The following is a 56,871-nucleotide window of genomic DNA, read 5'->3' as shown; positions in this document are numbered from 1 at the left end:
CCGTCACCCGGCTTTCAGCGCAATCCCGGCAAGGTCATCACAGTCGAGCCTTACAAGGGCACCGTGACGGTGCGCGCTGGCGATGTCATCATCGCTTCGTCCAACAAGGTCAAGGTGCTGACCGAACCTCCCTATCCGCCTGTTTTCTACATTCCGTTCGGCGACATCGACTTCAAACAGCTTGGCAAGACCGAACACGCGACCCATTGCCCCTATAAGGGCGATGCCAGCTATTGGAGCGTGCTGCCCGCCGGCGATGCAGGCAAGGATGCGATGTGGGCCTATGAGCGGCCGTTCGACGAGATGGCCGATATCCGCGACCACGGCGCGTTCTATCCGAACAAAGTGACCATCGAGGCCACGCCCGACTGATCAGTCGGTGGTGCCTTCATCGCCGACGCCGTCGGCATCGTCGAGACGCACGAAGGTGAGGCCCTTGGCCTTCAGCGCCAGAAGTGCCTGCACCACGCCTTCGCCGGCCGCATGGGTCGGCTGGTTGATGTGAGCGATGATGACGTCGCCGTCGTTTGCTGCCGCGATGCGCCGGGCGGTCGCTTTTGCACCGAGCAATGAGCCGCCGTCGCCGTTGATCGAGAATCCGGCGATCTTGAAGCCAAGCTTGCGTATCATCGCGATTGCCGACGGGCTGTATTCGGCGGTCGCGCCGCGAAACCATTTCGGCGCCGGTTCGCCGGTCACGGCAAGAGCGGCAGCACCCGATTCGACCTCGGCCAGCACGGCCTCCGGGCTGCCGGCACTGCGAATGCCGTAGATCTTTTGCGGCGTGTCGACAGCCGGGACATGGCGGCCGCCATGGTTTTCCAATTCAAACAGTTCGGGATGCGCCCGCATGATCTCGACGGCGGCGGCGTTGTGCTTCAGCCATATGCCGGTGACGAAAATGGTGGCAGGAATCTTGTTTTCCACCAGCGCCGAGAGAATCCGTGTGTCGGTCCTTCCGCCGCACGCATCGAGCGTCAGCGCGACGCGGCCGCCGCCCGCCTCGGCCTTGATGTGCAGCGTCGGTGCGACGAGCAACTGGGCGTTGCCAGGAGAAACAGCCCACAGCGATATCGCAATGGCGCAAAAATACTTTTGGAACGGGCGCATCGATTATTTCCAGGTCGGCCGGATCAAAGTTGAAGCGGCGACCTCAAGACCGCCATCAAGGCGGAAATCGGGACGATGCCCCTGCAAAAGCGTCGGCAGGGGCAATTTGACCGCCGGCCTGACCTTTGGCAAGCGCGAGGTCACAATGCGTGCTCCACGTCCTTAACCTTACGTGAAAGGATCGCGAGCACCGCGTCGACCACCGCTTTGACCTCAAGTCGCCGGACGCAGCAAGCCTTGTTCGGATCGGGCCGGCGGCACAGGTCCCTGGCTACGCACTCGCAAGGCATGGAGGGCCGCGGCGTAACACTGACCCCGCCGACAGGCCCCCAGACGGCCGGGTCGGTCAGGCCGAACAGGCCGACAACCGGCGTTCCGGCGGCAGCGGCCATGTGCATCGGGCCACTCTCGTTTCCCAGAAACAGGCGTGCCTGGCCGAGGACCGCCAGCAGCGTTGCCAGCGACAACGCCCCGACCACGTTGACGACCGGCGAAGCGGCCTTGGCGACGACGCGCTCGGCAGATGCCCGTTCATCGGGGCCGCCGACAAGCAGGAAGTCCAACCCGGTCTGCCGCGAGATCTCGTCGATCGCCAGCGCAAAACGTTCCGGCTGTGCCATTGCCGCCCCCGGAAGCTCGCTCCTGCATGAACGGCTATGAAGGCGTTACGCCGGAGATGATGCCGGTCGAGAAGCGCCAATGCCCTGGCGGTCTCCAGCGGGAGCGGCTCAATCCTTGGACCGGCGCACGCAACTCCACGCCAAGCGCCTCAAGCGGCGACAGATAGCGGTAGAGATAATGCTGGCCACCAAAGCCAAACGGCTTGGCTAGGACGTTGGCGGGCTGGCGTTCCAGCCAGCGCAACGGTTTTTCGGGCGGATCATATCCGACGCGGGTCTTGGCGTTGACGAGCCTGACGATGATGCGTGAGGTTTTGGAATCGGCCAGGTCGGTGGTCAGGTCAAACCGGAACCGGCGCAGAGCGCGCACCATCGCGTAAAGCTCGCGACCACGCTGCACAGGGGTGCCACGCATCCGTACGCGTCGGAACGCCACCACGTCCGAGGCGATGCCATGAGCCAACAGGAAACTGGCAAAGTTCGCCTCGCAAAGGAACACTATCCTGGCCTTTGGATATTGGAGGCGCAGGTTTCTGGCGAGCGCGGAAGCGAGGACAAGATCGCCGATGAATTTCGTCTGGAGGATGAGAATCGAGCGGACGTGCGTGGGCGGGTTCTGCAACATCTGTTTCTGGCACCGGGGCGGGTTCGGGGGCCGGAAACTGGGCAGAAACGATGTCGGGATTTGGAGCCGACAGACGCACGTTCGCGTGAATTCGGTTACAAATCGGTAAGGTCAGATGCCGGTGGACTCCAACTCCTATCCGCGGCCGTTCTTTGCAGCCTGCACCGCCGCTTGCGCGGCGGCCAGCCTGGCAATCGGCACCCGGTATGGCGAGCACGAGACGTAGTCGAGGCCGACCTTTTCGCAGAAATGGATCGAGGCCGGGTCGCCGCCATGCTCGCCGCAGATGCCGAGCTTGATGTCGGGCCGCGTCGCCCTGCCCTTCTCTGCCGCCATCCGCACCAGCTCGCCGACACCGTCTATGTCGAGCGACACGAAGGGATCCTGCTCGATGATGCCTTTTTTCCGGTAGGTCTCGAGGAACGAGGCGGCATCGTCGCGCGAGATGCCGAAGGTGGTCTGGGTCAGATCGTTGGTGCCGAAAGAGAAGAATTCGGCCGCCTCGGCAATGACATGAGCGCGGATCGCGGCGCGCGGCAGTTCGATCATCGTGCCTGTCAGATAAGCGATCCTGACGCCGGTCTCCTGCATCACGCTTTTGGCGACGGCGTCGATGCGAGCCTTGACGAAGTCGAGTTCCTTCACCAGCCCCACCAGCGGCACCATGATTTCGGGGACCACCAGCGCGCCGGCCTTCCTGCCGGCCTCCACCGCTGCCTCGAAGATGGCTCGTGCCTGCATCTCGGCGATTTCGGGATATGAGACGGCAAGCCGGCAGCCGCGATGGCCGAGCATCGGATTAAACTCGTGCAGCGCTTCGGTGCGCCGCCTGAGCTTGTCCGGCGATACGTTCATGGCAGCGGCGACCTCGGCCACCTCCTCCTCGGTCTTGGGCAGGAATTCGTGCAGCGGCGGATCGAGCAGGCGGATCGTCACCGGCAGGCCGGCCATGATCTCGAACAGCTCGAGGAAATCCGAGCGCTGCATCGGCAACAGCTTGGCCAGCGCCGTTCGCCGATCCCTTTCCGTATCGGCCAGGATCATCTCGCGCATAGCAACGATGCGGTCGCCGTCGAAGAACATGTGCTCGGTGCGGCAAAGACCGATGCCTTCGGCGCCGAAGGACCGCGCCATGCGCGCATCCAGCGGCGTCTCGGCATTGGTGCGCACCTTCATGCGGCGCGCGCCGTCGGCCCACTCCATGATGGCGGCGAAATCGCCCGAGAGTTCCGGCTGCAGCATCGGTACCGCGCCCTTCAGCACCTGGCCGTTGCCGCCGTCGATGGTGATGATATCGCCCTTGCGGAAGGTCGCGCCCATCGCCATCAGCGTGCCGGCCTTGTAGTCGACGCGCAGCGAGCCTGCGCCCGAAACGCAAGGCTTGCCCATGCCGCGCGCCACAACAGCGGCGTGGCTGGTCATGCCGCCGCGCGTCGTCAGGATGCCTTCGGCCGCATGCATGCCATGGATGTCTTCGGGGCTGGTCTCGATGCGCACCAGGATCGCCTTGCGGCCTTGTGTCTTGGCCTCCTCGGCGTCGTTCGAGGAAAACACGATTTCGCCGGTGGCAGCACCTGGCGATGCCGGCAGGCCGACGCCGATGATATCGCGCGCCGCTTTCGGATCGATCGTCGGATGCAGCAACTGGTCCAGCGAGGCCGGATCAATGCGGGCGACGGCCTCCTCCTTCGTAATCAGCCCGTCCTTGGCCATGTCGACGGCAATCTTCAGCGCTGCCTTGGCGGTGCGCTTGCCTGACCTGGTCTGCAGCATCCACAATTTGCCGCGTTCAATGGTGAATTCGAGATCCTGCATGTCGCGGTAATGCTTTTCCAGGCGGTCGGAGATGCTGACGAAAGCCTGGAAGGCGTCCGGCATCAGCTTCTGCAGCGACGGCTTGTCGGAGCCGGCGGCAATGCGCGCCGCCTCGGTGATGTTCTGCGGCGTGCGGATGCCGGCGACGACATCCTCGCCCTGCGCGTTGACCAGGAACTCGCCATAAAGCTGCTTTTCGCCGGTCGACGGATTGCGGGTGAAGGCGACGCCGGTGGCCGAGGTGTCGCCCATATTGCCGAAGACCATGGCCTGGACGTTGACCGCCGTGCCCCAGCTTTCGGGAATGTCGTGCAGGCGCCGGTAGGTGATGGCGCGGTTGTTCATCCAACTGGAAAACACCGCGCCGATGGCGCCCCAGAGCTGCTCGTTCGGATCCTGCGGAAACGGTTTGCCGAGCTCCTCCTCGACCTTGGCCTTGTAGAGCGCGATCACGCCTTGCCATTCGATGGCCGTCAGCTCGGTGTCGAGCTCATGGCCGAGGCCGCCCTTCTGGTCTTCGAGAATTTCCTCAAACACCTCATGGTCGAGGCCCATGACGACATCGGAATACATCTGGATGAAACGGCGATAGCTGTCATAGGCAAAACGCGCGTCGCCTGAATCGGCGGCCAGGGCTTCGACCGTCTCATCGTTGAGGCCGAGATTGAGCACGGTGTCCATCATGCCGGGCATGGAAGCGCGGGCACCGGAGCGCACCGACACCAAAAGCAGTTTCGACGGATCCCCGAAACGGCGCCCGGTCAGCCGGCCGATATGGTCGAGCGCGACCGCAACATCCGCTTCCAGCGAGGCCGGATAGGCGTGGCCGTTGGCGTAATAGGCGTTGCAGACCTCGGTGGTGATAGTGAATCCCGGTGGCACCGGTAGGCCCAGGCTGCACATTTCGGCAAGATTGGCGCCCTTGCCGCCGAGCAGATTGCGGTCGCCGGCACGGCCTTCCGCCGCTCCATCGCCAAAGGTGTAGACCCATTTGGTCATGCTTGCTCCCCGGTTGCAGGAGATTGGAAATACTGACAAATCGAGCGATATGATGCTGCAGTGCGAAAGGCAAGGCATCGACCAAGCCGGCCGGCCTCTACAATCGATTAATGAAAAGCGGCGCCGAAAAGACTTGCTTTTTGGAAAGCTTTGTTGTAGAACATAACGTGAACAACGGGCAGAACGATGAGAATGACCGGAAAGCTCGATTATCTAGAAATGCCGGCGACCGGCGGAACGCTGGACAGGGTGAAGGCTTTCTACAGCGCGGCCTTCTCGTGGTCGTTCACCGATTACGGCTGACCTATTCAGCCTTTGCCGAAGGGCTGGACGGCGGTTTTCAAGCGGATGGCCAAGATGCGCCGGCCAAGCCGCTGCCCGTGCTCTATTCCGAAAGGCTGGAGGAAACATTGAGCGCCGTCGAGAATGCCGGCGGCACCATCGTCAAGCCGATCTTTTCATTCCCCGGCGGCAGGCGGTTCCATTTCGTCGATCCGGCCGGCAATGAAATGGCGGTGTGGGGTGAATAGGTCCGTTCAAATTGACGATTGCAAAAACCGGTGGGTCGGTCGCGCATAGTCGATATGTCGGCATTGAGCTTTCTCCCGGCTCGTCCTATAAGGCCGCGCGCACAGCGGGCATGCTCCGGCTGTTGGGGCGTAGCCAAGTGGTAAGGCATCGGTTTTTGGTACCGACATTCCCAGGTTCGAATCCTGGCGCCCCAGCCAATTTCTCCGATTCTGGCGATCTCCCTGTCGCAATCTCAGTTGCGGACAACCTGATTGTCGGTTGGCACCTGCAGTATCTGTCCACAACAAATTAGTGTCGCCGGCAGAGTGCGTGGTCCGGCCAGAATCTTAGCTTAACATTGGCTCAATTGGCCGGCTGTAAAAATACATATTTGGGGGGAAAGGCCGTTTTTCTGCCGTGGCTTGGCGTTCGATCTTACAGTATTAAACTTTTTATAATAGATATATCATATGCCTTGTATTCTCTTCTTCAAATTTTCAGTATTGACAATGCTTATTCAGAGTGAACTGGCGCAATTATCAACTTATTTAATAAAAAATTAAGTTTCTTGACATATACAGGGGACGCGTTATCCTTCACTATCAGCAATAAATTGAACTGCATAAAAATTTTACTAAACATCTCCAAAATGACGCTAGGCTGCCTGCAATTAAATTTTGTTTTTATCGAACGATGCCAACTATCCGTAAGTATATTTTTCGCCGCAATGTGACAATCCTGCCGCCGATCAACCATTCTATCAGGGCGTGCAGGTATGTGATTTGGCGCTAATATACACCTTCTAGTAGGCAGGCATCCGCGGGGCGCTATCGAATCAAATGAGGGATTATGGATGGCGACTCTCCATTACACGTCGGGCGGATCCGGCACGGACATTGCAAAAGCCGGATTCAATCTGGCTAGCGTGCAATATGTTGACCAGGTCAACGAGCTGCCAGAGGGCATGAAAGGCTTGGTCTACCTCGACGAGGCCAACGGAGTAACCCAATCCTTTATCGACAAGGTTACTCCTTTCCTCGGCAATCCGAACGTATTTGGGTTCTTCCTGGTTGACGAGCCGGATCCCACCGGCCAATGGGGTACCTACGCCTCTGCCGCAAATCTGAAGGCAGAATCCGACTGGATCCATGAGCATTTTCCAGGCGCCAAGACCTACATCACAATGATGAGCTTGGGGACCTCGGCGAATCCGGATTTCAGGGGCACGTACAATCCCGCCAATACGGGTATCGATTACTATGGCATAGATGTCTATCCGGTCCGCACGGATGGCCCGGTCGACTACAACATGATCGATAAATTCGTTGCCGCCGCTCAGGCATCGGGCATCCCGACGAGCCAGATCGTTCCGGGCTACCAGGCGTTTGGAGGTGGCGAGTATAACACCGATATGGGTGGCAAATATGTGGTGCCCACCGCCGCCCAGATGGAAATCATGATGGAGCACTGGGCCAAGCTGATTCCGTCACCCGCCTTCGACTACGCATACGCGTGGGGTTCGCAGCGAGGCGACACAGCGTTGGAGAGCTCTTCGGAACTGCAGGCCGTTTTCCGGGAACACAACCTTGCAACGACGGGGACCACTCCGCCTCCCGTCGACACAAGCGACACCTTGTATGGCACCAGCGGCGACGATGTGTTCCACGGCGCCGGCGGCCACACGATGATCGGCTATGGCGGCAATGACACCTATTATGTCGATGACGTCCGCGATAAGGAGATTGAGGCGGCGGGCGGCGGTACAGACAAAGCACTTGCTTCCGTAAGTCATGCCCTTGCGGCCGGCTCCGAGATCGAGCTTCTCGCCACCACCAATCAATCGGGCACGACGGCAATCAACCTCAACGGCAACGGCTTTGCCCAGACCATCCAGGGCAATGCCGGCGCCAATGTCATCAACGGCCTCGGCGGCGCCGACACGATGACCGGCTTTGGCGGCAACGACACGTACTATGTTGACAATGCCGGCGACAAGGTGATCGAGCAGGTGGGCGGCGGCTACGACAGGGTGGTCACTTCGGGGAGCTATGCGCTTTCGGCCGGCTCGCAGATCGAGCTTCTCGCCGCAAGGTATCCATCCGGCACGACGGCAATGCACCTCAGCGGCAACGAGTTCGGCCAGACCATCCAAGGCAATGCCGGCGCCAATGTCATTAATGGCGGCGCCGGTGCCGACAAGATGGTCGGCTATGGGGGCAATGACACCTACTATGTCGATAATGCCGGCGATAAGGAGATTGAGGCGGTAGGCGGCGGTGCCGACAAAGTACTCGCCTCGGTGAGCCATGCTCTTGCGGCCGGCTCGGAGATCGAGCTTCTCGCCACCACCAATCAATCCGGCACGACGGCAATCAACCTCAACGGCAACGGCTTTGCCCAGACCATCCAGGGCAATGCCGGCGCCAATGTCATCAACGGCCTCGGCGGCGCCGACACGATGACCGGCTTTGGCGGCAATGACACCTACTATGTTGACAATGCCGGCGACAAGGTCATCGAGCAGGTGGGCGGCGGCTACGATAGGGTGGTCACTTCGGGGAGCTATGCGCTTTCGGCCGGCTCGCAGATCGAGCTTCTCGCCGCAAGGTATCCATCCGGCACGACGGCAATGAACCTCAGCGGCAACGAGTTCGGCCAGACCATCCAAGGCAATGCCGGCGCGAACATTGTCAACGGCGGTGGCGGTGCCGACATCTTGACCGGCAACGGAGGCAATGATGCATTCGTGTTCAATACCGCTCTTGGGTCCGGCAATATCGACAGGGTCACCGACTTCGACAAGCTCCAAGACAAGATCCAGCTCGACCACGCCATTTTCGCCGGGCTTAAGTTGGGCGGCCTTTCATCCGATGCTTTCTTTGCTGGCACGGCTGCGCATGACAGCTCCGACCATATCATCTACAACAGCTCAACCGGGGCGCTCTCTTTCGACAGCGACGGGATCGGTGGCGCAGCTCAAATACAATTCGCCACCCTCTCTCCAGGTCTGTCGCTTGCAGCAGGTTCGTTCCTTGTGATCTGAACGACCCGGAACGGCGGACCTTCAATTCGAGCCGGTCCGCCGCTCCGTCTTTGTTCAAGCACCGGATTTCCGAGATAGATGTTTTGGCCGGTGTTGTCCCTGGAGCTAGCGGGCGAGCCCCTCCATTAGATGAGCGAGAAAACGGAGTGGTCTCTTTCGAGTGAGTGTCCTTCGGGATCATCGCTGCGAGCGCCCTACCATCGCTGATCGGCTCGTGCGAGCCCTCCCCTGCCAGCGGACCCACCGTACCGACGCAGCATGAATGACGGCGAGGCGCCGTGGCCGACCATGAGTGCCACTCGAGTTTAAAGGTTCCCCTCAGGTCAAGGCGGCGCAAACCATACACACATTCGAGCTCGTCTACTCCGATGCGCATTCGGGGATCGCTCCCGGTGATCGCGAGAGATTGCTGCACGCCACCTGACGTCCGTTGTTTCTTTCATAAGAGGCGTCGGTGGCCTCATCTGAGTCAATACTGAGATTTGGTGATAGCCCGCCGCGGCCAAAAGCGCTCAAACGTGTGCGATTTGTCGCCACCTAGACGTCGAGCAGAGATGCGGAACTCCATTCAACTAGCGACTCTCAATTATGCGCTTGTAGTCGCCGAGGAGGGCAGCTTTCTGCGCGCGGCACGGCGCGCCGGGATCGACCACACCGCGCTCAGCCGGCGCATACGAGATCTCGAATACGCGATGGGCACGAGGATATTTCATCGCCATGCTCGAGGCGTTGGGCCAACCCCGGCCGGCGAGCGTTTCCTCGATCGTCTTCGCTCCGTGCTGCTCGAACTGGACAATACTCTGACGCTGGCCAGGACGGGCATCAAGGATGAACAACAAAGGCTTTCCATCGGCTCCAACGGACTCGTCCTCGCCGGGAGAGCGCTGGGTGCAATCATTGAGTTCGGGAAATGTTATCCAAATGTGACCGTCAGCTTGATAGAAGGTTCTCATCCTGAGCCCAGGGCTGCGATGGGCGGCACGCAGGTCGACGTCACCGTCACTTCCTCCTCCCGATCCACTGGCGGCGCATTCGAACTGAAATTGTGGAAGGATACCCTAGCCGTCGTTCTCGCTTCCAGTCATCCTCTCGCAAGCCGTCCCGTGATCGAGTGGTCGGAGCTAGGCCAGGAGACGCTGCTCGTGCGCAGGGGCGAAGCATTTCTACTCGCCGAGGCTGTTGGAAGCAGTGTACAGCTTCCCACGATCGTCGAACATCACGTTAGTGCGGGCATCCTGCTGCGCCTTGTCGGAAACGGTCTAGGAGTCGCTCTGATCCACCACAGAGATGCTAACAGCCTTCCTGACGGCGCCGTCTGCCGCAAGCTGCGGATCGGGAGCAAGCCAATCCAGATCTGCAATTTTGCCCGTTGGCGCCCGGACAACGCCAATCCTGCCTTGCCGATCTTCATCGCGTTTCTGCGTGATCGGTATTCCTCCTGATGGCCCTCCAACAGGCATAAACCCCGAACACTCATCCGGCTTCAGGCTTCTTCGGGTTCTGGCAAAGGCTCTGTCTTGTCATGAACCGGGTCAGCATCGGCGCTATCAGCTTTGCCGGATCGGCGACTATCTGTCCGGTCTCGCGGCCCAGCAATTCAGCATAGGCGACGAGATGGCGATGAATGGTGCCGGGCAGTTCGACCGTGATCTTGACCGGACGGTCATCGGGAATGACGAAGAGTTTCAGTTTGGTCATGACGGATCCTTGGGCGCCGCACCCGGTCAGCACCAAAGCCTTCGGCGATGCGGACCAGATCGCAGAGCGCTGTGCGGATTTGCGGCCAAGGAAACTCGGAGCATTCCTCCCACGCTTCGCCCTCGCGCAACACGGCATCGAGCTTGCCCGCCACACCGGCCAGAGTCGTAGCGGGGGTGGTTGAGAAAGCTTGCAGCAGATCTTGCATTTTCTCGCTAGCCTCGCGCTCGGCCCTGAAGGCGGCGGTGTAGCCGGTTTGCTCCGCAGCCGCATCCCAGCGTGCCTGATGCGCCGCGAAATCAGCTTCGGCCTTTTCGCGGAGAGCCGCCATATCCGGCGCTTTGCCGAGCACTTCATCGAGCATCTCGATCGAATGGACCGTCACCTGCTCACCCTCGGTCAGGCGGACGGTCACACAGGGAAAGCCGACGCTCTCGACAAGCCTTGTCTCCAAGCGCTGCTGCCTGCGGCAAAGCCGCTCGGTCTGTTTGTAGACTCTCTCCCATTCCCGCCAAAGCGCCAGTGCAGGATCAGAACGCACATTCGTGCTTCCGGCGCCGCTTGCGGGCGCGTTGCCTTGGAGCGTCCACGCGGTGGTGGCCACGACTGTTCCCTCAAGTACTCGCCTGCGGGTGACGTAAGGCAGAGTCGTGGTATTGTCGGAATCAGCCATGATCCGAGCTCCAATCAGCTTGGGTTGTGGTCAGGCTGACTGGAGTGTTGGCGCACTCTGGCCAGCCGCCGCACGTGCGATGCAAGTTCGATGCACGTGCATATCTATACGCCTTTTGAAACTGAATATCAAGCCGCAGAGCGAAAATGACAAAAAAGCCGTTCACCACCCGCCTTGATCCACCGGTGTTGGCCTTGGCGCAACAGCTTGCAGACGCGGAGCGGCGTTCTATCACCTCGGTGATAGAACTCGCATTGATCGAGTACGCGGAACGGCGCGGAATCAAGATAAGTGCGAAGGAAAGGGAATAGTCAGAAGGGAGCTGGCGGACGCCGCCAAGGTACCGAGTTGGCGAGCACGCATGCGATCAAATGGAGCAGAAATCGGCCTATGGCCCGGCTGGCGAACGGGTGGATGACTTGTATGTTTCCAGCCCCTGCCCGCGCTCGACCACCAGGGACAAGCCAACTAATGCTGGCCGTCGTATCGTGGACCGGCAGGCGAACTCTTCTTACAATCTCATCGAAACAGACCGACAAAACTCGTTACGGTCGACCTTGCCAATGCGGAACGGCTCGCTGCCAACGAGTTCGGCAGCTCTGGCCGACATTGGCAGCACAACAGCGGCGGATTCTCCGTTTTTACTCCGCCGCTCCGCGCTCAGCGCGATCGTTCAACGTGACAAGATTTTTTTGCCCGGGCCAGGCAATCGGATTGCTCGTTGGGATAGCGGGGCCCGATTCGGTCCCGGGCAAGAAGGCCAGCTCACTGAAGATGTCATCCTATTCGATATCGCCCCAGCCGACGGGCATGTGCAGGTCGCCTATACCCAGCGCTGCATCCTCCTGCGGGAGGTAGGTTCTGTGGAAGCCCTGCGGGCGCCCGAAGGAGTCATGGACATGCAGGTGCCCCGCCACCGGCGCCATTGCCCGCAGAAGTTCAGGCCGCGATGGGTGGATTCAATATAGGCGTGACTGAAATCGATAAGCGCCACCAAGTTCGGATGGCCGAGCACTGTCTGCGCCACCTCGGCCGGGGTCTGCCGGCACTGACCCGGTTCCATGGCGAAGAGGTTCTCAAAGGCGATGATGATCACCGCCAGGTTGCGGGACCACCGCGACGCTGGCTCTGCGGTGGCAGGAGCGTTTTGCGGTCGCCTCACCCCAGCTCTTGACCTTGTCCCTGCCCTTGAAGCGGATCACCAGACCCGATACCGCCTCGCAGGGCGCACGCCGCACATCCGAGTCGCCGGCTTTCGAGATCCATCCCTGGACGTCAGTCGTGGAGCCGGACTGCCAGCGCCGCGACAGCGAGCGTGCCGAGGCATGGTTGCACGGCTTCGACGGCCTGCCGATTGGCGGTGAGCCGAAGCCGATAAGCAACCAACTAAAGACCGAGTTCGAAAGCCGTCAGCGGTCGGTCCACCAACCGCTGGCGCGGGCGGCATCGAAGCACACTTTCCTAGGGTGGGGGCCTTTGAGCGCGGCTTTCAGAGCGGCAACGCCATGATTGTACTCTTTCGTTTTGTCATACTTCCCATCTTCAACAAGAAAGTCGCCAAAACGTCTGTCGTTATAGATCGATTGAGAGCAAAACAAATAAGCCGCCATCTGATATCCATAATCGAAGGCAACCGAGTTAGCGCGGGCGGCGGTTGGAACGAACGAGTTTGCGCAAATCACCATTGCCGCGACCGGCATCATGCCTACGCGAGATAATTTCATTGTTGTGCCCTCTCCCAAGACGTAACGAACTTGCCGAAGTTTTTGCCTTGGTGCAAGACCGTCATGAAATCGTCCTCGAAGGAGCTCGTGCTCCACATCCTTCTATGCAAGCAGTCGCAGATCTTAACCGGCCGTGGCGTCAATAGCTGGTGAAACTGGCAAGATGCGCCGGATGAGGCAATTAATTCGAACGCCGGAGACCCTGCCTCTGCAGAATTTCCGGGTTTAAGTTTCATTGGTGCGGCGTGCTCGCAAGCCCAAAAGACCGGTGAAGTTCGCAACACGTCAGATTCTCGGCGACACTCTGGCGTTACAGCCCGCCTGTATGCACCCCGCAATGGCTCAGATCTGTCTGGGCTCGGTCCACTAGGCGCGCCGAGAGGCGAAGACTTCCGGATCGAGGCGCTTGGGCCACTGCGCGCCAGACAGAGCGATCCGATCCGTGTCATACTGTCAGAGGCAAGACACTAGCAATTTGGGGGCGGCGGCAGATGAAGGAAGAGAACGACGTTGAGAAGCTGGTGCGCACGCTGCGTGCTCGAGCACCTGATGACGCGGCTGAATTGCTTGCCCGAGAGTCTCCCGAGTTCATCCGCGACACACTAAAGCTGTTGCCGGACGGGCACGCCCGTAAGGTGGCCGAGCATTTGCCAACGCATATGCGGCCCATCAGGTCTCATGGCAGTGGCAAGGATTTCGCGATCCCCGAGTCGCTCGTCGAGGTGATGGACCCGATTCCCGCCAGCGTTCCTGTCGGGACGACGGTTGCTGCCGCGGTGGAAGCTGTCAGACGCGCCCAGGTGCCGACCGAGCTCACTTATCTCTACGTCACGGAGGGGGGCGATAAATTGGTTGGCCTGGTGGTCCTGCGCGATCTGATGCTGAGCGAACCGAACGCGATGGTCGATCAGATCATGCTGCCCAGGCCGTTCGCTCTTAATGTCGGTCTCTCTTTGAGCAACGCATGCAAGGCGGCGGTACGCCGTCACTACCCTGTCTATCCCGTGGTGGACGCGGACAACCGGCTGCTCGGGCAGGTTCGAGGTTGGCGGCTGTTCGAGCAGCAAATCATCGAGATTTCTGCCCAGTCTGGCCAGATGGTGGGTGTCCAGAAGGAGGAGCGTTCTTTTACGCCGCTGTTTTCAGCTTTCTTGAAGCGTCATCCGTGGCTGCAGCTGAACCTGCTGACGGCCTTCATGGCCGCTTTCGTGGTCAGTTCGTTCACAGGCACGATCGAGAAGATCGTCGCACTGGCGGCGTTCCTCCCGGTCTTGGCCGGGCAGAGCGGAAACACCGGCTGCCAGGCACTGGCTATGACGCTGCGTGGCCTTGCCCTGGGGGATGTGGACAAACGACCGAAGCTGCACCTGGTGATGCGGGAGGGCGCGCTCGGGATCGCCAACGGCGTGCTCGTCGGCCTTGTGGCGGCTGCGGCGATGTGGTTCTACGCCTCGCGGCAACCGGAGTCGGCGGCCCAGGCGCCCATGCTGGCACTTGTGATCCTGCTTGCCATGTCCGGATCGTGCCTCATGTCCGGAATCTCCGGCGTGCTGATCCCGCTCGGCCTGCGCCGGGTCGGCGCCGATCCGGCCGTAGCTTCGGCGATCTTTCTCACCACCGTGACCGATATTGTAGGCATGGGCCTGATGCTGGGGCTGGCCACCATGCTCGTGCTGTAGCAAGGGCGCGTCCGGTGACGCGTTCCCTGGGGAGATGGGTTCCTATAAGCTGACCTCGTCGGCGGCGAACGAAATTGCGAAGACCAGACCGCAATCGCACAGGCCGTTGCGAAAAGCATCGGCCCTGCAGCTCTCCGTCCGCTTGCGCAACGCGACGGAAGACCTTTGGATGACCCGGGTGACCTTGATGGGCTCATTTAGTGACCAGATACGCGCAGAATCGCGCAAACAATATTAATCTTGTCGGCTGTGCGATCCGCCACTGATGATGATTTGAGTTAGTTGCCACCGATGCCGAATACTTCAATTGTGCACAGCAACGCTGAGAATATATTTGGGCAACGGGCGTAGCCGAAGCACGAATAAACCGGGGGTTTGTTGCGCAGCTGCAACAGCTGCTGAGACTCGCATGGCCTGTTGACAGTTCAGTCGCCTTTTTCTTGTGGTCGTGCTAAATCCTTCGCACTAGTCGGGTTAGGGGTGGGTTCTCGGCATGCAATCTTCGTTTCCAACGATCTTCGGCTTCGCCGCGGCGCTGCTTTGTACCGGCGTATCGCCGGCCGGCGCACAAGGTCTTTTTACGGCATATGATGATGCGTTTTCGGCCCGCATCGCCAGTCCGGCCGACAACGGAACGCTCGCCCAGTTCGTCACAGTTGCCGTCAACGCGGGACAATACGATCAGGCGATCTCCTCAATCGAGCAGTATCTGATCAAATATCCCCGCGATGCGCGCGCCCGGCTGGCGGCCAGCCGATTGTACTATCATGTCGGCTCCTATGAATTGGCCCGGCGGCAGGTGCAGTACGGCATCGAAGTCGGCGGTCTGACCGCAAGTGAGCAGCAGGAAGCCGTTCGCCTGCTCGCCCGCATCGAGCGCGCGTTGCGTGGCATCACCTGGGAACTCGCCCTGACCGGCGGCGTGTTCAGCGCATTTACCGATTTTGAGCCCGGCGGGGCGCAGGACGACGACAGCTTCGTCTCGCCCTATGGGCGGGCGGAAGGCTTTGTCCGGTGGGACCTCGGCACGCCAAGCGCCGACGCTCTCGTCCTTTCAGGGTCGTTGACGGCGACACAGCGCTTTTTCACGGAAGACCTGTCGGTTCCGGGTAGCAAGGAGACCTTCATCCACGGCAACGCCGCAATCACCTGGGACAAGGGGCTGCCGAACAGTGGGATCGATTCGCTGCGCCTGTTGCTTTCGGCGTTCACAGTTACGGATCGTTTCGACAGCGATATCCACGAGACCGGCATCGGCGTCAGTGGGCGCTTTCTTGTGCGCCCGACGGTCGAAACGACGCTTTTCGCAGGCGGCGGCTACATCGATCTAAGCGCCTCGCAAGGCATTTTCGCCGATAGCAGGGTTTTCTATGAGGCGGGCGGCAGCTACCGCTTCCGCAATGGCCAGGCGCTCGGACTGCGGCTGGTCGGCTCGAATGACTTCGCCTCCGGATCTGGCGAAATCGGCCGCAGCTACACGGGCGAGGTCCGCTATGGCGGCCTGTTGATGAATGTGCCGGATCTTTTCGCATGGTCGCACCAGATCGCCTTCTCGGCCGACCACAGCGACACTCCCGATCTGTCCGTCGGCATCGGCACAAATATCAAGAGCGACTTCTGGCGCATTGCCTCGGAAAGCGATTTTCAGCTGACGGAGGCGCAGAAGATCAGCGTCGATCTCGCCTATCGCGAAACCAACTTCGACATCGCCAACCGCGACCGAAAATCGTTCGAAATGCTCATGAGCTATACGTTGACGCTCAATTGAAAGAGGCCGCGATGAGGACCCCGTACCGTCAGATCGCCATTTTTATCGCCTGCCTTGCCTTCGCGGCACCATCCGCCGCTGAGACGGTCGGGTCGATGACGGCCTACCAGACCAACATCGTCCGCAACAACGGCGGGACAATGAACGTTGGGGCCGGCGTCGAACTCGGCGACCAGCTGCGCAGCAATCCCACCGGTCTTGGAATGCTGGTGTTCCGGGACGAATCGAGCGCCAAGATTGGTCCGAACACCAGCCTGACGATCGATGAATTCGTCTACAATCCGGGCTCCGGATCGGGAAAGATCGACATCGGGATGAACAGCGGCCTGGCCCGGTTCTATGGCGGCCAGGTTTCGAAAGGCGGCGTCATGCAGGTTGCGACACCGCATATGGTGCTCGGAGCCAGAGGCGGCATCATCGAAGTGCTGGTGGCAGCCGGCCAGACCGTCGGCATTCTGCGCGCCGGCCGCATGACCTGCACGATCAATGGCAAACGGCTGGTCATCACAAACCCGGGCTACGCCTGCACATCGGAAGATGGCAAGCTGCTGACCGGCTACGGCGGAATCGACACCTTCCCGGTATTGGACAGCATCGACCGGATAGCCGGCACCGGCCTGCCAGGCGCACCGGGTCCTGGATTGGACGTAAGCGCGATTTGTGCGTCGGCACTCGGCGGCTCGCTCAAAGTCTGTGAGTCCACGGACGGCGCATTGCCAGGAGTGGTCATGGAGTTCCCCGACAGCCTAACGCCACCTGTGGGCGGGGGCGTGGATAAGGGCGAGTGTGAGGGTGAGGGTTGCTGCTACTACTGCAATTAGGCCTGGCCGCACGACATGAGCCTCTTGGTCGGTTGGCGCTGGGCTGATTGGCGGCAAGCTGGCAGGCGCAAAATATCCGGCCTTGTGGTCGTGCTCCTGCTGCTCGCTTGCCATTTGGCTTTTGACGGGCCGTTGTCGCGCCTGCGTGAGCGTACCTACGACTTCTACCAGTTTCTCGCCCCACGCCAGGCGACGAGCAATCCTGTCGTGATCGTCTCGATAGACGACGCCAGCCTCAAGGCACATGGGCGATGGCCCTGGAACCGTGGCCTCTTGGCCGATCTGGTCGATGGCATCACCGAATCCGGCGCGGCGGTGATCGGGCTTGCGCTGGTACTGCCAGAGGCCGACACCTCGCGTGAGGGCATCGCCGGAGACAAGCGCCTGGCAGCGGCGCTGGCCAAAAATCGAACGGCGCTTGCCGTCAGCCTGGGCAATGAGGCGACGGTTTCAGAAGCAGGGCCCAAAGCCGGCTGGTCGATCGTCGGACAGGTACCCGACACACTTCCCGGCTTCGCCGGCCTGACCGGCTCGCTTGCCGAATTCTCGAACGCCGCCGCGGGCCTCGGCGTGATTCGCACCTTGCCCGATCCCGACGGCGTATTGCGCCATGTGCCGCTGCTGTGGCTTCGCAACACCGCTCAAGGCGTGCAGCTGTGGCCGTCCTTCGCGCTCGAGCTCCTGCGCCTTTACGCCGGACAGGACGGTTACATAGCCCGGATGAATGCAGCCGGGTTCGACGCACTCAGGATGGCCGGCGCCATTGTGCGGCTCGAGCCGGAGGGGAGCATCCGCCTCTGGGAAACCAACACCGATACGCCCCGCCTGTCCGCCAGCACTATCCTTTCGGGCCATGGCGATCCGCGGCTGCGGGACGCCATCGCCATTGTCGATCTGTCGGCCGTGGGACTGACGCAGTACCTGCCCACCCCGACGCGTCCAGCGCGACCAGGCGCGGACATCCACGCCGATGCAATCGTCCAGTTGCTTGCCGGGCGCTACCTTGCAGAGCCAACGCACGCACGTACGCTTGAGCGGCTCTGGTTTGTCCTCGGCGCCATCGTTTTCATCGGGCTTTCAGGAGTGCTCGCCGGGCGTGTCGTGCTTGGTGCCCTGGCTCTGGCGCTGCTGGCCGTCACGCCTTTCGTGTTCGGCGCTCTCGAATACAGCCTGCAGGGTGCACTCTATGACCCGCTGCAGCCGGCGCTTGCGACGATACTCGTAGCCGGCTTCGAAGGCTATGTCCTCTACCGGCGCAGCGAGCAGCGCCGGTCCACCCTGGCACGACAGTTCTCCCAATATCTGTCGCCCTCCGTGGTGCAGCGTCTCGCAAGCTCGGACACCGAGGCAATCCTGTCCGGCGAGAAGCGCGAGATCACAATTCTGCTCAGCGACATACGCGGCTTCACGACGATGAGCGAACAGCTCGATACCCAAGAAATCGCAAAGGTGGTCAACCACTTCCTCGGCATTGCGACCGATGAGATCCTCAAGCGCGACGGCACCATCGACAAGTTCATGGGCGACGCGGTGCTCGCTTTCTGGAACGCGCCGCTTGATCAGCCGGACCATCGCGAGCGCGCGCTCGACGCGGGCCTTGCCCTGATCGAACGGGTGAAGCGTGAAGACGCCGCCTTCAGCGCGGACGGCCACCCCTCCATCGCAATCGGCGTCGCCATCGAGACGGGCATTTGCTCGGTAGGCAATTTCGGCTCCGAACGGCGTTTCGACTACACCGCGATCGGCTCTCCGGTGAACCGCACGGCTCGGCTCGAGTCGACGACCAAGAAGCTGGGCATCCCCCTGGTGCTTGGCCCCGGCTTTGCCGAAGGAGCATCGATGCCGGTCGTCCAGGCGGGCGCCTTTGAGCTCCAGGGTTTCAAGGGCGAGGTGCCGGTTTTCACCGTTCCGGAGATGCAAGCTGCTCACCAAAGTATGAGCCGCGAAGTAGAGAGCCAACGTAGTGAGCAATCTGGCGCCCCTGCCGTGGTGGTTGGTTCGCCGCCATCCGTGCAAATGGCACCGCCTGATCTTGGACCCCGAACCCGAAGCACACGCTGACCGGATCCAGCGGATCGCAGGGGTGCCGACCTGCTTTGTGAACTAATACTGCTGGGGAGGCCTAGGTGTCATCAAACGGCCCTTTAATTGCGGGTGGCTGTCAATCCGGATCAGCGCGACAGCCGATGAGACGCGGATAGACGGCGAAGGGATCCGTCGAGGTAACCCGGCAATGATTGTCGAGGCCGCCGAATTTTCGAGCGAGAAGATAGGCCGTGTTATCCAGTTCACCACGAATGGCAGCACGGCTTCGTTGAGTTCGCCGGCGCCATCCCATGTGGAGGCAGCGCGTGGTTCAGATTGTTTATCCTCGTCGCCGGATCATGCGCTCGGGATTTTCGCAAGCTGCATTCCTCCCTCCCCTCCTTATCAAAACCGCCGCTCGCGAATTCGCTGGCGAGTATATCTCCGATGTGATATACATATATCACTCATGAGGATATACAAAATGCCGCTCTTCATTCGCGATCCCGACGTCGATGCCATGGCCGTCGAGCTGCAGCAGATTACCAACGCGCGCAGCAAGACCGAGGCCGTCAGAACCGCCTTGCGCCATGAGATCGAGCGCAACCGCGGCAGCGTCCCGCTGCGCGAGAGACTTGCCAAAGTCAAGGAAATGGCGCGGCGGATCGGGCCGGCCAACCCTGATTTCGATATGAAGAAATTCACCGACCAAATGTGGAGCGACGACTGATGTTCGTCGATGCCTCGGTGATCGTTGCCATCCTGAACGAGGAACCTGGCGCGGAAGAACTGGAAAAGCGGCTCGCGGCCGCGACCAAGCCGCTGTATATCTCCCCGCTCGTCCGGTTCGAGGCAGTCCAGGGTCTCGCGCGAGCATCGGCCGAAGCCATCAAAAAGAACGCCAAGCCCACGGCCGACATGCTGGCGCAAGCCCGTGATACCGTCGACGCCTTTTTGATCGAGATCGCCGGCAAAGAAATCATGATATCCGGCGACATCGGCGACCGGGCTATCGAAGCCAGCATGAAATACGGCAAAGCAGTCGGGCACAAAGCCGATCTCAATTTCGGCGATTGTTTTGCCTATGCTTGCGCGAAGGCTCACCGGCTTGCCCTGCTTTACAAGGGCAATGACTTTTCACAAACTGATCTGGCGTAAGGCTTTCCAGGCCTTGCATCGCGGCGCGAGAGGCGATGGGCCCTTTTGCATGCTTTGGGCGAATCGTCGTCTTTCATGGTTAAACGCAATATTACGAGGAACGTTCGCTGCAGCACTGGTTTTCTTCGGCACGATCACCGTCCAGGCACAGCGGGCAGACGGCATCTTCTGGGTGCTGCGATCGGGTGCGCCATGGCGCGATCTGCCAGGGAGCGATACGGCCCACGCACCACCTGCTACAATCGCTTCGTTCGATGGCGGAAAGCAGGTGTGTGGGACCGCCTCATGGACGACATTACCAAAGCCCATGACGACAAAGTGCAGATGATCGACACCTCCGTTGTTCGCGTCCATCAGCAAGGCGCCACGGCCGAGATCATTGTCTCGGTCGTTCACGAGACGGGCTTACAACCAAAATCCGTGCTCTTGTCGACGCCCAGGCCGATCAAGCTGCCGCTCACGGCAGGTGAGTGACATCGCCTACGCAGCGGGCTTGATCAAGGATTTGCCCGAGGGTGCCATGCTGCTCGCCGACAAGGGCTATGATGCCAACGCCTTGCGCAATGCCGTCACCGAGCAAAAGGCATGGGCCAACATCCCGGCCCAAGGCCAACCGCAAGGACCCGATGTGCTTCAGCCCCTTCCTCTACAGGGCCCGCAACCTCGTCGAACGCTTCTTCAACAAGGCCAAGCAGTTCCGTCGCATCGCAACTCGATATGACAAGCTGGCAGAAAACTACCTTGCTGCCCTGAAACTCGTCTCAACTCGCATCTGGCTACGCCGTGATGAGTCTACGTCCTGGCGTTTTGCGTGCCCTCCCCGGTTGTCATTCGCCGCGCATGGTCGCCTGGAAGGTCGGCAGGTGCTTCTTCTGTGCCTCGAGCATTTTCTCGCGATAGACGCCATAGATGACGTCGGTGTCGTGCAGTGTGACGCCGGCAATTGTCGGCGAGGCAAAAACCGGCAGTTCGATGCCGCGTTTCGAAAGCGCCTCGGCGGTGCGGGCGATCAGCTCATGCGCCAGGATCATGGCAAGCACGGTCGACGAACCGGAGACCGGTCGGCTCCAGCCCTCGACCGGCACGATGGCATCCTCGATCGGCGAGCAGGTGTCGATGACAAGGTCGGCGGCATCGGCAAGCCGTTTGCCGGAAGAGTGCGTCGCCGGCTTGTCGAGATTGTTCTTGCTAGTTATCGCAACGACGAAGATGCCGCGTTTTTTCGCATAAAGCGCGGTGTCGATGCCGGACGAATTGCGGCCGCTGTGGCCAAAGATGATGATCGAATCGCCTTTGTTCAGCGGCTGGTGGTCGAGGAATTTCTCGGCGTATTTCTCGGTCCGCTCCAGCCACAGAAGTTCGCGCACGCCGCCGGCGCCGAGCACGTTATGCCACATGACACGCGGGTCGGTCAGCGGATTGAAGCCGACATAGCTGCCGTAGCGCGGAAACACTTCCTGGACCGGCAACACCGAGTGGCCCGAGCCGTAAAGATGAACCAACCCGCCGCTCTCGAGCGTGTCGGCAAAGCGGCTGGCCGCCTCGCCAAAGGCTTCGGCATTGGCTTTCGAAGCCTGTTCGATGAGGGCGGCAAGGCGGGGTATGTAAAGATCGGACACGTGGATTCTCCTGTTATGTGTCGGCTTCGGTAATGGCTCAGCTTCTTGCGTTTGGCGGGGCACGGCCGGCGCGCAGCGTCGAGCGGATTTCATAGCGGTCGCCACGCATCACCGAGACGGTGAATTCGAATGGGCCACGCTCGTCGGTGGTGATGCGCTCGACCACGAAAGCGGGACTCCCCGCAGGCAGATCGAGCAACTCGGCATCCGCCGCCCCGACAGCGCCAACACGGTAGTTTTCGCGCGCCGCGACCGGCACGATGCCGTAATGGCGTTCCAACGCTTCGTAGAGCGAGCCCTGCAACAGGCCGGCATCGAGAAAGCCGGGCACGCGCGCGGCCGAGAGTTGCGCAGTCTGAATACCGATCGGTTCGTTGTTGCCGAGCCTGAGCCGCCGGATGCGCACCACCGGGTCGCCCTCCTCGATCTCCAGCGCTCCGGCCGTGGCGGCATTGGCGGTGGTCAGGCTGCAGTCGAGCAAGCGCGAGCCGGCGACCACGCCCATATTGCCCATTTCCTGCGTGAAGCTGGTGAGTTCGCGGGTACCAGCGACCAGCGTGGTGGAGCGCACGAAGGTGCCACGGCCATGTTCGCGCCTGAGCAGTCCGTGCTCCTCAAGATTGCGCAGCGCGTGGCGCAGCGTGATGCGGCTCACCCCGAACAGGGCGCACAGTCTGTCTTCGGCCGGAATCTGGTCGCCAGTCGCCCACTCGCCACTCTTGACGATGGCGCGGATGGCCTCTTCCACCTGATACCAGAGCGGCTCGGGCCTTCTGCGGTCGGGTTGCTGAAAGCTCGCTTGGCTCATCTAATCTGCCTCCACTGTGCTCCGGCGAGACCGGCCAGCGAGGCGCCGACGAGACCGGCGCGGGAGCCGAATTCGCCGGACCGCAGAACGACATCGCGCAGATGCGGCGGCAGATGACGCTGCAAAGCCGAAAGCAGCGGCGGCCCTACCACGTCCAGCGCATCGGCAAGGCCGCCGGAAATCAGGATCGCCTGCGGATCGAGCAACGCGACCGCACCCGCAAGGGCAGTGCCCAGCCGGCGCGCCGGCAGCTCCAAGGCGTCAAGTGCGGCCGTGTTGCCAGCCCGGGCCGCCTCGACCAGCCTGCCGCCATTGGCCAGCCCGATCTGGCGCGCCGCGGCGTCGAACGCCCGCCCGGAAGCGAAGCGCTCCAGCCAGCCGCTGCGGTCCTCGCCTTCATCCTCGATGTCGGCGCAGGCCCAGCCGAATGAGCAGGCGCCGCCCCGTGCGCCGGCGACGATGTGGTTATTAGCCAGAACGGCGGAGCCGATACCGGTGCCGATCGCCAGCAGGATGGCATCGGACAGGCCTTTCGCGGCGCCTTCGACCGCCTCGGCCAGCATGGCGATCTGCGCATCGTTGCCAATGGCAACAGGCAGACGAGGAAACAAGGTCGCGACGTCGACACCATCGAAATAGGGCAGGTTCGGAACCCAGCGGCAGATCGAGCCCTCGACAAGCCCCGGCACCGCCAGGCCAAGTGCCTCGACCGGACCGGCCTCGGCGCGCAAGGCACCGATTCGGGCGACGAAGGCATCAAGGCTTGCCGGCGCAGGCTCGCGGCTAAGCATCTCCAGCCAGCGAACATCGCCGGTATGGATTGCGGCGCGCAAATTGGTGCCGCCGAGATCAATGGCGAGAACGCGTGTCATCGAGAGCGGCTCCGACTGGCCACCGCCCGGTCCTCGGAGCGCCAGCTCCACGACGCCACGGTGTCGTCGGCTCTGGTCGGCAGTGCCGTACAGACCCCGGTGCACGCGGCGCCAAAGCCGATCGGGCTGAGCGCAGCGTGTCGATGAACCATGCTCCGTCTCCCATTCGACATCGGCGTCCTTTGCAGCGGCTCAGTGTCATTATAACGACATTACTTCGACCGCAAGTGCCTTGCAGTATGTTCGGGCATGGCCGGCAGGGGAGAATCAGCTCGAGCTGTATCAGCTAATTCTTTGTTTTTACTATATAATCTCACATGCTTTGTGGACCGCAGCAAGAAAACGCCGCAACACCGGCAGGAACTCTCCACGAAGATTGCGCTTGCATCGTTGCTTCAAGTTGTCATAACGTCATTGACATCGCTGTGCGGCTACGCGGAGGATCCGTATGTCTTTGGCTTGGATTTCGAAACTGGCACTGGCCGCAGGGCTGCTGGCGTTGCCCACCATTGGTTGGGCCCAGTCGGTCAACATCTCCTATCTGACGCACTGGTCGCCGGAGACGGTTGCTTTGCTGGACGCTGCGGCCAAGGACTACGCCAAGAGCAATCCGGATGTGACCGTCACCGTGCGCGCCGTTCCCTTCGGCGATCTCCTGACGACACTGCGTTCCCAGGGCGGCAGCTCGGACGGGCCGACGATCGGCGGCATCTATGATTTGTGGCTGCCCGAACTGGCGCGAGACAAGCTGGTCGCGCCGGCCCCCGATGCGGTTGCCGGCGAGGTCAAGAGTGCGTGGCCGGCCGGTGTCGTCAGTGCGGCCTCTGTTGGCGCCACGCTTTACGGCATTCCAAACGAGATCGACGTCTATGCGCTGAACTACAACAAGGAGCTGTTCAAACGGGCAGGCATCACAGCCGCGCCGAAGACCTGGTCCGAATTGAAGGATGCGGCCCAGAAGCTGACCAGGAAAGATGCCGGCCAGCAAGGCTTCGGCATGATCAATTCCTGGGCGGCGGGCGTCGTCCATCCCTTCGCCTCGCTGCTGGTCTCCAATGGCGGCGAGCTGGTCAAGGACGGCAAACCGATGCTCGACAGTCCTCAAGCCGGCGAGACTTTCCAGCTTTACGAGGACCTGATAAAGTCCGGCGCCAGCGATCCGGCGATGGCCACGGCCGACGCCAATACAACCGGCCCCTTCCTAGACAATTTCGTCTCCGGCAAGACCGGCATGATCATCATGGCCAACTGGTGGGAAAGCGCATTGAAGAGCGGCATGGGCGACAAGTTCTCCAATATCGCCACCGCACCCATCCCGGTCGGTCCGAGCGGCGACAAGCCGCACTCGATCTCCTATTCATGGATGACCGTCGTCAACGCCAATGCCGGTCAGGCCGAACAAAAAGCGGCATGGGATTTCCTGGTATGGCTGAACAATCCGAAGTCCGGCAAAAACGGCGCATCGGCAATGTCGGATATTCTGATGTCGATGGGCATCCTGCCGACGCGGACCTCCGACATCGAAGCCCATAAGGACAAGCTCGGTTCCGAGTTCCTGTCCGGCTATGTCAGCGTGCTTGCCGACGCCAAGCCCTTCCCTGTCGTCCCGGGCGGCCAGGAGTTCAGCGAATCGCTGCAGCAGACGCTCGAGGCGTTGCAGTATGGGCAGCTCTCGGCCAAGGATGCGCAGGCGAACGCGCAGGCCGATGCCGTCTCGATCCTGGAGCGTGCCGCCAAATAGCGAAGGCGCTGTTTGGAGAGCCCGACGCTTTGGAAGCAGAGCGATGATCAAGACCTATCGTGCCTCGGCGGGCATCATGCTGGCGCCCGCCGTGACACTGATCGGCGTTTTCATTCTGCTGCCGATGCTGCTCACCGTCTGGCTGTCATTCCAGGACTGGTCGACGCAGACGCCTTTTTCCAATGCGAGCTTCATCGGCTTCGACAATTTTCGCGAAATATTCGGGCCGACCTCGGTCGGGCGGGATTTCAAGCGAGCGCTGCTCAACACCGCCATCTACACGGCATTGTCGGTGATGCTCATCCTGCCCCTTTCGGTAGTGTTCGGCTCGATCGTCCACCAGCGCGATGTCGCAGGCGGCACGGCGCTGCGGACTGTGTTGTTTTCGACCTACATGGTGCCGATGATCGCCGTGACGCTGGTCTGGTCGAAGCTCTATTCGCCGAGCGAGGGGCCGCTCAACCAGGTGCTCGGTCTCGCCGGCATCGGCCCGCAACTCTGGTTGTCCTCGCCAAGATCGGCGTTGATCTCGATCGTCGTCCTCAATGTCTGGCAGCAGATCGGCTATTTTACGGTGCTGGCCGTTGCCGGGCTGACCCAGATCCCGGGCAGTCTTTACGAGGCGGCGACGCTTGACGGCGCCAACCGGCGCGAACAGTTCCGCTTCATCACCTTGCCGCTATTGAGCCGCACGCTCTTGTTCAGCGCCGTCATTGCCATCATCAACGCCGTGCAGGTGTTCGAGCCGGTGGCGCTGATCACCCAAGGCGGGCCGGTTGGCTCGACCAACGTGCTGACCTACCATATCCGCCGAGTCGGCATCGAGCGGGCACAAGGCGGGCTGGGCTCGGCCATGGCAGTGATGCTGATGCTGGCGCTGATCGTCATTGTATGTGCGCTGTTTGCATTCGCCAACCGGAAGGATGACGAATGAGCGCGCCGGGCCGCTCAGCATCGAGCCAGTTGGCGCGCAAACGCCTGGCGGGCCGCAGAGCGCTGCTCGCCACGCTGATGCTGGTGGTTGCCGTGGCGTCCGCCTTCCCGCTGTTGTGGATGGTGCTCTCCAGCCTGAAAACGCCGGCCGAAACCATGCAGGTGCCGCCGGTGTGGATACCGCGCACGCCGAGCCTCGAAGCGTATGAGAAAGTGTCCGGCGTCATCAATGTCGGCCGCTCGATGTGGAATTCGCTCGTGATCGCCACGATCACCACCGCCGGCATTCTGGTCACCAGCATGATGGCTGGCTACGCCTTCGCCAAGCATCACTTTCCCGGCCGCTCACTGCTGTTTTCGGTGCTGATCGCCACCATGTTCCTGCCGCCGATCGTCACGCTGATCCCGCTTTACCGTCTCGTCGGATCAATCGGCCTGAACGCCAGCCTTGCCGGTATTATCGTGCCAAATCTCGCCAATGCGTTCGGCATTTTCCTGATGCGCCAGTTCATAGCCGGCGTGCCCGACGATCTGATCGACGCAGCGCGAATGGATGGGGCGTCGGAACTCCTGATCCTGTTCAAGATCGTCGCGCCGAGCGTGGCGCCGGCAATCGCGGCACTGGCGCTGTTTGCCTTCGTCTATCACTGGAATAGCTATCTCTGGCCGCTGACCGTTCTACAGGGCAATGCACACGAATATCCGATCGTCATCAGCCTTAGTCGCCTGCTCAGCTACAATCGAGGCGCTCTCAACACGGGACTGGTGATGGCTGGCGCGACGCTTGCCGTGCTTCCGCCACTGGTGCTCTTCGTCTTCCTGCAGCGCTTCTTTGTGGATTCGATCGTCGGCTCGGCGGTCAAGGGATAGCGTCGGCGGCACTGCCGGAATCCGTGTGGCTGTCATCGGGACGCGCTGGTGCGCTGAACGGAGCTAAGCAGATGACCGCGTTCTGAGAGCCATCAGTTCATCAGTAAACTGGCCGCGAATGCCTCCACCGTGTTAGCTGCAACTAGTGAATCTCACGCTTGGTACCCGCCCCAGGCCGTTTTCACAGCTGCCAGAAAAGCGGCGCGGCCCTGCTCGTTTGCAGACGTTCGGAAGGTCACGGGAAGGTAGTGATTGGACGCTGCGTTTAACCGGAGTCGGACCGTCTCGTCAGATCTGGCGAATATTTTCGTACCGCACCTTTTCGACGCAGTGCGTCCTGCTTGCCGAGCAGGCGGTAAGGGAGGCGCTGTTCCAGTGAGCAAGAATGTGATCCCCCACCCTTCGACGACTATCGCGGGAAGGACGTGCTGACCCAGCCGATGGTCGAGCTCTAACGTATCATCGCCGGTATCTACACCGATCTGGCGGCATCGCCCGATGCGGGCGGTGACCTGCCTCATCTCGGGAAGCTAGCCCCGATCGAGGAATTTGCGCCCCCGCGAGAAGCTCTCGCTCGAATAGTTGCTCGAACTCATGCGACGCGAGCTGGGTCAGAGCAGGACCGCGATCTTCAGCTGTTCGCTTCGCCCCGCCTGGCGATCATCGGCCGCTCGACAAGCCTGTCGAGGTGGACGACCCGCATGAGGACGCCGTCTATCGCTCGACCGAGCGCATGCCCCTGCCCGATCCGGCAGACTATCAAAAGCGCATCGATTTTCATTGAATCGCTCGGCGCTCGGCCAGCCTCCCCATCTGATGCGGCTAACCGGACCGGTCATGCCGCTGGTGGTGCCGGCCCAGATCAACCTCGGCGATCGTGACTTGTCGGTGCGCTGGGCGAATGACGGCGTCGAAACCGAACGCGACGTGCTCCCCCAACGCGGACCGCGCTCACCGGCGTAGCGTCAGCCGAAGCCACGCGATGCGTCGCTGCTGGAGGGCGGCTGGCTGCGGGCGTCGGACGACCGGTTCGCGCTGGTGCAGATGGATATCGACGGTGAGGCCTCAACCTGCCTGGAAGATGCCCTGATGGAGACTGCCATTGCCTCACGCTGCTCGGCATGCCGCAGCACCTGCCGACGTCACGCCGTACGCGACGTGCTCGTATGCGCCTGGCCTGTCGCGATGGCGACAAACCGGCGCTTGACCGCGGCGAACAACGCCGGTGGCAGCGGCCCGTAGTAGCCGCTCTCCGTCTCCAGCGGCCGGATGTCAGGCCCCGGCCAGGCGAACCGGTTACTTTCCGTCAAAACGATCCACGACCGCTCACCGTCAAGGCGCAAACGCAGCTTGACCGCAGCCGGAATCTCGATGGCATCATCGGGATCGGACGGCGGCGTATGAGTGATCGGCAGGACCCGGACGACCGGCGAGCCGTCCTCCTGCATGGCGACCAGCGCGAGCACCAGGCAGGGCCGGTCCTTTTCGCCTTCCTCGCGGCCTTCGCGGTGTTGCCAATGCCAGAGGTAGGAGTAACGGAAGACGTAGCCGACCTTGATTTCAGCCGGTAGCATTTTTTGCCGTCAGGCCTTTTGCCCCGTGGGGTTTCGACGCGAGGGTTTTGACCCAGAGAGCTCGTCGTTGAGATGGTCGAGATCCGGCTCCATTTCAGAGGCTTCGACCGCGGCGATCTCGTCCGAGCCGAGCTCCGCTGTCAGATCGACCCGCCGGTCGCGCTTCGACAGCCGGACAAAATCCTCATAGGCCAGCAGCACCGTGCGCGGGCGACCGTTCTTGGTGATGATTACCGGGTCGCGGACCGCGGCATCCTGATAGGCGCCAAAATTTTTCGAGACGGCGGCGGCGGTGACGGTGGTGCTCATCGGCGAGACTCCTTATTCCGGAATATACGGGCTTTCCGGGCTTTCCGCAAATGTCGGGCAACATCTTCGAACTGATGCAGCCAGTCACCGCCTGATTAGCGGCCAAGGAGTTAGTGTCAAAGCGTCCTTTCCTGCGCCATGTCTAACGCAGTGGGTAGGCGCCCACACAGCCCAGCTCAGACGCACGGACTAACTTCAGACGCGCATGGCCAAGGAACCGGTGGCGAGGGCAGCTTTGTCCGGAGAGCGGCTGTTCCGCGCGAGGGCGTCGGCTTCGTTGATCTGGTTAGGGTTCTTTCTTCCGCAGGTCCTTTACAACATCGAGAAAAGCCCGCAGGGCGGGCGGCACGGCTCGATGTCCGGGGTAGTAGACCGCAACTCCTTCCGGTGCTGGCGTCCACGCGGTCAGGACCTTGCGTAGCCGGCCATCGGACAACGCCGCTTCGGCGGCCCAATCCGCCACATAGGCGATGCCCAGACCCTCTATTGCGGCTTCGACCATCAGTTCCTCGTCATCAAGGACGATGGGGCCGTTTGCCCCGATCACCAGTTCCTGGCCTGCGCGTTCGAACTCCCATCGATAGAGCTTGCCGCTGGGCATACGGTGGCCGATGCAATGGTGGCGTTGCAATTCCTCGGGCGTTCCCGGCTCCCCGAAGCGATCGAGATAGGCGGGCGACGCGATACAGATGAACGTCAACGCGCGTGCAAATGGCAAGGCGATCATGTCTTTGGGAATTGATGTGATGAGGCGCACGCCGGCATCGAACCCGCTGGACACGATATCGATGAGCCGTCCCTCGACGACGATGTCCACGGTCACGTTCGGATGGCGCTCCGCCATCCGCGGAAGAACCGCGCGAACGAGAAGCCCGGCCACCAATCGCGGTGCGTTGAGGCGGACCGTTCCTGCGACATTGCCCCGGAACCCCGCGACGCTGTCGAGCGCCTCGTCCAGCGAGGCGAGCGCCGGCTGAAGACGGTCGAGCAACCGGAACCCGGCTTCTGTCGGCGAGACGCTCCGTGTGGTGCGGTTCAGAAGTCGCACGCCCATGCGTTCCTCGAGCGCACGCATCGCATGGCTCAATGTGGAAGGTGCCGTGCCGATCTCGTCCGCTGCGCGGCGGAAGCTGCGGTGTGTGGCAGCGGCGACGAAGGCGGTGAGATCGTTGAGCGACGGGCGGGGCATTGATGGGGATTTTGCATTACCCCATGCCGATTTCAACGGCTAATGCGCGCAATGCGATTGCCCTATCTCCTGCTGGGATCAATTGGAGAAATGAGAAATGGAAAAGACCTGGCTCATAACGGGTGTGTCTTCCGGTCTAGGCCGGCTGCTGGCGGAGAAGACCCTGATCAGGGGAGACCGCGTCGTCGGTGCCAGCCGCAGCGAGGACGCACTCCCCGACCTGCGTGCAAGTTACCCCGAACGGCTCCGCATCGTCGCAATGGACCTCAAGGACCAGAGCTCGGTCCGCGCCGCGGTCGACCGGGCCTTCGCGGCATCCGCTCGGATCGACATCGTCGTCAGCAATGCTGGCTATGGCCTGCTCGGCGCGGCTGAAGAGGCTGGCGATGTGCAGGTTCGGGACATCATCGACACCAATCTCGTCGGCTCGATCACGCTCATCCAGGCGGCGTTGCCGCATCTGCGCAGCCAGGGTGGTGGTCGGATTCTACAGGTATCGAGCGAGGGAGGCCAGATCGCCTATCCGGCTTTCAGCCTCTATCACGCGACCAAGTGGGGTATCGAGGGGTTCGTCGAGTCCGTGGCGCAGGAGGCTGCTCCCTTCGGCATCGAATTCAGCCTTGTGGAACCCGGGCCGGCGCGGACCGGGTTCGGCGGCAATCTCGCGCGGACCAAGCCGCTCGCGGCCTATGAGGGAACACCCGCCGGTCAGATCCGCGAGGCGCTGGGTGTCTCATGGGTGATCAAGGGCGACCCCGACCGCATGACGGACGCAATGATCAGGCTTGCCGATCAGGATGGTCCGCTCCCGAAACGGCTGGTGCTCGGTGCCGAGGCCTATGCCGGCATCCGCAAGGCACTCGGCGGACGCATCGAGGAGCTCGACCGGCAGAATGACATCGCGGTTGCGGCGGATTTCACAGACGAGGAGTTGGCGCAGCTGTGACCCCCGGCTCCGGCCCGCTGCTCGTGCCCACCTCTTATCAAGACAGAAAGGAATATGAGATGCCTACACGTGACGCCGTCTACCCGGCCAACCGGCACGCGTTATACGATATCCACCGCTATTCCGCAGCCATTCGGTCCGGCGATCTTCTCTTCGTGTCGGGTCAGGTCGGGAGCCGTGAGGACGGCTCGCCTGAGCCCGTATTCGAGGATCAGGTTCGACGGGCCTTCGCCAATCTGCGCGCGGTCTTGGCGGCCGCCGGGTGCAGCTTCGACGACCTCGTCGACGTCACAACGTTCCACACTAACCTGGACGAACAGATCGAGACAGTTCTGGCCGTCCGAGCGGAAGAAATCGGTGCACCTCCCTACCCGAACTGGACCGCAGTGGGCGTCAATTGGCTTGCGGGCTTCGATTTCGAGATCAAGGTCATCGCCCGCATCTCTTCGACGACGAGCAGCCAGCCGGCGGACAAGCGCTGATCGCTCGCCCAGCAGTTCTGTATTGGCTATTTGGGGCCGAAGGCAGCCTGTCAGCTTCTGTGTCCGGAGCGGAGATAGCTGACCTCCACCTGCGAGAACCGAGGTCGTGAACTGACCAAACAGATTAGGTTCGTTTGGTCAGCGTACCGCAAGGGAATCTCGCAGCCTGTTGTGTATCTTGGCTTTCTAAAGTTCGAGAGAGGTGCTGAAGGTCGAGAACTCTTCATCTGTGATCGGGACCACGTGCTGCGGCTCGGGATAAGCGCCCGTCTGCACGTCGGATATGAGCTCGCGATAGGCGGCAATACGCTCGCGTTGCAGCCGCTCATATTCGGCGGCGAAGTTGCGGTAGGTCTTGGCGTGGCGCGGCCTGTGGCCAGCGATGTGGCCAAGCACGTCCTCGCTGAACAAATACTGCGCGTCGGCATTTGGGCCGGCGCTCATGCCGAGCATGATCATCGGTGTATTCCAGGTGATCAGTTCGGCGACCGGTCGGAGACCACCTCCAGCTCGGCGCCAAAGCAGCCTATGCCTCCACCTTCGCGTATGAGCTCCGAAATTCGTTCGGAGGCACCACTTTCAGATCTCTCCAACTCGAGGACGGGGATGTCGGAGGCAAGCACGCGCCGGAAGCGACGGGAGAACCGATAACGGCGAATGTTGTCTTCAATCAGTCGCGCGGAACGCGACAGAGTGGTCACGAGACAGAAGCTGTGAGCGACGAGGCTGACGGATGAAGCGAAGCCTTGCCTATACCGATGACGGGCTTGGTAGCGATGGCCCTTGCCGCGTCGAGACCCGTATAGTCTAAGCAGGCAATGATATGGGCGTCGACATTGTCCATTTCCGCCGCGACCACCTGCTTGAGCAGGCCCGGTACGGAGAGTGCACCGTCAGATGGCCCTTCGATCGCTTCAGGTCCAGCCGTTGGCATGCATGCCCACTATCTCGTCCCTGGGCCTGCCACCGCCATGGCGGCTGCGACGATCCCCCTGGTCATCGAAGCGGTCGTGTTGGGATTGATGATGGCAATTCGCATTCGGGGCATCCTGGCTTGGTTCCGCTCAGTCACAAGGATGCCAGCGCGCTGGACATCCGCTCCAGCCCTCGGCGTAGCAGAGGACGCGGGCAGCCGACATTCAGGCGGATGAAACCTTCGCCGCCAGGCCCATAGACGCGGCCGTCATACAGATTGACCCCGGCCTGATCGACAAAGAACTTCTGAATTCCACCCACTCTACGATCGAGCGCGCACGCGTCCAACCACACCAGAAACGATGCGTCGGGCCGCATGGGCGTAATGCCTGGAAGGTATTCGCCGGCGAAGTCACAAACCAGATCAATGTTGCTGGCGATGTAGGGTGTGAGTTGATCGAGCCAGGGCGCGCCGGTGCTGTAGGCAACCTCCAGGGCCAGGCGGCCGAAAAAGTTTGCATTCACCATGAATGAGGCCTGCATCGCGGCAAGAAGCTGCTCGCGGCGCTTTTTGCTCGCCACCGCAATGGTTGCCGAAGGCACCCCGGCGAGGTTGAAAGTCTTCGTCGGAGCGGTGCAGATGAACGACTTCTCCGCGGCATCGTCCGAGATGGAGGAGAAGACGATGTGCGGGCGGTCCGACAACCTTATGTCGCAGTGAATGTCGTCGGATATGACCAAAATCCCATGGCGCTCACAAATGTCGTTCAGCGCTGTCAATTCTTCGAGTGTCCAGGCCATTCCGGCAGGATTGTGAGGATTGCACAGCAGGAACACCTTGGCGCCGCCGGCCGCCAGTTTCTCGAAGTCTTCCAGATCGAGTTCATACCTGTTGTTTTGCAGCCTCAGCCGGTTCGTGAGCAGAATCCGCCCATTTCCCTGAACCACTTCGAAATAGGGCGAGTACACGGGTGACTGAACGATGACGCCGTCACCAGGCTTCGTAAAGGTTCGCAGTATCGCAGCGACCGACGGCATGATCGCCGGCGCGGGGAGCAGGGTCTCCAGCATCGGCGACCAGTTGTGGCGGCGTGAGAACCACGATTGCACGATCTCATAGTGGCGCGGATCGCGGCGTGTGTAGCCGTAAATGCCATGATCCGCGGCCTGGCGCAGCCGCGCGATGACGGTTTCCGGAGCACGGAAATCCATATCTGCCGTCCATAGGGACAGCAGGTCCTGGCCCTCGACCTGCGGAGAGAACTCGTCCCACTGGTTGGCCCATTTGACGGATCCGAATTGCTGGCGGTCGTGGATTTGGTCGAAATCTATCCCCGGGATATCCCGTTGCCCAAGCGCCGATGCGGGCGTGTCTGCACAAGCCATTTGATAATCACCTGAAAAAATCTATTGCCACGGCCACGGCCGCTTTGCCTCTGCGGACGGCCATACTTGAGGATTTGCGCCAGAAACTGCCGCGCCCGTTCCGACCTAGAGTTGGTGAAGAACTGATGGGGCGTGTTGGTCTCGACGATCTCCCCGCGGTCCATGAACACCACGCGATCGGCCACCTCCCGTGCGAAGCCCATCTCATGCGTCACGCACAGCATCGTCATGCCTTCGTCAGCAAGCGACACCATCGTGTCCAGCACTTCCTTGACCATCTCCGGATCGAGGGCAGAGGTTGGCTCGTCGAAGAGCACGATCTTTGGGTTCATGCAGAGAGCCCGGGCTATCGCGGCGCGTTGCTGCTGGCCGCCTGACAGCTGCCCTGGGTAGCTGTCCGCCTTCTCCGCAATTTTGACTCGCTCCAGATAGTGGCGCGCCAATTCCTCGGCCGCCATCCGCGGCATGTTTCTCACCCACACCGGCGCAAGGGTGCAATTCTCAAGCACCGTAAGATGGGGAAACAGGTTGAAGTGCTGGAAAACCGTCCCGACGTTGCTGCGAACTTCGTCGATCTTGCGCAGATCCCCGGTTACCGCTTTGCCGTCGACGATGATCTCGCCCGACTGATGCTCCTCGAGATGGTTGACGCACCGGATCATCGTCGATTTGCCCGACCCCGAGGGGCCGCAGATCACAATGCGCTGCCCCTGTGGCACCGACTGGTTGATGTTCCTGAGCGCATGGTATGAACCGAACCATTTGCTGACGTCACGCAGTTCAATGGCCATCGCCTTGTTGAAGGGCTGTCCCTTCGTCGATGCGTACATTGCTTGTGGCATCATCGTCGCGTCCTAAGATTTGTGGCCGCGCGCAAATTGGCGCTCCATCGATTGCGAGTAACGGGACATGCCGAAGCAAAAGCCCCAGTAGACCAGTCCCGCAAAGAGGTAGCCGGTTGATGAGATCGTCGGGCCTGCCCAGTTCGGGTCGACGCGCGCCGTTTCGATGGCTTTCAGGAAATCCGCGATGCCGACGATGGCGACCAGAGTCGTGTCTTTGAACAGACCGATGAAGGTGGAGACGATGCTCGGTATGACGATCGTCAACGCCTGGGGGAGGACGATCAGGCGCATCATGTCGAAGTAGCTGATCCCAAGCGCCTTCGCCGCCTCGTATTGGCCGTTCGGAATCGCCTGAAGGCCGGCCCTCACAACTTCGGCCATATAGGCGGACGAGAACAGCCCTATCGCGATGAGCGGGCGCAGGAGACGATCAGGCGTCAGATAGTCCGGGACGAAGAGCGGCATCATGAAGTTCGCCATGAACAATACCGTGATAAACGGCACCCCCCGGACGACTTCGATGAATGTGACGCAAACCGCTTTGACGAAAGGGAGTTCGGACCTGCGTCCAAGCGCCAGGATAACCCCGATCGGAAGCGAGAAGACGATGCCCACAATCGACATCAGCAGCGTGATCAGGAGACCGCCCCAGAGCGTCGTATCGATGACAGACAAATGGAGCCAGGCGACCCCGCGCACGAGAACCAACGCGGCAACGGGGTAGACAAGGAAGAATAGCAACGCCGCCACTTTGCGCCGCGGAGCCTTCGTCCACAGGAGCCAAACGATGAGGATGGCGCCGATAGCCTGTGCGAGATCAACGCGCCACCGCTCGGAAGCCGGGTACGCGCCGTATCGCAGGTAGTCGAACTTCTCGGCAATGAAAGGCCAGCAAGCTCCTTGGCTGTTCGTGCGGCAAGCCTCGCGACCGCCGCTCCAGACCGCGTCGAAGATCGCAAAGCTCAGAAAGTGACGCAGCAGCCACACGGCGAAGAGGAGAAAGCATATTGTCAGCGCGCCTGAAGACGGCGTCGAAAACAGATTCTTTTTCATCCAGGTCACTGGACCCGGCCAAACGTCAGCGGGGGGCGCCATCGCTGGTATGAGCGCGCTGCTGACAACTGGCGAATGCATGGACTGATCGCTCATGCGTCACCTCTCGACGATCGCAAAATGTCGGTCACACACATTCATGGCCAACGACGTGGCAAGGGAGATAACGAGATAGACGGACAGGGTGATCGCCATTACCTGGACGGCGGCGCCGGTCTGGTTGAGTACCGTCCCGGCAAAGATCTGAACGAGGTCGGGATAGCCGATGAACACCGCAAGCGACGAGTTCTTAATGAGATTGAGATACTGGCTTGTCAAAGGCGGGATGATAATACGCAGCGCCTGCGGAACAACGACAAGGCGAAGCGTCTTGCCCGGCGCCAGCCCCAGCGCATACGCAGCCTCGCTCTGGCCCTTTGGCACTGCCTGGATTCCACTCCGGACGATCTCGGCGATGTAGGATCCGGTGTAGACCGACAGACCGATCAGGAGAGCGGCAAACTCTGGATAGAGTTGATGTCCGCCTTGAAAGTTGAAACCCCGCAGCTGCGGCGCGACAAACGAGACCGGCTCGCCAGCCGCCAGGAACACGATCAGCGGAAATCCTATCAAGGTCGCCAGGCTGACCAAAAATACCGGCAGCTGCTTGCCAGTTCGTTTCTGGACACTCTTGGCGCGGAACCAGAATGCAATGCAGCATAAAATCGTCGCTACGAATGCCAGGCCCACCAGCCCCGCTCCCGGATGTAATTGCATCTCCGGAATGATGAGGCCGCGATTGTTGAGGTAGATGCCGCCGGGGATGGCGATGGACGCCTTCGGGGAAGGCAACGGCTTGAGGACGGCGTTGTACCAGAACAGCAGCTGCAGCAATAACGGGACATTGCGCACAAGCTCGACATAGGCGGTCGCCACCTTCGAAACGATCCAGTTCGGTGACAGGCGGGCAACGCCGATGGCGAAGCCAAGCAAGGTGGCCAGCAAGATTGCGAGGAAGCTGACGTAGAGGGTATTGACCACTCCCACCCAGAACGCCTGACCGTAGGTGGACAGTGCATCATACGGTATCAGGGTTTGATTGATGTCGAAGCCGGCAGCCTCACCCCAAAAATCGAATGAGAGCGGAATCCCCCGGACCCGCATATTCGATGCGGTCTGCATGCCGATGCCCAGGGCCAAAGCCAACAGGCAACCTGCGAGCAAGAGCTGGTAGAAAACGCCGCGCACTTTCGTATCGTGCAGCGATAGGCTCCTGCGCGAGGGCGCTGGAAGCGACAAATCGGACATGGCCTGTTCCTATCGGGATCTGTGCAAGGCGCTGGCGGTAACGCGCCAGCGCCTTGCAACCATGCTTTGCCTAGCGAATCGGCGGAGCGTACTGAACGCCGCCTTTGTTCCAGAGCGCGTTCATGCCGCGCTCCATTTTCAGCGGGGAGTCCTTGCCGACATTGCGATCAAACACTTCGCCGTAGTTACCGACCTGTTTGATCACCTCGACCGGCCAGTCGTCGCCGAGCCCGATGTCCTTGCCGATGCTGCCTTCCACGCCAAGCAGACGGCGGATGCTGGGATTGTCCGACGACTTCATCGCATCAACGTTTTTGGAGGTGACCCCGTATTCTTCGGAGGCCACCATGACGTAAAGCGTCCACTTAGCCACATTGAACCACTGGTCGTCTCCCTGCCGCACTGCCGGGCCAAGCGGCTCCTTGGAGATCAGTTCGGGAAGAACGATGCTGTCGTCCGGCTTGGCCATGCGAAGCCGCGATGCGTTCAAGGTGGAGGTGTCCGCCGACAGGACGTCGCAACGCCCCTCCTCGTAAGCCTTCACGACAGCTTCCTCGTCGGCGAAACCAACCGTGGTGTACTTGATCGACTGCGAGCGAAAATAGTCGGCAAGGTTCAACTCGGTCGTGGTGCCCTGGGTGACGCAAATCGATGCGCCCTCGAGCCCCTTGGCTGATGTGATGTTGTCCGCCTTGCGCACCATAAATCCCTGACCGTCATAGAAGTACGTCCCCGCAAACAGGATGCCGAGCGACGTATCGCGCGACGATGTCCATGTTGCGTTGTGTGCAAGAATGTCGATCTCCCCCGACTGCAAGGCGGTGAAGCGATCTTTTGGCGTCAATGGGATGAACTTAACCTTTTGCGCATCCCCGAGCACGGCAGCGGCCACGGCGCGACAATAGTCGACCACAAATCCGGTCCATTTGCCTTCATTATCGGGAAGGCTGAAGCCAGCCGTGGCCGAATTTGTGCCACACGTCAGCACGCCATTTTTCTTGACATTGTCGAGGGTTGCGGACCACGCCGAGGAGGCGGTGCACGCGATAGCGAGGGCAAGAAAGCCCTTAAACATCGATCTCATTTCGGTATTCCCCTGTTTTTGTTGAAGGGAATGTGGCCTCAAGTATGACTATTCGTCAAATTGACTGTTCTCATTGCGAAAATGAGCGTCATTCATAATTGAGGAGGCACTCGCTCTCGGGTGAAAGGGAGCTTGAGTGCTGATCGGGCTAGTTTGCTTGGGGCGGGCTAATCGAATGAGCGACGGCGCGCGCGACCTATGGGTGCAGCCAACCCCGGTGCTCCGACGGTTGACCCTTGGTCTCTCTCGGTCCGCGACTCGTTGTAGATGCTCATGATTATTTCCCGGAGCCATTTGGTACCCGGGTCATTCGCCATCTGGCGGTGAACAATGAGCCAGGCATTCACATTCGATATGGCAAGGGGCGGCGGGACCAACGTCACCTCACTCCTCTCGTCCAGAATTTGCAGGATGGCATCGCCGCAATGGGTACTCAGTTCAGTGCCGCGAAGCGCCCAGGGCAGCACCAGATAATTCGAAATGGTCGCAACGACATTGCGCCGGAGACCATGCTGCTTGAGGGCGGCATCCGCCAGGCCTTCTGCCAGGCCATCTGCGGAAATCTGCAGGTGAGAACTGGCCAAATATGTTTCCAGTGTCATTGCGTTCCTGGCGATCTTGCTTCCACTCCATACCGCGCAAAACAATCGATCCTGGCCAAGCTCCACCTTCAAGAGACCTGGGTCGTCGCGTATTGCCGCTCCCGTCAGTGCACAGTCGACTTGTCTCAAATAGACCGATGAACCGATTTCGGGTCCGTTTGCGGGAATGACGTTCAGCGTCGCGCCAGGCGCTTGCCTCGAAAATTCTCGAATGAGCCCTGGGATGAATATCATGGCGTGATAGTCAGTGAGTCCCACGCGAAAGTTGCGTCGCGTCGTTGCTGGATTGAAGATCTGATGCCGGTCGATCGACGCGCGGATCGTAGCCAGAGCAGCAGAAATATCTGACAGCAACTCCACTGCCCGAGGGGTTGGTCGCATTTCGCCCCCGTCTCTCGTGAACAACTCGTCCTGCAATAAATACCGAAGTTTTGATAGGGAATGACTTACAGCTGATTGTGTTCTTCCCAATTCGGCAGCTGCGCGCGTTACGCTCCTTTCACGCATCATCACGTCGAACACTCTCAGCAAATTGAGATCGATATCATCGAAACTCATGAGACCTTCCCCGTTTTCATCATGCCTCGCCCGCATGCTAACATCGCTTCCAACGCGCGAACGATGCCATGGCGAACAAATGCGACCCTTCGACCTGCAGGGTCAACGTTCCCTCAATACGTTAGCGGAGGGTTCGCCAACCCATTTCCTTCGCATTCTCTCGTATGGTCTGGCGAACCTAAGGACCAGGAACGTCTACGCTCGCTGCCCCTTTAGGCTGAGGCCAGACTGACCGGTTGGCTCTTCGGCTGGCGCGGTGAAAGCAGGGCAACGAACTGGTCCACCGCCTGCCCGGCCCGCGCCAGAACCAGCGAATCTACGAGCTTGCCGTCGGCAAAGTCGCTGTCACTGCCATAGACGGCGCTCGGCACCGTCAGGGCGGAGTAAAAGCCAAACAGCGGGCGAAGCTGATGTTCGACCACCAGCGCGTGGCGCTGGCCACCACCCGTCGCGCCGATCAGGACCGGCCGGTCGACGAGCGCCAGTGGATCGATGAGGTCGAACCGATGCTTGAACAGGCCAGCATAGGAGCCGTTGTAGACCGGCGTCGTGGCGATCAGCGCGTCGGCCTGTTCGACCGCGTTTACCACATTCAGCGCCTCTGGCATCAATTCCTTTCGAGTAAACGCAGCACCCAGACCACGGCCGGCATCGACAAGATCGAGGAAATTTACTGTGACAGACAATCTTTCGCGCAGCGCCTCCCCCAGATGATGCGCCAGCGTTCGTGATTTCGACGGCCTGTGGGTGTTGCCTGAAAGCACGACGATGTTCTGCCGCAGCAGCTCAGCTAGAAAAGAGCGGCGTCGAAACTCAGGCGGCACAAGTGCATTCGGCGCCCGACCAACGGCGCAGCTTTCCCCAAGAACCGGCTCAATCAAGCCCGAGCTTCTTCCTGAGATCGGCATTTTCCTTGCGGAGCCGGTCGGCGAGGAGCTTCTTCAGCCGGGCATTCTCCTCTTCAAGCCTCAGCAGATCCTTGAGCTCGTCGCTATGTGGCGCCGCCTGCCCGGCAGCCTTCTTCCAGTGATAGTAGGTCTGTTCCGATATTCCTGCTTTCTTGACAGCGGCCTTGGTGCTCTCCCCCCGGCTTGTCTGCTTCTCGACCTCTCCGAGCTTTTGGGCACGCTCCTCTGCAGAGTATATTTTCCGCGCTTTCCGGACGGTGGCGGAAGCGACCGCTTCTGCTGAAGGCAGCGGCTTGCCCGACTTGGCCGCTCTGGTCCGCACGGCACGCGTCTGCTGCCCGGTTGCTTTCTTCGGCTTCGACGCCGTTTTCTTGGTGCCAGATGTCTGTTCTTTCACCGGCACTTCGGTCGGCGCGGACGATTCGGTTTCCTTGAGATCGGCCATGAGATACTCCACAGCGACGCCAAATATCTATGCTCCAGCACGCAACATCAAGGGCTTACGGGGCTTAGTCAATACGGGCAGAAACCCCTGCTCCCCTGCGCGGTAGCGCAGTGCCTCAAGAAGCAGAGGCTGCAGCCTGGTGCATATCTGTCGTCATCGCCATCGTTGCAGTCGTTCCTGGGCGTCTTCTGGCGCCACCCCTATGGCAGGGCCAGTACCGGAGGCCGCGCTGAGAGACGGTGAACTCCGGGAACCAAAATCGCGGCCACCATCTGCTGCAGGGATGGTTCGGCGTTTTGAGGACCTAGGCAAGCGCAAATGCAAGGACCAGGAAGCCCATCGCTCCGAACCCCAGCGTGTTAACGACCACCGCCCATGTGCTGCGACGCCGCTGTACAATGCAGGGCAGTAGCGACGTGATTGGCACAAGGGCGGCCGCGAGCGGGCGAACTTCCCCCGCGGTCGAAAGTTCGCGTTCCCGAATGATGTTAGGGGCGGCTCGAACGACCGGATGAAGTTGCCCATGTGGCGACAAGTTGACTACTCGCTCACTTCGCTGAAGGACTCCCATCCGATAATAACAGAGTTGCGATCGGTCAAAGAAGGCCCAGCAGAGCCATATCGTAGGGACCCGTCGCTGAGACTGGGGGCAGCTTTTGATCCGTTCGCCGATGTGTCGAAGTCGCGTCTTACTCCCGGTACGCGAATTCGATGAGGACAGTGAATGGACGGGAGCGCTTCGCTCTGGTCTCTCCAGATAACCCGTCGTTCCCATCTGATTTCGATCAAGCGTCGGAAACGAATCATCACCAATTCCTGACCCCCCCGGGGATCGCGTTGTTTCGAGCCACTCGCACAAGATGACCTGAAGTAGGTCTGATCCGCCGACTCTCATTTCAGCAGCAATAGACTTCAGAGCCGTCATGAGTTGCCGGTTCCAGCGGCACGCCTGTCATATTTCTGAGCATCAATGCAGCGCGACGCAGAATGATCTGCAGATCCGCGCGCGAAATGTCTGCGATGCGATCGGCCGCGCTTTCAAGCTCTTCGGCAATGATTGGCGTGTCATTGCATTGGTCCGCTTGCCTGAGGCTGGGTCTTAGGCCTTCACCCGCTTGGCTGCTACCTTCTTGCCCGGGGGCTTCTTGGCGGGCATTTTTGCGCCCGCCTTGCGACCAAGTCCGATCGACTTCGCCAGCTCCGATCGCTGTGCTGCGTAGCTTGGTGCCACCATAGGATAGTCCCGCGCCAACCCCCACTTGGCTCGATACTCGTCAGGCGTCATGCCAAGCAAGCCCAAGTGCCGTTTCATCGACTTGAACTTGCGCCCGTTTTCCAGCGAAATGATGTGGTCGGGAAACACAGACTTTTTGGGATTGACCGCCGGGTTCTGTGTTGGCTGCTCAACTTCAGTTGGCTTGACTAAGCTAACGAGAGCGGAGTTTACCGAAGAAATCAGATCGGGCAGGCTTGCTACGGGCACTGCGTTATTTTGGACAAACGCCGCGACAATATCCGCGGTCAATTCCATCAATTCCGCGTTCTGGCGATTCTTCTCTTCGGTCATTCATCAACTCCTATTGCAAGTCCGCTTTCGTATGGGGGAAACTCGGATCGCGCAAGAAGCAGGTCCACAGAACGAAATGCTCGGGATCATCGACCGGCCGCCAGGGCGGCCCGACCTATACGAAGCTCCCCGGGGACAAAGGCTGCCTCCCTAAATGGCGTGAGTACGAGAAGACGATCCCGCGGGAAGCAGAGTCCGCCTTCAAAGAACTCTGCAACAAGAACCATGGCGGCCTATACGAATTGCGGGATACCTGACAATGAGCACCTTGATTGCTCCTGCCATTATCAAAGAGCCATGATGAAGCCTCGGAGCGGAACAATGCCCAGACGTGGTGGGCCTTTCGCTTCGTCGCAGTTCTGCACCAGCTTTGGTGGGGTGACACCCGTGCCCTTCCATCGAGTCGCGCGCTCCGCGGGCCACCTGCTAATTGCTCCTGTCTTCTTGCGCGCCGTTCCTGGCGCCGAGCGCCTTTCGTTCTGTCACATATCCCCTGGTTTGAGAGCGCGCGCGATCTCTAGGTAGCCGGCCAACCTCGACGACATAAGGCTCGAATATGGCTCCCATGTCATGGGAGTGAACGCCTTCCGGCGTCCGCGCCCAAGCAGCTGCTTGCGGCGGTAACCGAGGCGCCGGTTACCGCATCGTTTCGTCGGTAAAAAAGCGACGTTGCGCTCTCTGCTTTCACATCCGGGTATGCCGAAAAGTCCGTCGGTCAAAAGTCGACCAGCGGCGTGTCCACGATCTGGTGCTCGAATAGCAACCAGAACGACGATCCCCGGGATTCGGAGTACCAATGCTCAAAAATCGCAAGGGCCTCGCCGATATTGGTGGCGGGTTCGTCCTCGGGCAGCTTCGCAGCCTGGAACAACGCAAGCGCAACGGGGCCAAAATGCGTGATCGCTTCCGTGCGCGCCTCGCTGTCCGCATTCCAGCCGAGCCGCAAGCGCAGGACGGCCAAAGCGCTGGCCACGGCGATCTCCTCACTTTCGGCTGAGGCCACGGCGTCCGAGATCGCCTGCATGAGATTGAGCCGCCTGAAGGCGAAAGCGCGCTCCTGTTCCAGAACCGCGATCTGATTGGCCGCTTGTCGCCTGAAGCTTGCCTCGGTTGTCCTGGCGGTCTCAGCCGTCGTTTTCAGGTCATTCAGAAAGGAAGCCGTCGGGTTCATCTTGGCTCACTAGGATGGCGGAAGAGAGTGGGAGTCGAACCCACCAGAGACCGACTCGCGGCCCCTCCCGGATTTGAAGTCCGGACGCCCCACCGGGGACGATGCTCCTCCAGAAATTTGCGCCATCGGCGGCTCACCCTCGCCTGTCAGGCGGAACAGGTCCAGCCTGCGCCTGTTCAGACGGCGCAAGTCTCCCCGCCGCAGCGTCACGCCGTGCCGATCGAGAAATTCGAGGATATGGATGGCGACCTTGCGTCCGCTACCCACGCGATCGCGAAATTGAGCAGCGGTGAACTCGTCTGTGGGCATCGACGCAGCGAGGTCGCGCGCGATCTCCACGATCTGCGCCAACGCCTGGCGCTGGAAGAAGTGGTCATGAGCGACCTCATGGACCTTCCCCATGCGGCCGGCAAGCTTCAGAAGCCGCCGGATTTCTGTCTCCGGCGCGGCCAGCACCTCGGCAATATCCCACACTCTCGGCGGATGGAATCGTTCGGGTCCGCCGATGAGAGGCTGGATCTGCAGCCAGAGAGTTTCATCCTTCGCCGTCAGGTGCGCCTCATGACCGGGCAGCCGCACCCAGGCGCCGTCCAAGGCAACTTCTCCAGCGTGCGAAAGGCTCCGCAGAACTGCTATGAAAGAGGGGGCCGCCAGACGTGGATCAAGCCCAATACGCAATCTCTCCATTCCTACGCCCGGCAAATCCGGATTGTCGGCATGGAAGGTCTCCAGGGTCGCGGCCAAGTCGCGCTTGAATCGCAACCAGCGCTCTGGCGACAGCACGAGAAGCATTTCTCCGACGGCAAAACGGACAAGCCCGAGTTGATCGATCAGGCCTTCCGTCTCGCAGTCACTAAGCGCCCTGTCGCGCGCAAAAGCCTTCAGGTCGAAATAGTGGGGCGGCGCATCAAGGAGTGCGGCGGCGGCCAGTTCGGGCGCCAATAGCGCATGGGCATCGAGTTGGACCAGCCGTTCCGGCGCGCGGCGTTTGCGGCTGGGCGCCCGCAGATCGAGAAAATGTCCGCCGCCGATGGTTCGCTGCGCGGAGGTGTCGCGCACCACGTAAACGTCGCCGGCAGCGGCCGCGATCGGACTGTCCAGCACCAATTGAACATTGGCCGTGCCGCCAGGCCCGATCGGTTCGTCTCCGAGGAGTACAATGCGTGCCCCCACCTCCGTCGCGGCATGGTGGAGCCGCACCGGAAACCATTGGCCGATCGGCTTGCGTTCACCCGGCAGAACGCGAAGGCTTGCATCGATCCGGTCCGACGGCGCGTGAAGCTTCGGATCGACAATTACGTCGCCGCGCCGGATCGCCTCCTTGAAAACCCTTTCGCCGGTCAGATTGAGCGCGCAACGGTCTCCCGCCCGACCACGTTCAGTCGGCCGGTTCTGGGCGTGGATCGATCGGACCCGCGCAAGCAATCCTGACGGGCTTACGACCACCTTGTCCCCAGTACCGAGAGAACCCGAAAGCACGGTGCCCGTCACGACGGTGCCCACGCCGCGCAGCGTGAACGAGCGGTCCACCGCTAATCGAAAACGGCCCGAAACTGCACGCCGGGCAAGATGAGACGCCTCCTCGAACAAGAGATACCTGAGTTCATCGATACCTTCGCCTGTAACGACCGAGACGGGAATCAGGTGGGCCTCGGCAAGCATCGTCCCGGCAAGCACCGAGCGGATATCGTTCGCCACCGCAGTGCGGCGCTCTGGACCGGCCAGATCGCATTTCGTGAGCAGGACGGCGCCGCGCTTGACACCGAGCAGGTCGACGATGGCGAGATGCTCCCGGGTTTGCGGCATGACGCCGTCGTCGGCGGCCACCACGAGCAACACGAAGTCGATGCCGCTGGCGCCGGCGAGCATCGTGTGTACGAAACGCTCGTGCCCGGGAACATCGACGAAACCGATGCTATCCCCACCCGGCACCGGCAAATAGGCGAAGCCGAGATCGATCGTCATGCCGCGTGTCTTTTCCTCCTGCAAACGATCGGTGTTTATACCGGTCAGCGCATGCACCAGCGCAGTTTTGCCATGGTCGACATGTCCCGCCGTGCCAACGATCATGATAATGCGGTCTCCGGCCACGGCGCGGCGGCGCGACGCTCGGCCTCGGCGGCATCGCCTGCACTCAATTCGGCCCGCACTGCAGCCAGATAGCGGCTGGCAAGGGCGCTGCCGCCTGCCTCGGCACGCAGGAGCCAAACCAGCGCCTCGACCGCGTCAGCCGGCACGCCCGTGCCAAGATGGCAGGCGGCGCCGAGCATTGCCTGCCCTTCGGCGTCTCCTCGCATGGCAGCACGGCGCCACCAGCGGACAGCCTCGTCCGGATCGCGCGGCACGCCGAGCGCATTGTGATAAAGCATGCCGATCCGGGTCATCGCGGATGCGATGCCTTGATCGGCCGCGGCAAGCGCCCAACGTCGCGCCTCGCCGACATCGGGAACCATCACTTCGCCCTCCAGCAGCATCCAGCTCAGCATATCCTGCGCCGGTCCGTCGCCAGTTTCCGCTGCGGCCCGATAGAACTCGGCCGCCCGGCGAAAGTCCTGCTCGACTCCTTCGCCGCGGAAATAGAGCGACGCCAGGTTCCTTTGCCCGACAGGATCCCCTGCCTCGGCGGCGAGCGCCAGCCAGCGAAAGGCCATTTCCGCATCACGCTCGACGCCGAGCCCTTCGGCGAAGCAGGCGCCGATATTGTTCTGAGCGCGGGCAACGCCCCGGTGAGCCAGCGGCTCCCATATGGAGAGAGCCACGGCATGATCGCCTCGCCGCGCGGCTTCGAGGGCCTCGGTCATGCGTGCGGCCACAGGCGTCTCGGCTGGGCGGCGCGCAAGGCGGTCAAGCCAACGCATCGGTTCCTCCCGGATTTAAGCCGGCTAGATTGGCGATGAAGTTCGCCTCGTCTTCCAGACAGCGGAAATCGAGCACGAGCGCCTGGTTTTCGATGCGCCCGATCACGGGGACGCCCAGCCCACGCAGCGCAGCCGCAAGCGCTTCGAGCGACCGGCCGCTCCCTGAGCGCGGCTTGAGAGCAAGCCCGGCGCTTGGCACGGTTTCGAGCGGCAGCGCGCCGGATCCGACTTGGCTCCGGCACTCCACCGTGTCGACCGCAAAGGCTTCGCCCACGGCGTCAGCAACCAGGGGAGCAAGGCGCTTTGCCTGCGCCGCAATCTCCTTCACCGAGCGCGAGAGCAGCCTTAGCGTCGGCAGGCGCTCGGCCAGCCGGTCGGGGTCGCGGTAGAGCTTCAACGTCGCCTCGAGCGCGGCCAAACGAAGCTTGTCGACCCTGAGCGCCCGCTTCATCGGGTTGCGGCTGATCGCTGCGAGCAGGTCCCTGCGGCCGACGATGAAACCCGCCTGCGGACCGCCAAGCAGCTTGTCGCCGGAGAATGTGACGAGATCGGCGCCGTCGGCCACCGCCTCGCGCACGGTCGGCTCGCGCCCAAGGCCGTAGCGGGCTAGATCGACCAGCGTGCCCGAACCGAGATCATGGACCAGCGGTATCCCATGCGCCTTGGCGATTGAAGCGAGCTCGGGTGCCCGGATCTCGGCCGTGAATCCTTCGACCCGGTAGTTCGATGTGTGCACCTTGAGGATGAGCCCGGCCTCCGGGCCGATCGCGGCGACATAGTCTTTGCGATGCGTGCGGTTGGTGGTGCCGACCTCGACAAGCCTGGCGCCGGCGCGCGTCATGATCTCGGGCATCCGGAAAGAGCCGCCGATCTCGATCAACTCGCCTCGCGAAACGATCGCTTCGCGACCGAGCGCCAGCGTGTTGAGGACGAGAAGGACGGCAGCCGCGTTGTTGTTGACGACGGTTGCATCCTCGGCTCCGGTCAGCTCGCAAACGAGCGATCGAAGATGATCGTCCCGTTCGCCGCGCTCGCCTTTCTCGACATCGAATTCGAGAGCCACCGCTTCGCGCATCGCCAGCCGAACAGCGTCGACCGCCTCTTTCGCGAGGAGGGCTCGTCCGAGATTGGTATGCAGCACCGTTCCGGTCAGGTTGAAAACGGGGCGCAGGGAAGAGCGTTCGCCGTCCCTGAGCTGCAAGAGTGCGTCGCCGGCAAGATCGTTTGCCTCCGGCACGATCGCTCCGGCATTGCGGGAGGCCATTCGCGCATCGGCGACGGCTCGGCGAATGGCCTCCGTCGCGGCCTGCCGTCCGAAGCGCTCGATTGCGGCCGCCGCCAGCGGGGTCCTCAGCACTTGGTCGACCGACGGAAGATTGCGCAAAGGGTTTGCGGATGAAGGGGTCATCGTATCAATAGCCAACAAGGAACGGATTGAACGATCCGCGGCGATGGCCACCCTCGCGGACGAGCAGGTCGAGGCCGAGCGTCGCCACGTCGTCGGCGACCGGATCGAGAGCCGGATCCTTGTGCTGGTACAGGATCTTTACATAGCAGCCGCATGCATCGCAGGTCTCGGCTTTGACCGCGCCAGAGCCTCCCTCGATTTCCTGATAGCCTATCCCCTTGGTCGAGCCGCACAGCGTACATTTGACACGGACGTGGTTCCACAATGTTCCACACAGCGCGCAGACGCAGAACCGCGCCCCGTGTGCGCCGTGCCAGCCGACGATGATCGAGGATACGGGCGGCCCACCGCAGGCCGGACAGGCGCCGTCGGCAACCGGAACCAGCTTCGAGCTGTCGAGACATGCCGCGAGGCGGGCAAAGTGAACCTGCAGCGCGGCCGCGACATAGACATGCTCGGCAAGCGCGTTCATTGGGATCGCATCGGTGAGCACATTGCGCACCATGGAGTCGACCCCGGACGCATCGATATTCGCCAGCCTGTCCAAGGCGGCTGCGGCCGCCTTGGGTTTTTCGATCGTGGCTGCCACTTCGAACAGGCGGCCGAGCGTCATTCCAAGGGCGGCATCCGAAGTTGATTGGTTGCGATCGAGCGGCGGCATACCGAAGGTTCGTGCGCGCTCGCGCGCCTCCGCGGTCGGCAATTCGATCTCCGGCAAGCCGTCCTGGATGCGGTGCTGCGCATCCGTCAGTGCAGAGAGGAAGCGGAGATAGGGGCCGAGCTGGTGGTCATCCGCCAACACATCCAATCGCTCGGAGCGGCGAATGAACAAGGTCCGCGGATCAGGCAGGCGCGCAAAGGGTGGAGCCGAGACCTCGCCGATTACAGTCGGGTCAGAGCGTGACGGATCTTGTTGCTTTGGCATTTCAACCTCACGAACCTCACGGGCCACGTGGTCGGCTTGATACTGCTCCAGAGCAATTCCACGAAAAGTGTATAACGGTTTTCCGTCCGGAATTGCGTAAAAACAAATACCCGCTCATTCGGCGGGATTCGATCCCGAACGTCCGTCCGGTTTGCCTGCGATCAGTTCACGCAGCCATTTGCGATGATGCCGCCAAGCCCAGCCGCCGGTCACCCGTCCGCGCGTCATGGCGGGAATGGTGCCGCGTACCCAGATGGCCGAATAGAAATGGATAATCCAGACGCCGATGATCGCCACGGCAGCGATCGAATGAACAAGCAGCGCCACCCGCTGCTGGCCGATCGTGGTGTAAGCGGCGAAATATTGTTGCCAGATGACGATGCCGCTCGAAATCAGGATGATGATGAGGATCGACATTGACCAGAAGACGAGCTTCTGGCCGGCATTGTACTTGCCGACGTCGGGGACGTTGTCCTCGTGATTGGACAATACGTCACGGAAACGGGCGAGCCACGTTCCGTCCTCGGGCCTCCACAAATTGGCCTTCCAGAACCGAAGGAAAAGCCCAAGGAAGCTGAAGAAGAGCAAGACGCCGATCCATGGGTGAATGAAGCGCGTGAACTGGCCGCCGCCAAACAGCCCCGACAGGAAGAACAGGCTCGGGTGAAACATGGCAAGGCCGGACAAGGCGAGCAGGATCAGGCTGGCCGCCGTGATCCAATGGTTGATCCGCGCGCTCACCGTGTAGCGGTCCACGATGACTGGCTTGCCGGGATGTACCTGCTCGTTCGGCTTCACGTCATACGCGGCCATCGTTGTCGCCTTCCGTCAGCTCTTCGGCATGCTCCTCATCCGCCTCGGAGACCCTGTTCGGTCCCATCACCAGATGGTGAAGCAGGCCGACGCCGGCCGCCACGCCGAGAATGGTGAGGCCGGCATATTTGGTCACGCCCTTCCACGCGTCCACGAGCGGACTGATCTTCGGCTCCTTCGGCAGACCCGAATAGAGTTCCGGCTGGTCGGCATGGTGCAGCACATACATCACATGCGTCCCTCCGACGCCGGGCGGATCGTAGAGGCCGGCATTCGAATAGCCGCGCGATTTCAGGTCCTTGATGCGGCCGTCGGCGTGCTGTTTCATCTCGTCTTTCGTGCCGAACACGATCGCCTGGGTCGGGCAGGCCTTGGCGCAGGCCGGTCCCTGGCCGACAGCCACGCGGTCGGAGCAGAGCGTGCATTTGTAGGCCGTGTGATCGACTTTGGAGATGCGCGGAATGTTGAACGGGCAACCCTTGACGCAATAGCCGCAGCCGATGCAGTTCTCATGGACGAAATCGACGATGCCGTTCGAATACTGCACTATGGCGCCTGGTGCCGGACAAGCCTTGAGGCAGCCCGGGTCAGCGCAGTGCATACAGCCATCCTTGCGGATCAGCCATTCGAGTTCGTTCGTCTCGGGATTGTCCCATTCGCTGTAGCGCATCAGCGTGAACATGTCCGGCGTCAGATCGGCAGGATTCTCATAGACGCCGGCATTGAAGCCGATCTCCGGATGCGTGTCGTTCCACTCGATGCAGGCCGTCTGGCACGCCTTGCAGCCGATGCATTTCGAAACATCGATGAGCTTGGCGACTTCCCTCAATTGCTGCTCGGGCGCGGGAACCGTCGAGGCAGAGCGGCGGATGAGGTCCTTGTCGGAAAAACGCGGTGCGATATCCGTCGTCGAAGGATTTGGAAGTGGAGGAAACATCGCTTACTCCTCCTACGCTACCGGCCCGGCGATGGGCTCGATGTTGACAAGGAACGCCTTGTATTCCGGCGTCTCGATGTTGGCGTCACCGACAAAGGGGGTGAGCATGTTCGGCCCAAAGCCTTTCTTCGCCGCTCCCGTGAAGCCCCAGTGCAATGGTATTCCGACGATGTGGACGGTCTTGCCATCGCAGGTGAGCGGCCTGATCCGCTTGGTCACCATGGCCTTCGCCACAACGGAACCGCGCTTCGACCAGACGCGCACCCAGCCGCCTTTGGTGATGCCCTTCTCGGCCGCAAGCTGTTCCGAAATTTCCACGAAAAACTCCGGCTGCATCACCGCATTGGTGATGACGTGCTTGGTCCAGAAGTGGAAATGCTCGGTCAGTCGGTAGGAGGTCGCCGCGTAGGGAAACTCCTGCGAAGCCGATTCGGCGAACTGGGCCATATCGCCTTCGAACACCCGCGCTGCGGGGTTGCCGCGAACTTTGGGAGCTATCGGGTTCGCGATGGGCGACTCGAATGGCTCGTAATGCGCCGGGAATGGTCCGTCGCGCATCATGCCCCGGGTAAAGAGGCGCGAGACGCCTTCCGGATTCATGATGAACGGGCCTACTTGATCGGGCTTTGCCGTTGGCAAGATGTCGGGGACATCGTAGCCCGACCATTTCGTGCCGTCCCATTCAATCACCTTGCGGCTTGGATCCCAAGCCTTTCCGGTGAGGTCAGCCGACGCCCTGTTGTAGAGAATGCGGCGGTTGGCGGGCCATGAGAACGCCCATTTGGAATAGGCGCCGGTTTCGTCAGGATCGGTGGTGTCCCGCCTGGCCATGTTGTTGCCGTTTTCGTTGAAGCAGCCGGAATAGATCCAGCAGCCGCAGGAGGTGGAGCCGTCGTCGCGCAGCGCGGCGAAGCCCGGCAAGAGCTTTCCGGCCTCGGCCAGCACCTTTGTCGGGTCGGCCGTGTCGGTTACCCTGGCGAGCGCCCTGCCATTGATCTCCTGGGCAAGCTCCTCGGCCTTCGGATCGCCGGGATCGGCATAAGGCCAGTTGAGCTTGACGATCGGATCCGCGAAGGCGCCACCTTCCTTGGTGTAGAGCTCCTTCAGGCGCAGATAGAGCTGCGCCATGATCCAGGTATCGCGTTTGGCCTCGCCGGGGGGCGTGCCGCCGGCCCAATGCCACTGCAGCCAGCGCCCCGAATTGACCAGCGAGCCGTCGTCCTCGGCGAAGCAGGTGGAGGGAAGCTGGTAGACTTCCGTCTGAATCTGCGACGGATCGACATCGTTGTACGGCCCGTGGTTCTCCCAGAACCGGCCCGTCTCCGTGTCCAACGGATCCATGATGACGAGGTATTTGAGCTTCGAGAGGGACTCGATCACCTTCTTCTTGTTCGGAGCTGCCTGTAGCGGGTTGAAGCCCTGGCAGAAATAGCCGTTCATCTTGCCCTGGTGCATCAGCTCGAAAGCCCGCAGCAGATCGTAGCCCGGCAGGTCGAGCTTCGGCAGGTAGTCATAGGCGAAGCCGTTCTCCGGCGTTGCCGCGTTGCCCCACATTGACTTCTGGAAGCTTACGAAGAACTTCCTGTAGTTCTGCCAGTAGCTCATCTGGTTCGGCCGGAGCGGCTTGAAGCCTCGGGTCGACATGTAGGCTGCCAGATCGACCTCCTTCTCAGTCGGCAGCGTCAGATAACCGGGCAGCAGGTTCGACATCAGCCCGAGGTCGGTCAGCCCCTGGATGTTGGAGTGACCGCGAAGCGCGTTCATGCCGCCGCCGCGTACACCGATATTGCCGAGAACAAGCTGCAGCATCGCCATGGCGCGGATGTTCTGCGAGCCCTTCGAGTGCTGGGTCCAGCCGAGCGCGTACATCGAGGTCATCGCCTTGGTCGGAGACGATGTCTCGGCGACCATCGCGGCCACCTCCAGGAACCGGTCCTTCGGTGTGCCGCAGATGCGCTCGACCATCTCCGGCGTGTAGACCGCGACATGCTTCTTGAGCAGATTCCAGACGCAGCGGGGATTGGCCAATGTCGCGTCGACAACGGCAAAGCCGTCCGTGCCTATGTCATAGTCCCAACTGGACTTGTCATAGTCTCGCTTCGCCTCGTTATAGCCGGAGAAGAGGCCGTCCTGATAGGTGAAGCCCTCCTTGACGACATACGTCGCGTTTGTGAAGGCCTTCAGATAGTCCCATTGCACCTTATCGTTCTGGATGCAGTAGTTGATCAGCCCGAGCAGGAAGGCGATGTCCGTTCCCTGGCGGATCGGCGCGTAAAGATCCGACACCGAAGCTGAGCGCGTAAAGCGCGGGTCGACGACGATGAGCTTGGCGCCGCGGTTGGCCTTCGCCTCTGTGACCCATTTGAAGCCGCAAGGATGCGCTTCTGCGGCATTGCCGCCCATGATGACGACGAGATCCGTGTTCTTGATGTCGGTCCAGGAATTGGTCATTGCGCCGCGGCCGAATGTTGGGGCGAGACTCGCCACCGTCGGGCCGTGTCAGACACGTGCCTGGTTGTCGAACACCAGCATGCCCGCGCTGCGGACCACCTTGTAGGTCGCGAACGCGGTTTCATTGGTCGAAGCCGAGGCGGCGAGGAAGCCGGTGGTGATCCACCGGTTGACCGTCACTCCGTCATTGTTCGTCGCGACGAAGTTCTTGTCGCGATCGTCCTTCATCAGGCGGGCGATGCGGCCGAGTGCGTCTTCCCAGCTTATCGGCTCGAACTTGTCCGAGCCCGGTTTGCGGATCATCGGATGTTGCAGACGGGTCGGCGACTTGACAAATCCGAGCAGGGCCGACCCTTTGGGGCACAAGGTGCCGCGATTGGTCGGATGATCAGTGTCACCCTCGATATGGGTGATCTCGGCCGGCTCGCCCTTTCTGAGATCGCCCTTCGAATACAAGATTATGCCGCAAGCCACCGAGCAGTATGGACAGGTGTTGCGTGTTTCGGTGGTGTTCGCGAGCTTGAAGGGCCGTATAGCCGCCGCGTGTGCGGCCTCGCTATCGCCGAAGCCGAGGGCTCCAAGCGTAGTACCGGCGAGACCCGCGCCTGCTGTTTGCAGGAACGCGCGTCGAGAAAGATCGATGTTCATGGGTTCCTCCCGAAGCCGATGCCCCACAAGGCAACTCGAACCAACGGTTCAATCCGACTAACTAGTCTCGGACCAAATAAAATCAATGCCAAAGAACGAGGCGCGTACGGTGCAGCAAAAGCGCCCCTCCGAACCGCCTTCCTGCAACAGGTTTGTGCCCGCAAATCGGCATTGTGTATTATTGTTGAATATTCTTGTCATCCTTTCGTGACCGCGATTGAGATTGACGAAAACGAACGCATTATCATACAGTAAAGCGTGGCGATGAAACAGCTCCCGCGGGTCGGGGCGCCTTTCGATCGATACCCAATGACGGCGATGCCTCGCACGCCGGATACGGTCCTTGCCTTTCCTAGCTCAACGAAATCCGCTGAGAGCAAGCGTGCTCCAAACGTGCCGTGCGTTGGGCGATCGTATTTTCCATTCCGGTTGACCTTGATCCCTACTAAAGCGTGCCAGCAGAGGAGGCTCGACGACTATGGCAATCGCCCTCTCGCCCGAAATAACCGATGCGCCCGTTGTGCGCCTGACCAGCCTCGCCCATGGCGGCGGTTGCGGCTGTAAGCTGGCACCGTCAGTGCTGCAGCAGCTTCTCGCCGATCCGGCGGCTGCCAGTCCCTATCATCAGCTTCTCGTTGGCACGGAGACCGGCGACGATGCGGCAGTCTGGCAACTCGACGGCGCGACTTGCGTCATCGCGACCACCGACTTCTTCATGCCTATGGTAGATGACCCCTACGATTTCGGCCGGATTGCCGCAACCAACGCCCTGTCCGATATCTATGCGATGGGTGGCCGGCCGATCATGGCGCTGGCGATCCTCGGGATGCCTCTCGACAAGATCCCGACGCTCATGGTCCGCGAAATCCTGAAAGGTGGCGAAGCTGTCTGCGCCGACGCCGGAATCCCGGTTGCAGGTGGCCACTCGATCGACTCGCCGGAGCCGATTTATGGCCTCGCAGTCATCGGCACATGCCGACCCGGAGATATCCGACGCAATTCTGACACCAGGCCGGGTGACGCCTTGATCCTGACGAAAGGGCTCGGCGTCGGCATCTACTCCGCCGCCATCAAGAAGCAGGCGCTTTCCGAGAGCGGCTATCGCGAAATGATCGCCTCCACCACCCTTCTCAACCGGATCGGATCGGAGCTGGCGCAGGACGCGAGCGTCCACGCCGTCACCGACGTGACCGGATTTGGCTTGCTCGGACATGGCCTCGAGATGGCACGCGGTGCCGGGTGCACGCTGATAATTTGCAGCCACGACGTGCCGCTCTTTTCCGAAGCTGCCTCGCTCGCGGTCGACGGCCACGTCACCGGCGCATCGCGGCGCAACTGGGCGAGCTATGGCGACGCGGTAAGCTTACCTCCCGGCATGCCCGAGTGGCGACGCCATCTTCTCACGGATCCACAGACTTCGGGCGGGTTGCTGGTTGCTTGCGAGACCGACCACGCAGCGGCGCTCGTCGAGAGGATCGTCGCGGACGGCTATCCTTCGGCTCGCATCATCGGCCATGCCAGGCCCGGCGCGCCGACAATAGTAGTAGAGGCCTGAACGGCCGCTCCGCGTCCCGCCAGATGACGGGGTGCGCCCTCCAGTTCGCGGCACTCCACCTCCTGCCACCACTGGATCGGCAGGCAAAGACGCGCTTCGCCCGGCTTATGGAAGTTCGATCTCGCCGTCCACCACGTGGTTGAGGCCGGTGCCTTCCGCCGTCAGCGTCATGCGGACCTTCAGCTTCTTGCCGCCGATTTGCCCTTCGCGCACCGTCTCCTCGATCTTGCGCTGGGAGGTGACGCCGACTTCCTTTAGGAACTTGCGGATCGACATGTTGACGGCGTCTTCGCTCATGGCGGAACTCCTCTGTGTCCGGAAGGGATTGTAAGGGAAGGCAAGGGATCAAGGAAGCAGGACGGTGACATACGGTTTTATTGAAATAGACCTCGAGCCGGGAGGAGACGTCGGGTCCTTAACTTGATCGACCCCTGGCAGGAGGAGTGAACCGATCGACGTCTTGCGCAGAAGGAGCACTATGACGGCCATCTCGGCCTTGATCTGACCGATCAGGAAAAGAGTGATCTGATCGAGTACCTCAAATCGATCTGATCAGCACTCGGCGCTTCTTTGGGTTCGATGGAGGAAAGATCAATAAAGAAGATCGTGGTGAGATAAATTGCGGGTCGGCACAATGTGAGCCAGGCCAAGCGCTGTCTCGCCGGAAATTTCTTAAGGTGTCGACGACCGGCGCGGCGATTTGCCGGTGCAGGTGGGCTTGCTTCCTGCATGACAGGTCAGCCTGCGGCGCGCGGCGCCAAAAGAACCCCAAAGCCTGTGGCGCTTTATTAGGATGTTCCAAACAAAGGTCGCCGCTGCGCCGGGTGCACCCATTTCCTGAAGCGTAAGCGCGATTTTCCCTGCACGTTGACGCCGGCGCTTTCGACGGATGGCCTTCGAATTGGGAACGGTATCTGGTCTGATCAGACTGCTGTTGCTTTGGCGAAGTTGAAGGGCAGCAGATCCTCGATGGCTGCGTTCTCGGGGCGCTGAGGTAGTTCAGTGAGGACGTGGCGCAGCCACGCTAACGGCTCGACGCCACAGGCGCGGCAGGTCAACATCAGGCTGTAGATGACGGCGCTGGCCCTGGCTCCGTCGACGGTATCGCTGAACAGCCAACTTTTCCGGCCAGTGGCAAAGATTCTGATGTCACGCTCGAGAAGATTGTTGTCGATCGGCATGCTGCCGTCCTCGGTGTAACGAGTCAGATATCCCCATTGGTTCAGGGTGTAGGAGACGGCGTCGCCGAGCTTGCTGTCCGGCAAGACTTTTGGAGCGAAGTCGTCGAGCCATGCCTTGAGAGCCTGGAGGATCGGGACACTATGTTGCTGGCGGAAGCGGCGAATGCAGTGATCTCGCGTTTCGCCGTCATCGGGGATTTCGTTCCGCGCCTGCCTTTCAACCCGATAGAGCTGTTCGAACAACCGGAGTGCCTGTTCCGGCGGCCCGCCACCCTTCTTCCTCGCCTTTAGGGCATCGACGAAGCGCCGCCTCGAATGAGCCATGCAGCCAAGATGCGTTGCCCCTTCCAGCGTGCGCCAGGCGGAATAACCGTCACTCATCACGATGCCGCGGTAATCGCCCAAGAAGGTCTGCGGGTGTATCTGGCCGCGACCCGGCTGATAATCGAGCAGCACGATCGGCTCGTCACTGTCGTGGCCGCTCCGGTATGCCCACATGTACGAGGTGCTGGTGGCCTCTCTGTCCATTTCCTTCAGCACCTGGACCGTGGTCTCGTCGCCATGGATGAGGGGCTGCGATCTGAGCCGCAGCTTCAGCACGTCATAGATGCGGGCGAGATGCTTTTCGCTCGAGCCGATCATCCAGTGACCCAGAGCGCCACG

Annotated in this window: 49 protein-coding genes, 2 tRNA genes and 6 pseudogenes (1 of these 57 only partly in view); 21 read left to right on the top strand and 36 right to left on the bottom strand. The window is 61.1% G+C overall.

All coding sequences use genetic code 11. From position 1 onward, the window contains the following. Positions 1 to 372 carry the 3' portion of a DUF427 domain-containing protein gene (locus tag NKJ55_RS22190; protein WP_352451721.1) on the top strand. Its footprint begins 18 nt before the window's first position, so 372 of the gene's 390 nt are visible here — the last part of the coding sequence; its start codon lies off the left edge, out of view; the stop codon is at positions 370 to 372. Here NKJ55_RS22190 and NKJ55_RS22185 read toward each other — a convergent pair whose 3' ends face one another. The 4 genes from NKJ55_RS22185 to ppdK form a co-directional block, all read right to left on the bottom strand. Then, positions 373 to 1,110, bottom strand: a complete 738-nt coding sequence (locus NKJ55_RS22185) for a polysaccharide deacetylase family protein (RefSeq protein WP_352451720.1) — start codon at positions 1,108 to 1,110, stop codon at positions 373 to 375. Between the two features lie 140 nt (positions 1,111 to 1,250). Continuing rightward, on the bottom strand, positions 1,251 to 1,730 hold the full coding sequence (locus NKJ55_RS22180; RefSeq protein WP_352451719.1) for a glycosyltransferase family 9 protein: 480 nt from the start codon (positions 1,728 to 1,730) through the stop codon (positions 1,251 to 1,253). Between the two features lie 34 nt (positions 1,731 to 1,764). Then, positions 1,765 to 2,355: a glycosyltransferase family 9 protein gene (locus NKJ55_RS22175; protein WP_352451718.1), complete on the bottom strand. Its 591-nt coding sequence runs from the start codon at positions 2,353 to 2,355 to the stop codon at positions 1,765 to 1,767. Between the two features lie 135 nt (positions 2,356 to 2,490). Beyond that, complete coding sequence (ppdK, locus tag NKJ55_RS22170) at positions 2,491 to 5,169, bottom strand: pyruvate, phosphate dikinase (RefSeq protein WP_352451717.1); 2,679 nt, start codon at positions 5,167 to 5,169, stop codon at positions 2,491 to 2,493. Positions 5,170 to 5,355: 186 nt separating this feature from the next. On the opposite strand from ppdK, the pseudogene NKJ55_RS22165 reads away from it, so the two are divergent. From NKJ55_RS22165 to NKJ55_RS22150, 4 genes and pseudogenes are all read left to right on the top strand, one after another. Next, positions 5,356 to 5,699, top strand: a pseudogene (locus NKJ55_RS22165) (VOC family protein). A 123-nt stretch (positions 5,700 to 5,822) separates the two neighbouring features. Then, positions 5,823 to 5,897, top strand: a tRNA-Gln gene (locus NKJ55_RS22160). 635 nt (positions 5,898 to 6,532) lie between these two features. Then, positions 6,533 to 8,722: a calcium-binding protein gene (locus NKJ55_RS22155; RefSeq protein ID WP_352451716.1), complete on the top strand. Its 2,190-nt coding sequence runs from the start codon at positions 6,533 to 6,535 to the stop codon at positions 8,720 to 8,722. 554 nt (positions 8,723 to 9,276) lie between these two features. Then, positions 9,277 to 10,164 carry a LysR family transcriptional regulator gene (locus NKJ55_RS22150; RefSeq protein ID WP_352451715.1) on the top strand — a complete coding sequence of 296 codons (888 nt, stop codon included), beginning with the start codon at positions 9,277 to 9,279 and terminating at the stop codon, positions 10,162 to 10,164. A gap of 31 nt (positions 10,165 to 10,195) precedes the next feature. On the opposite strand, the gene NKJ55_RS22145 is transcribed toward NKJ55_RS22150, so the two are convergent. Together NKJ55_RS22145 and NKJ55_RS22140 are read right to left on the bottom strand one after the other, a co-directional pair. Further along, the gene (locus NKJ55_RS22145) at positions 10,196 to 10,420 is read right to left on the bottom strand and encodes a DUF2274 domain-containing protein (protein ID WP_352451714.1); all 225 of its coding nucleotides are present in this window, start codon (positions 10,418 to 10,420) and stop codon (positions 10,196 to 10,198) included. Then, positions 10,386 to 11,093, bottom strand: coding sequence for a hypothetical protein (locus NKJ55_RS22140; RefSeq protein ID WP_352451713.1), 708 nt, complete (start codon positions 11,091 to 11,093; stop codon positions 10,386 to 10,388). Before NKJ55_RS22140 ends, NKJ55_RS22145 begins: the two co-directional genes overlap by 35 nt. Positions 11,094 to 11,239: 146 nt before the next feature. Here NKJ55_RS22140 and NKJ55_RS22135 point away from each other — a divergent pair, with 146 nt between their 5' ends. Next, complete coding sequence (locus tag NKJ55_RS22135) at positions 11,240 to 11,404, top strand: hypothetical protein (RefSeq protein ID WP_023678731.1); 165 nt, start codon at positions 11,240 to 11,242, stop codon at positions 11,402 to 11,404. 60 nt (positions 11,405 to 11,464) lie between these two features. Beyond that, positions 11,465 to 12,061 carry a hypothetical protein gene (locus NKJ55_RS35660; RefSeq protein WP_502904503.1) on the top strand — a complete coding sequence of 199 codons (597 nt, stop codon included), beginning with the start codon at positions 11,465 to 11,467 and terminating at the stop codon, positions 12,059 to 12,061. Between the two features lie 144 nt (positions 12,062 to 12,205). Here the strand turns inward: NKJ55_RS35660 and NKJ55_RS22125 are convergent. Both NKJ55_RS22125 and NKJ55_RS22120 read right to left on the bottom strand, forming a co-directional pair. Further along, a pseudogene (locus NKJ55_RS22125) lies at positions 12,206 to 12,400 on the bottom strand (IS110 family transposase); the annotation flags it as partial. 102 nt (positions 12,401 to 12,502) lie between these two features. Then, positions 12,503 to 12,817, bottom strand: coding sequence for a hypothetical protein (locus NKJ55_RS22120; protein ID WP_352451712.1), 315 nt, complete (start codon positions 12,815 to 12,817; stop codon positions 12,503 to 12,505). A 491-nt stretch (positions 12,818 to 13,308) separates the two neighbouring features. On the opposite strand from NKJ55_RS22120, the gene NKJ55_RS22115 reads away from it, so the two are divergent. The 7 genes and pseudogenes from NKJ55_RS22115 to NKJ55_RS22085 form a co-directional block, all read left to right on the top strand. Further along, positions 13,309 to 14,496 carry a magnesium transporter gene (locus NKJ55_RS22115; protein ID WP_352451711.1) on the top strand — a complete coding sequence of 396 codons (1,188 nt, stop codon included), beginning with the start codon at positions 13,309 to 13,311 and terminating at the stop codon, positions 14,494 to 14,496. A gap of 493 nt (positions 14,497 to 14,989) precedes the next feature. Next, on the top strand, positions 14,990 to 16,264 hold the full coding sequence (locus NKJ55_RS22110; RefSeq protein ID WP_352451710.1) for a tetratricopeptide repeat protein: 1,275 nt from the start codon (positions 14,990 to 14,992) through the stop codon (positions 16,262 to 16,264). A gap of 11 nt (positions 16,265 to 16,275) precedes the next feature. After that, positions 16,276 to 17,085, top strand: coding sequence for a FecR family protein (locus tag NKJ55_RS22105; protein ID WP_352451709.1), 810 nt, complete (start codon positions 16,276 to 16,278; stop codon positions 17,083 to 17,085). Positions 17,086 to 17,100: 15 nt separating this feature from the next. After that, positions 17,101 to 19,146, top strand: coding sequence for a CHASE2 domain-containing protein (locus tag NKJ55_RS22100; protein WP_352451708.1), 2,046 nt, complete (start codon positions 17,101 to 17,103; stop codon positions 19,144 to 19,146). 448 nt (positions 19,147 to 19,594) lie between these two features. Beyond that, positions 19,595 to 19,840, top strand: a complete 246-nt coding sequence (locus NKJ55_RS22095; protein WP_023722247.1) for a type II toxin-antitoxin system VapB family antitoxin — start codon at positions 19,595 to 19,597, stop codon at positions 19,838 to 19,840. Beyond that, the gene (locus tag NKJ55_RS22090; RefSeq protein WP_352451707.1) at positions 19,840 to 20,268 is read left to right on the top strand and encodes a type II toxin-antitoxin system VapC family toxin; all 429 of its coding nucleotides are present in this window, start codon (positions 19,840 to 19,842) and stop codon (positions 20,266 to 20,268) included. Before NKJ55_RS22095 ends, NKJ55_RS22090 begins: the two co-directional genes overlap by 1 nt. Before the next feature lie 157 nt (positions 20,269 to 20,425). Beyond that, a pseudogene (locus NKJ55_RS22085) lies at positions 20,426 to 21,044 on the top strand (IS5 family transposase); the annotation flags it as partial. Between the two features lie 51 nt (positions 21,045 to 21,095). Here the strand turns inward: NKJ55_RS22085 and NKJ55_RS22080 are convergent. From NKJ55_RS22080 to NKJ55_RS22070, 3 genes are read right to left on the bottom strand one after another with little or no spacing between them, the layout of a single operon-like run. Beyond that, the gene (locus NKJ55_RS22080; RefSeq protein WP_023722251.1) at positions 21,096 to 21,887 is read right to left on the bottom strand and encodes a sugar isomerase domain-containing protein; all 792 of its coding nucleotides are present in this window, start codon (positions 21,885 to 21,887) and stop codon (positions 21,096 to 21,098) included. Positions 21,888 to 21,924: 37 nt separating this feature from the next. Further along, the gene (locus NKJ55_RS22075; protein WP_352451706.1) at positions 21,925 to 22,695 is read right to left on the bottom strand and encodes a GntR family transcriptional regulator; all 771 of its coding nucleotides are present in this window, start codon (positions 22,693 to 22,695) and stop codon (positions 21,925 to 21,927) included. Then, positions 22,692 to 23,567 (bottom strand): ROK family protein, encoded by an 876-nt coding sequence (locus NKJ55_RS22070; protein WP_352451705.1) that lies wholly within the window; start codon positions 23,565 to 23,567, stop codon positions 22,692 to 22,694. The genes NKJ55_RS22075 and NKJ55_RS22070 overlap by 4 nt, the downstream gene beginning before the upstream one ends. 448 nt (positions 23,568 to 24,015) lie before the next feature. On the opposite strand from NKJ55_RS22070, the gene NKJ55_RS22065 reads away from it, so the two are divergent. The 3 genes from NKJ55_RS22065 to NKJ55_RS22055 are packed head-to-tail and all read left to right on the top strand — an operon-like array spanning position 24,016 to position 27,111. After that, positions 24,016 to 25,308 carry an ABC transporter substrate-binding protein gene (locus NKJ55_RS22065; protein WP_352451704.1) on the top strand — a complete coding sequence of 431 codons (1,293 nt, stop codon included), beginning with the start codon at positions 24,016 to 24,018 and terminating at the stop codon, positions 25,306 to 25,308. Between the two features lie 43 nt (positions 25,309 to 25,351). After that, complete coding sequence (locus NKJ55_RS22060) at positions 25,352 to 26,242, top strand: carbohydrate ABC transporter permease (protein WP_352451703.1); 891 nt, start codon at positions 25,352 to 25,354, stop codon at positions 26,240 to 26,242. Further along, on the top strand, positions 26,239 to 27,111 hold the full coding sequence (locus NKJ55_RS22055) for a carbohydrate ABC transporter permease (RefSeq protein ID WP_352451702.1): 873 nt from the start codon (positions 26,239 to 26,241) through the stop codon (positions 27,109 to 27,111). The genes NKJ55_RS22060 and NKJ55_RS22055 overlap by 4 nt, the downstream gene beginning before the upstream one ends. A gap of 631 nt (positions 27,112 to 27,742) precedes the next feature. Here the strand turns inward: NKJ55_RS22055 and NKJ55_RS22050 are convergent. After that, entirely contained in the window at positions 27,743 to 27,892 is a 150-nt protein-coding gene (locus tag NKJ55_RS22050) for a hypothetical protein (RefSeq protein ID WP_352451701.1), read from the bottom strand. Between NKJ55_RS22050 and NKJ55_RS22045 the strand changes: the two genes are divergently transcribed. Next, positions 27,892 to 28,074, top strand: coding sequence for a hypothetical protein (locus tag NKJ55_RS22045; RefSeq protein ID WP_352451700.1), 183 nt, complete (start codon positions 27,892 to 27,894; stop codon positions 28,072 to 28,074). The genes NKJ55_RS22050 and NKJ55_RS22045 overlap by 1 nt on opposite strands. A 179-nt stretch (positions 28,075 to 28,253) precedes the next feature. Here the strand turns inward: NKJ55_RS22045 and NKJ55_RS22040 are convergent, their stop codons facing one another. From NKJ55_RS22040 to NKJ55_RS22030, 3 genes are all read right to left on the bottom strand, one after another. After that, positions 28,254 to 28,685 carry a plasmid maintenance toxin (PemK-like) gene (locus NKJ55_RS22040; protein ID WP_352451699.1) on the bottom strand — a complete coding sequence of 144 codons (432 nt, stop codon included), beginning with the start codon at positions 28,683 to 28,685 and terminating at the stop codon, positions 28,254 to 28,256. 9 nt (positions 28,686 to 28,694) lie between these two features. Beyond that, positions 28,695 to 28,994 (bottom strand): type II toxin-antitoxin system Phd/YefM family antitoxin, encoded by a 300-nt coding sequence (locus NKJ55_RS22035; protein WP_352451698.1) that lies wholly within the window; start codon positions 28,992 to 28,994, stop codon positions 28,695 to 28,697. A 286-nt stretch (positions 28,995 to 29,280) separates the two neighbouring features. Continuing rightward, positions 29,281 to 30,183 (bottom strand): LysR family transcriptional regulator, encoded by a 903-nt coding sequence (locus NKJ55_RS22030; RefSeq protein WP_352451697.1) that lies wholly within the window; start codon positions 30,181 to 30,183, stop codon positions 29,281 to 29,283. A 97-nt stretch (positions 30,184 to 30,280) separates the two neighbouring features. Here NKJ55_RS22030 and NKJ55_RS22025 point away from each other — a divergent pair, with 97 nt between their 5' ends. Both NKJ55_RS22025 and NKJ55_RS22020 read left to right on the top strand, forming a co-directional pair. After that, positions 30,281 to 31,129 (top strand): SDR family oxidoreductase, encoded by an 849-nt coding sequence (locus NKJ55_RS22025; RefSeq protein ID WP_352451696.1) that lies wholly within the window; start codon positions 30,281 to 30,283, stop codon positions 31,127 to 31,129. A gap of 59 nt (positions 31,130 to 31,188) precedes the next feature. After that, complete coding sequence (locus tag NKJ55_RS22020) at positions 31,189 to 31,611, top strand: RidA family protein (protein WP_352451754.1); 423 nt, start codon at positions 31,189 to 31,191, stop codon at positions 31,609 to 31,611. Between the two features lie 186 nt (positions 31,612 to 31,797). Here the strand turns inward: NKJ55_RS22020 and NKJ55_RS22015 are convergent. The 19 genes and pseudogenes from NKJ55_RS22015 to fdnG form a co-directional block, all read right to left on the bottom strand. Continuing rightward, positions 31,798 to 32,650, bottom strand: a pseudogene (locus NKJ55_RS22015) (aspartate/glutamate racemase family protein). Between the two features lie 29 nt (positions 32,651 to 32,679). Then, positions 32,680 to 33,912, bottom strand: coding sequence for a MalY/PatB family protein (locus NKJ55_RS22010; protein WP_352451695.1), 1,233 nt, complete (start codon positions 33,910 to 33,912; stop codon positions 32,680 to 32,682). A 68-nt stretch (positions 33,913 to 33,980) separates the two neighbouring features. Next, a pseudogene (locus NKJ55_RS22005) lies at positions 33,981 to 34,754 on the bottom strand (amino acid ABC transporter ATP-binding protein); the annotation flags it as partial. 12 nt (positions 34,755 to 34,766) lie between these two features. After that, a complete protein-coding gene (locus tag NKJ55_RS22000; RefSeq protein ID WP_502904504.1) occupies positions 34,767 to 35,891 on the bottom strand; it encodes an amino acid ABC transporter permease in 1,125 nt (374 codons plus the stop codon). Positions 35,892 to 35,909: 18 nt separating this feature from the next. Then, positions 35,910 to 37,097, bottom strand: coding sequence for an amino acid ABC transporter permease (locus NKJ55_RS21995; RefSeq protein ID WP_352451693.1), 1,188 nt, complete (start codon positions 37,095 to 37,097; stop codon positions 35,910 to 35,912). 70 nt (positions 37,098 to 37,167) lie between these two features. Beyond that, positions 37,168 to 38,181, bottom strand: coding sequence for an amino acid ABC transporter substrate-binding protein (locus NKJ55_RS21990; protein ID WP_352451692.1), 1,014 nt, complete (start codon positions 38,179 to 38,181; stop codon positions 37,168 to 37,170). 167 nt (positions 38,182 to 38,348) lie between these two features. Next, the gene (locus tag NKJ55_RS21985; protein ID WP_352451691.1) at positions 38,349 to 39,341 is read right to left on the bottom strand and encodes a LysR family transcriptional regulator; all 993 of its coding nucleotides are present in this window, start codon (positions 39,339 to 39,341) and stop codon (positions 38,349 to 38,351) included. Positions 39,342 to 39,553: 212 nt separating this feature from the next. Continuing rightward, a complete protein-coding gene (msuE, locus tag NKJ55_RS21980) occupies positions 39,554 to 40,105 on the bottom strand; it encodes an FMN reductase (RefSeq protein ID WP_352451690.1) in 552 nt (183 codons plus the stop codon). 109 nt (positions 40,106 to 40,214) lie between these two features. Continuing rightward, positions 40,215 to 40,694 (bottom strand): transposase, encoded by a 480-nt coding sequence (locus NKJ55_RS21975; protein WP_502902489.1) that lies wholly within the window; start codon positions 40,692 to 40,694, stop codon positions 40,215 to 40,217. 1,099 nt (positions 40,695 to 41,793) lie between these two features. Next, entirely contained in the window at positions 41,794 to 42,261 is a 468-nt protein-coding gene (locus NKJ55_RS21970; RefSeq protein WP_352451689.1) for a Ros/MucR family transcriptional regulator, read from the bottom strand. A 715-nt stretch (positions 42,262 to 42,976) separates the two neighbouring features. Continuing rightward, on the bottom strand, positions 42,977 to 43,285 hold the full coding sequence (locus NKJ55_RS21965) for a hypothetical protein (protein WP_352451688.1): 309 nt from the start codon (positions 43,283 to 43,285) through the stop codon (positions 42,977 to 42,979). A gap of 162 nt (positions 43,286 to 43,447) precedes the next feature. Then, positions 43,448 to 43,543 (bottom strand) — tRNA-Sec (locus NKJ55_RS21960). Between the two features lie 123 nt (positions 43,544 to 43,666). Beyond that, a pseudogene (gene selB / locus NKJ55_RS21955) lies at positions 43,667 to 45,502 on the bottom strand (selenocysteine-specific translation elongation factor); the annotation flags it as partial. Then, positions 45,499 to 46,290, bottom strand: a complete 792-nt coding sequence (locus NKJ55_RS21950) for a tetratricopeptide repeat protein (RefSeq protein WP_352451687.1) — start codon at positions 46,288 to 46,290, stop codon at positions 45,499 to 45,501. The pseudogene selB and the gene NKJ55_RS21950, both read right to left, overlap by 4 nt. Continuing rightward, the gene (selA, locus tag NKJ55_RS21945) at positions 46,277 to 47,698 is read right to left on the bottom strand and encodes an L-seryl-tRNA(Sec) selenium transferase (protein ID WP_352451686.1); all 1,422 of its coding nucleotides are present in this window, start codon (positions 47,696 to 47,698) and stop codon (positions 46,277 to 46,279) included. Before selA ends, NKJ55_RS21950 begins: the two co-directional genes overlap by 14 nt. 4 nt (positions 47,699 to 47,702) lie before the next feature. Next, positions 47,703 to 48,623: a formate dehydrogenase accessory protein FdhE gene (gene fdhE / locus NKJ55_RS21940; RefSeq protein WP_352451685.1), complete on the bottom strand. Its 921-nt coding sequence runs from the start codon at positions 48,621 to 48,623 to the stop codon at positions 47,703 to 47,705. Between the two features lie 114 nt (positions 48,624 to 48,737). Further along, on the bottom strand, positions 48,738 to 49,436 hold the full coding sequence (locus NKJ55_RS21935; RefSeq protein WP_352451684.1) for a formate dehydrogenase subunit gamma: 699 nt from the start codon (positions 49,434 to 49,436) through the stop codon (positions 48,738 to 48,740). After that, complete coding sequence (fdxH, locus tag NKJ55_RS21930) at positions 49,423 to 50,373, bottom strand: formate dehydrogenase subunit beta (RefSeq protein WP_352451683.1); 951 nt, start codon at positions 50,371 to 50,373, stop codon at positions 49,423 to 49,425. The genes NKJ55_RS21935 and fdxH overlap by 14 nt, the downstream gene beginning before the upstream one ends. 12 nt (positions 50,374 to 50,385) lie before the next feature. Next, positions 50,386 to 53,472: a formate dehydrogenase-N subunit alpha gene (gene fdnG, locus NKJ55_RS21925; protein WP_352451682.1), complete on the bottom strand. Its 3,087-nt coding sequence runs from the start codon at positions 53,470 to 53,472 to the stop codon at positions 50,386 to 50,388. A gap of 478 nt (positions 53,473 to 53,950) precedes the next feature. Here fdnG and selD point away from each other — a divergent pair, with 478 nt between their 5' ends. After that, a complete protein-coding gene (gene selD, locus NKJ55_RS21920) occupies positions 53,951 to 55,027 on the top strand; it encodes a selenide, water dikinase SelD (protein ID WP_352451681.1) in 1,077 nt (358 codons plus the stop codon). Positions 55,028 to 55,132: 105 nt separating this feature from the next. Here the strand turns inward: selD and NKJ55_RS21915 are convergent, their stop codons facing one another. Further along, positions 55,133 to 55,324: a DUF6494 family protein gene (locus NKJ55_RS21915; protein WP_023679340.1), complete on the bottom strand. Its 192-nt coding sequence runs from the start codon at positions 55,322 to 55,324 to the stop codon at positions 55,133 to 55,135. Between the two features lie 626 nt (positions 55,325 to 55,950). Beyond that, the coding region (gene tnpC, locus NKJ55_RS21910) for an IS66 family transposase (protein WP_352451680.1) at positions 55,951 to 56,871 on the bottom strand (921 nt) is incomplete at its 5' end.

The sequence above is a fragment of the Mesorhizobium sp. M0106 genome (assembly GCF_040322715.1).
Classification (GTDB): Bacteria; Pseudomonadota; Alphaproteobacteria; order Rhizobiales; family Rhizobiaceae; genus Mesorhizobium.
The sequence above is the reverse complement of the archived record's forward strand: the minus strand, read 5'-3'. Positions and strand labels throughout refer to the sequence as shown.

Bases quoted from the DNA above. Each gene is read 5' to 3' on its own strand.
- NKJ55_RS22050 (WP_352451701.1), bottom strand. From the start codon at position 27,892: ATGAAAATCGATGCGCTTTTGATAGTCTGCCGGATCGGGCAGGGGCAT.
- NKJ55_RS22145 (WP_352451714.1), bottom strand. From the start codon at position 10,420: ATGACCAAACTGAAACTCTTCGTCATTCCCGATGACCGTCCGGTCAAG.
- fdxH (WP_352451683.1), bottom strand. From the start codon at position 50,373: ATGTTTCCTCCACTTCCAAATCCTTCGACGACGGATATCGCACCGCGT.
- NKJ55_RS22155 (WP_352451716.1), top strand. From the start codon at position 6,533: ATGGCGACTCTCCATTACACGTCGGGCGGATCCGGCACGGACATTGCA.
- NKJ55_RS21965 (WP_352451688.1), bottom strand. From the start codon at position 43,285: ATGCAGGCGATCTCGGACGCCGTGGCCTCAGCCGAAAGTGAGGAGATC.
- NKJ55_RS22020 (WP_352451754.1), top strand. From the start codon at position 31,189: ATGCCTACACGTGACGCCGTCTACCCGGCCAACCGGCACGCGTTATAC.
- NKJ55_RS22030 (WP_352451697.1), bottom strand. From the start codon at position 30,183: ATGCCCCGCCCGTCGCTCAACGATCTCACCGCCTTCGTCGCCGCTGCC.
- NKJ55_RS22185 (WP_352451720.1), bottom strand. From the start codon at position 1,110: ATGCGCCCGTTCCAAAAGTATTTTTGCGCCATTGCGATATCGCTGTGG.
- NKJ55_RS22175 (WP_352451718.1), bottom strand. From the start codon at position 2,355: ATGTTGCAGAACCCGCCCACGCACGTCCGCTCGATTCTCATCCTCCAG.
- NKJ55_RS35660 (WP_502904503.1), top strand. From the start codon at position 11,465: ATGGAGCAGAAATCGGCCTATGGCCCGGCTGGCGAACGGGTGGATGAC.
- NKJ55_RS22070 (WP_352451705.1), bottom strand. From the start codon at position 23,567: ATGACACGCGTTCTCGCCATTGATCTCGGCGGCACCAATTTGCGCGCC.
- NKJ55_RS22075 (WP_352451706.1), bottom strand. From the start codon at position 22,695: ATGAGCCAAGCGAGCTTTCAGCAACCCGACCGCAGAAGGCCCGAGCCG.
- NKJ55_RS22110 (WP_352451710.1), top strand. From the start codon at position 14,990: ATGCAATCTTCGTTTCCAACGATCTTCGGCTTCGCCGCGGCGCTGCTT.
- NKJ55_RS22095 (WP_023722247.1), top strand. From the start codon at position 19,595: ATGCCGCTCTTCATTCGCGATCCCGACGTCGATGCCATGGCCGTCGAG.
- NKJ55_RS22035 (WP_352451698.1), bottom strand. From the start codon at position 28,994: ATGAGCACCACCGTCACCGCCGCCGCCGTCTCGAAAAATTTTGGCGCC.
- NKJ55_RS22025 (WP_352451696.1), top strand. From the start codon at position 30,281: ATGGAAAAGACCTGGCTCATAACGGGTGTGTCTTCCGGTCTAGGCCGG.
- NKJ55_RS22180 (WP_352451719.1), bottom strand. From the start codon at position 1,730: ATGGCACAGCCGGAACGTTTTGCGCTGGCGATCGACGAGATCTCGCGG.
- NKJ55_RS21995 (WP_352451693.1), bottom strand. From the start codon at position 37,097: ATGTCCGATTTGTCGCTTCCAGCGCCCTCGCGCAGGAGCCTATCGCTG.
- NKJ55_RS21915 (WP_023679340.1), bottom strand. From the start codon at position 55,324: ATGAGCGAAGACGCCGTCAACATGTCGATCCGCAAGTTCCTAAAGGAA.
- selD (WP_352451681.1), top strand. From the start codon at position 53,951: ATGGCAATCGCCCTCTCGCCCGAAATAACCGATGCGCCCGTTGTGCGC.
- NKJ55_RS22120 (WP_352451712.1), bottom strand. From the start codon at position 12,817: ATGAAATTATCTCGCGTAGGCATGATGCCGGTCGCGGCAATGGTGATT.
- NKJ55_RS21990 (WP_352451692.1), bottom strand. From the start codon at position 38,181: ATGAGATCGATGTTTAAGGGCTTTCTTGCCCTCGCTATCGCGTGCACC.
- NKJ55_RS22060 (WP_352451703.1), top strand. From the start codon at position 25,352: ATGATCAAGACCTATCGTGCCTCGGCGGGCATCATGCTGGCGCCCGCC.
- NKJ55_RS21975 (WP_502902489.1), bottom strand. From the start codon at position 40,694: ATGGCCGATCTCAAGGAAACCGAATCGTCCGCGCCGACCGAAGTGCCG.
- NKJ55_RS22040 (WP_352451699.1), bottom strand. From the start codon at position 28,685: ATGCTACCGGCTGAAATCAAGGTCGGCTACGTCTTCCGTTACTCCTAC.
- NKJ55_RS22150 (WP_352451715.1), top strand. From the start codon at position 9,277: ATGCGGAACTCCATTCAACTAGCGACTCTCAATTATGCGCTTGTAGTC.
- NKJ55_RS22000 (WP_502904504.1), bottom strand. From the start codon at position 35,891: ATGCATTCGCCAGTTGTCAGCAGCGCGCTCATACCAGCGATGGCGCCC.
- NKJ55_RS22135 (WP_023678731.1), top strand. From the start codon at position 11,240: ATGACAAAAAAGCCGTTCACCACCCGCCTTGATCCACCGGTGTTGGCC.
- fdhE (WP_352451685.1), bottom strand. From the start codon at position 48,623: ATGCCAAAGCAACAAGATCCGTCACGCTCTGACCCGACTGTAATCGGC.
- NKJ55_RS22105 (WP_352451709.1), top strand. From the start codon at position 16,276: ATGAGGACCCCGTACCGTCAGATCGCCATTTTTATCGCCTGCCTTGCC.
- ppdK (WP_352451717.1), bottom strand. From the start codon at position 5,169: ATGACCAAATGGGTCTACACCTTTGGCGATGGAGCGGCGGAAGGCCGT.
- NKJ55_RS21985 (WP_352451691.1), bottom strand. From the start codon at position 39,341: ATGAGTTTCGATGATATCGATCTCAATTTGCTGAGAGTGTTCGACGTG.
- NKJ55_RS22010 (WP_352451695.1), bottom strand. From the start codon at position 33,912: ATGGCTTGTGCAGACACGCCCGCATCGGCGCTTGGGCAACGGGATATC.
- NKJ55_RS22115 (WP_352451711.1), top strand. From the start codon at position 13,309: ATGAAGGAAGAGAACGACGTTGAGAAGCTGGTGCGCACGCTGCGTGCT.
- NKJ55_RS22090 (WP_352451707.1), top strand. From the start codon at position 19,840: ATGTTCGTCGATGCCTCGGTGATCGTTGCCATCCTGAACGAGGAACCT.
- NKJ55_RS21935 (WP_352451684.1), bottom strand. From the start codon at position 49,436: ATGGCCGCGTATGACGTGAAGCCGAACGAGCAGGTACATCCCGGCAAG.
- NKJ55_RS21970 (WP_352451689.1), bottom strand. From the start codon at position 42,261: ATGACCGAAGAGAAGAATCGCCAGAACGCGGAATTGATGGAATTGACC.
- selA (WP_352451686.1), bottom strand. From the start codon at position 47,698: ATGACCCCTTCATCCGCAAACCCTTTGCGCAATCTTCCGTCGGTCGAC.
- NKJ55_RS22140 (WP_352451713.1), bottom strand. From the start codon at position 11,093: ATGGCTGATTCCGACAATACCACGACTCTGCCTTACGTCACCCGCAGG.
- NKJ55_RS22065 (WP_352451704.1), top strand. From the start codon at position 24,016: ATGTCTTTGGCTTGGATTTCGAAACTGGCACTGGCCGCAGGGCTGCTG.
- NKJ55_RS22055 (WP_352451702.1), top strand. From the start codon at position 26,239: ATGAGCGCGCCGGGCCGCTCAGCATCGAGCCAGTTGGCGCGCAAACGC.
- NKJ55_RS22100 (WP_352451708.1), top strand. From the start codon at position 17,101: ATGAGCCTCTTGGTCGGTTGGCGCTGGGCTGATTGGCGGCAAGCTGGC.
- NKJ55_RS21950 (WP_352451687.1), bottom strand. From the start codon at position 46,290: ATGCGTTGGCTTGACCGCCTTGCGCGCCGCCCAGCCGAGACGCCTGTG.